Origin of the sequence: Ruminiclostridium papyrosolvens DSM 2782, assembly GCF_029318685.1 — a bacterium.
Taxonomy (GTDB): Bacteria; Bacillota; Clostridia; order Acetivibrionales; family DSM-1351; genus Ruminiclostridium; species Ruminiclostridium papyrosolvens.
On record NZ_CP119677.1, the window covers coordinates 4,591,856 to 4,649,526 of the forward strand.

27 protein-coding genes and 1 tRNA gene (2 of these 28 running past the window's edge) are annotated in these 57,671 nt (G+C 35.2%); 2 read left to right on the plus strand and 26 right to left on the minus strand.

Features of this window, described 5'->3' with window-relative positions; translation table 11 throughout:
• The 21 genes from P0092_RS20170 to P0092_RS20270 form a co-directional block, all read right to left on the minus strand.
• Positions 1–3,241, minus strand: the 5' portion of a protein-coding gene (locus P0092_RS20170) for a type I polyketide synthase (RefSeq protein ID WP_276187010.1). 17,528 nt of this gene lie to the left of the window's left edge; only the first 3,241 of its 20,769 coding nucleotides appear in the window; it begins with the start codon at positions 3,239–3,241; its stop codon lies beyond the left edge, outside the window.
• A 59-nt stretch (positions 3,242–3,300) separates the two neighbouring features.
• A complete protein-coding gene (locus tag P0092_RS20175) occupies positions 3,301–13,248 on the minus strand; it encodes a type I polyketide synthase (protein WP_004618611.1) in 9,948 nt (3,315 codons plus the stop codon).
• Positions 13,245–25,391, minus strand: a complete 12,147-nt coding sequence (locus P0092_RS20180) for a type I polyketide synthase (RefSeq protein WP_004618609.1) — start codon at positions 25,389–25,391, stop codon at positions 13,245–13,247. The genes P0092_RS20175 and P0092_RS20180 overlap by 4 nt, the downstream gene beginning before the upstream one ends.
• Positions 25,392–25,413: 22 nt before the next feature.
• Positions 25,414–34,182 (minus strand): SDR family NAD(P)-dependent oxidoreductase, encoded by an 8,769-nt coding sequence (locus P0092_RS20185; RefSeq protein ID WP_004618608.1) that lies wholly within the window; start codon positions 34,180–34,182, stop codon positions 25,414–25,416.
• A 21-nt stretch (positions 34,183–34,203) separates the two neighbouring features.
• Positions 34,204–34,452 carry an acyl carrier protein gene (locus P0092_RS20190; protein WP_158498412.1) on the minus strand — a complete coding sequence of 83 codons (249 nt, stop codon included), beginning with the start codon at positions 34,450–34,452 and terminating at the stop codon, positions 34,204–34,206.
• 37 nt (positions 34,453–34,489) lie between these two features.
• Entirely contained in the window at positions 34,490–36,169 is a 1,680-nt protein-coding gene (locus P0092_RS20195; protein WP_004618606.1) for an HAD-IIIC family phosphatase, read from the minus strand.
• Complete coding sequence (locus P0092_RS20200; protein WP_004618605.1) at positions 36,166–37,323, minus strand: SDR family oxidoreductase; 1,158 nt, start codon at positions 37,321–37,323, stop codon at positions 36,166–36,168. The genes P0092_RS20195 and P0092_RS20200 overlap by 4 nt, the downstream gene beginning before the upstream one ends.
• Positions 37,324–37,362: 39 nt before the next feature.
• On the minus strand, positions 37,363–38,127 hold the full coding sequence (locus tag P0092_RS20205; protein WP_004618604.1) for a thioesterase II family protein: 765 nt from the start codon (positions 38,125–38,127) through the stop codon (positions 37,363–37,365).
• 35 nt (positions 38,128–38,162) lie between these two features.
• The gene (locus P0092_RS20210) at positions 38,163–39,767 is read right to left on the minus strand and encodes a PfaD family polyunsaturated fatty acid/polyketide biosynthesis protein (RefSeq protein ID WP_004618603.1); all 1,605 of its coding nucleotides are present in this window, start codon (positions 39,765–39,767) and stop codon (positions 38,163–38,165) included.
• A gap of 34 nt (positions 39,768–39,801) precedes the next feature.
• On the minus strand, positions 39,802–41,148 hold the full coding sequence (locus P0092_RS20215) for a B12-binding domain-containing radical SAM protein (protein ID WP_004618602.1): 1,347 nt from the start codon (positions 41,146–41,148) through the stop codon (positions 39,802–39,804).
• A gap of 21 nt (positions 41,149–41,169) precedes the next feature.
• Positions 41,170–42,525, minus strand: coding sequence for a B12-binding domain-containing radical SAM protein (locus P0092_RS20220; RefSeq protein WP_004618601.1), 1,356 nt, complete (start codon positions 42,523–42,525; stop codon positions 41,170–41,172).
• Positions 42,526–42,540: 15 nt separating this feature from the next.
• On the minus strand, positions 42,541–43,332 hold the full coding sequence (locus tag P0092_RS20225; protein WP_276187011.1) for a thioesterase II family protein: 792 nt from the start codon (positions 43,330–43,332) through the stop codon (positions 42,541–42,543).
• Between the two features lie 60 nt (positions 43,333–43,392).
• Entirely contained in the window at positions 43,393–45,051 is a 1,659-nt protein-coding gene (locus tag P0092_RS20230; RefSeq protein WP_004618599.1) for a 3-hydroxyacyl-CoA dehydrogenase family protein, read from the minus strand.
• A 54-nt stretch (positions 45,052–45,105) separates the two neighbouring features.
• Complete coding sequence (locus tag P0092_RS20235; protein ID WP_004618598.1) at positions 45,106–45,531, minus strand: acyl carrier protein; 426 nt, start codon at positions 45,529–45,531, stop codon at positions 45,106–45,108.
• 42 nt (positions 45,532–45,573) lie between these two features.
• Positions 45,574–46,740 carry a pyridoxal phosphate-dependent aminotransferase gene (locus tag P0092_RS20240; RefSeq protein ID WP_004618597.1) on the minus strand — a complete coding sequence of 389 codons (1,167 nt, stop codon included), beginning with the start codon at positions 46,738–46,740 and terminating at the stop codon, positions 45,574–45,576.
• Between the two features lie 8 nt (positions 46,741–46,748).
• Entirely contained in the window at positions 46,749–48,071 is a 1,323-nt protein-coding gene (locus P0092_RS20245) for an aspartate aminotransferase family protein (RefSeq protein WP_004618596.1), read from the minus strand.
• 49 nt (positions 48,072–48,120) lie between these two features.
• Entirely contained in the window at positions 48,121–49,443 is a 1,323-nt protein-coding gene (locus tag P0092_RS20250) for an aspartate aminotransferase family protein (RefSeq protein ID WP_004618595.1), read from the minus strand.
• Between the two features lie 119 nt (positions 49,444–49,562).
• Complete coding sequence (locus P0092_RS20255; RefSeq protein WP_004618594.1) at positions 49,563–51,206, minus strand: 3-hydroxyacyl-CoA dehydrogenase NAD-binding domain-containing protein; 1,644 nt, start codon at positions 51,204–51,206, stop codon at positions 49,563–49,565.
• A gap of 204 nt (positions 51,207–51,410) precedes the next feature.
• Entirely contained in the window at positions 51,411–52,184 is a 774-nt protein-coding gene (locus tag P0092_RS20260) for an acyl-CoA dehydratase activase (protein WP_004618593.1), read from the minus strand.
• Between the two features lie 331 nt (positions 52,185–52,515).
• Entirely contained in the window at positions 52,516–52,842 is a 327-nt protein-coding gene (locus tag P0092_RS20265) for a hypothetical protein (RefSeq protein WP_040758576.1), read from the minus strand.
• 362 nt (positions 52,843–53,204) lie between these two features.
• Positions 53,205–53,280 (minus strand) — tRNA-Met (locus P0092_RS20270).
• 240 nt (positions 53,281–53,520) lie between these two features.
• On the opposite strand from P0092_RS20270, the gene P0092_RS20275 reads away from it, so the two are divergent.
• Both P0092_RS20275 and P0092_RS20280 read left to right on the plus strand, forming a co-directional pair.
• Entirely contained in the window at positions 53,521–54,147 is a 627-nt protein-coding gene (locus tag P0092_RS20275) for a peptidylprolyl isomerase (RefSeq protein WP_004618592.1), read from the plus strand.
• Between the two features lie 174 nt (positions 54,148–54,321).
• Positions 54,322–55,920: a hypothetical protein gene (locus P0092_RS20280; RefSeq protein WP_004618591.1), complete on the plus strand. Its 1,599-nt coding sequence runs from the start codon at positions 54,322–54,324 to the stop codon at positions 55,918–55,920.
• Between the two features lie 8 nt (positions 55,921–55,928).
• Here the strand turns inward: P0092_RS20280 and P0092_RS20285 are convergent, their stop codons facing one another.
• The 5 genes from P0092_RS20285 to P0092_RS20305 form a co-directional block, all read right to left on the minus strand.
• The gene (locus tag P0092_RS20285; protein WP_004618590.1) at positions 55,929–56,189 is read right to left on the minus strand and encodes a hypothetical protein; all 261 of its coding nucleotides are present in this window, start codon (positions 56,187–56,189) and stop codon (positions 55,929–55,931) included.
• Between the two features lie 151 nt (positions 56,190–56,340).
• Positions 56,341–56,511 carry a hypothetical protein gene (locus tag P0092_RS20290; protein WP_004618589.1) on the minus strand — a complete coding sequence of 57 codons (171 nt, stop codon included), beginning with the start codon at positions 56,509–56,511 and terminating at the stop codon, positions 56,341–56,343.
• A complete protein-coding gene (locus P0092_RS20295; protein WP_004618588.1) occupies positions 56,508–57,206 on the minus strand; it encodes a hypothetical protein in 699 nt (232 codons plus the stop codon). Before P0092_RS20295 ends, P0092_RS20290 begins: the two co-directional genes overlap by 4 nt.
• Positions 57,207–57,217: 11 nt before the next feature.
• A complete protein-coding gene (locus P0092_RS20300; RefSeq protein WP_004618587.1) occupies positions 57,218–57,472 on the minus strand; it encodes a hypothetical protein in 255 nt (84 codons plus the stop codon).
• 79 nt (positions 57,473–57,551) lie between these two features.
• Positions 57,552–57,671, minus strand: partial view of a hypothetical protein gene (locus P0092_RS20305; protein ID WP_004618586.1) — the 3' end only. The gene runs 183 nt beyond the window's last position; the window shows 120 of its 303 coding nt (coding positions 184–303); its start codon lies off the right edge, out of view; it ends in the stop codon at positions 57,552–57,554.

Consider the following 57,671-nt stretch of genomic DNA (forward strand, 5'->3'; position numbering starts at 1 on the left):
TTACTTCTTCAAAGGATTTAATCATCTCATTAATATCAATTTTACTTTCTGCTGCTAAAGGTTTTTCAAGTCGTCCTGTGATAATTCCTTGAGCGTGCATAGTCCATTCATCCGAGAAAGAGTTAGCCTGCCTGCTTTGCACAAGAAATTCAACCTCATTAACACTTTTTTCTTCAATTACTATTTCAACTTGCTTTACTTCCTCTTCATTTATTTCAAGGGGCTTTAAAAAGCTTAGTTCCTTAATTTTAGCTATTGGTAAAGAAAGAAAGTCTTCCGCAGCTCTTCTTGCAGCTTCAACCCAAACCATACCTGCTATTAAAGGTTTATTAAGTACTATATGGTCTTTAAAGAAAACATCATCATAATTGAAGCTTTTGTAATATACAGCTTTTTTATCTGTTATCCTTTTAGAAGCAAAAATCAAAGGATTTTTAGCAGCTATACCTTCATTGTCGTTGTGCTGCTTTATCCAAAAACTCTTTCTGTCAAACCTATATCCCGGTAACGATACTTTTCTAATTCTGGGGTTTATATCATTTAATGAATATTGAGGAATATTATGTCCCTCACAATACAAGGCTGCTCTGGCTTTTAAAACAGACTCAACATCATCCGTACCCTTTAACAGAGAAGGTATTGCACTGACAGTTTCTCCTGATATACTATTTACTAAATTTGTAAGAGTGGCATTTGGCCCTATTTCCAGATAATTTTTGTGCCCCATTTTATTTAATTTTTCAATGCTGCTATAAAAACGAACAGGCTCAACTATGTGTTTTAAAAGATAATCCTTGTCAATTTCATATATCAGCTCTCCGCTAAGGTTTGACATCAGAGGTATTTCAGCCCTTCTGAAAGTTATCTCCTCTAACACGTTTGCAAACTCATTTAACATAGGCTCCATTAACTTAGAATGGAAAGCATGTGATACCCTTAAATATTGACTTCTTATATTAATGCTTTTGAATTTATTTATAACCTTTTCCAATATGTCTTTTCTGCCTGATATAACTGTATTTTTACTGCTATTAAAGGCGGCTATTGAAAGAAATCTTCTTTCATTGGCAGGAAGTTCATCCAAAACAGAATTTATGTCTTCGCTCCCAGCAAAAATTGCTGCCATAGCTCCCGTATTGTCCAGCTTCTGCATTAACTTACCTCTGTAAGCTATAAGTTTCAGCCCATCTTCCAAGCTTACAATTCCGCTAATACAGGCAGCTATGTATTCTCCTACACTATGACCAATCAGAACAGCAGGAGTTAATCCCATTTCCTGCCACATTCTGCATAGAGAGTAACCAAGGGCAAAAGTAACCGGCTGCATGACCTCCGTCTGTTGTAATTCGTTTATGTTTGAACTATCTGAATAAAGATATTCAGTTAAGGTTTTGTCCATATAAGCTTTTAAAATTTTCTCACATTCCAAAAAAGCATTTCTGAAATGACTGCTCTTTTCCATAAGAGCTTTTCCGGCTCCGGGGTACACAGCCCCTTGACCTGTGAAAAGGAATACAGGTTGCTTAGCAAATTTTCTTTCCAAATGCCCTCTAAAAATCATGGAAGTCTGCTTATCGTCATACTTAATTGACATCAATTTGTTTTTTAAATCCTCAACCGAGGAAGTAACTACTGCTATTCTATAGTTAAAAAAGTCTCTATCCATATACGCAGAATTGCAAATGGCTTCAATATCCTTTTCTTCTGTTTTTCCTAAATAGTCTATATAAGCATCTATCATTCTATTAAGACTAGTTTCTGATTTTGCAGATAAAACAAATAAACTGCAACTAGCTCCACGTGTATTAATGTTGCTTTGAGGTTCCGGTGCTTCTGTTAATACCACATGACAATTTGTACCCCCGAAGCCGAAAGAGCTGATAGCTGCCGCTCTTATTTTCCCCTGTGGCTTCCAATCCATTAATTTTGAACCTACATAAAAGGGAGAATCAACCAGATTGAACCTTGGATTTGGTTCATCACAATTTAAGGTAGCAGGTATCTTTTTATTTTTTAATGCTAATATAACTTTAATCAGACTGGCTACACCTGCTGCAGTATCTAAATGACCTATATTAGTTTTTACTGCTCCTAAGGCACAGAAAGCTTTCTTATCTGTAAAATTACTGAAGGTCTGGCTTAAAGCTTTTATCTCAATAGGGTCGCCAATAGTTGTGCCTGTTCCATGAGTTTCTACATAGCTTATATCAGCCGGAGAAATCCCTGAGACTTCGTATGCCTTTATTAAAACATCTTTTTGGCCTTCCAGATTCGGACTGGTGATTCCCATGGTATGTCCGTCATTATTAGAAGCTGACCCCTTAATGACCGCTAATACAGAATCCCCATCGCTGAGAGCTTGTTTTAAGGTTTTTAATATTACAGCTCCGCCGCCTTCTCCCGGTACAAAGCCATTAGCTTTTTTATCGAATACGTAGCTTTTTCCATCTGGAGATAATGCTCCTGCTGAACTAAGAGAAATATATGGCTGAGGAGATATTTTAAAATCAATTCCTCCTGCAATAGCCATGTCGCATTCCCCCATCAACAGACTTTGGCATGCCATGTGAACACAAACCAGGGATGAAGAACATGCTGTGTCTACATTGATGCTTGGCCCTTTGAGACTGAAATAATCAGATACTCTGGCCGGTATGAAGTTAGCCATGTTACTTATAACATTATATCTGTTTGACTTTTGGGTACTTCCTTTATATACTCCCGCTCTATTACCCACAAAAACTCCTGTATTTGACCCCCAAAGTTTCTTTTTGGGATATCCGGCCATTTCAAAAGCTTCATAGGCTATTTCTAAAAATATCCTTTGCTGTGGGTCTAAACTTGTTGCTTCCTCTTCTGATATATTGAAAAAATCAGCATCAAACTTGTCAATGTCCTGAATGAAGGCTCCCCATTTTGAATAGCTGGTATCAGCCTTTTGCTTCATAGGGTCATAGAAATTTTTTAGTGACCATCTGGATTCAGGTATTTCTTCTATGCAAGAGACCCCACACTTCAAAACTTCCCAAAATTCATCAGTATTATCTGCATATGGGAACCTGCCTGCCATTCCTATAATAGCTATATCCCTGTCTTGTATGTGATTATTTAATTGCGTTGATAGCAAATTGTCTTGAAGCTCTGCCTTTTTTATGTCCTTCAACATATTTGCAGCTACCTTATAATGAATCTGCCTTTTTGCAACTAAATCAGAAATATAATCAATTATAAAGCTTTTCATATAAAAACCCCCCACTAATCTCAAATAAATACCAAATCGACCTATACGTCAGGATAAAATTAATCTTCGGAGACACTTAATAGCCGTGCTATTTTTTCCTTTGCATCTTTTGTATTAATTGTCCCTTCATATAATTTACAGAGTAAATGCTCTATTTTATCTTCATCAGAATCTGTTGCAATATCTTCAGATATTTCACTTTCTCCACTATTATTAAAAGCTTCCTCAGTTTGATATTGAATGTTTTTGCTTAACCTGTCAGCCAAATAAACAACCAGTTTATCTATTGTAGGATTTTCTTCAAACAAAGATGGCTCTAGTACAGTATCATATTGTTTTTCCAAAGCCGCCAAAGCCTCTTTTATAGCCAATGAATCCATACCGTATTCATCTAACCCTCTGCTTGTATCAATATCTGTAGCCTCGAGGTACAATAATTCAGATAACATCTTTAGAAGAAATTCTTTAGTCTCTTTTTCAAAGGTATTGGTTGTTTTATGTACCGACATATTTTTACTGCTCTGTGTACCGGATAAAAATAATCCATTTTTATCTGACATAGGATTTCTCATCTTCGATTCAAATAAATCTTTTATAAATTTGTCCGATTCTGAAAGCTTCATTACAATGTAATTAGACGCTTTTCTATCTTGTAATAACCTTTCAAGTGCTGTTATACCGTCACTTATTTCCAAGGGTAATAAACCATCGTTTTCCATTTTTCGTTTTGCAAGTAATGGTATATCCATACCCGCTCCGTCCCACAACGTCCAATTGATAGAAGTAACAAAAGTTTCCGTATTACCCGACCAATCATTTATAAATGCATCCATTAAAGCATTGGCTGAAGAATAGTCACTTTGTCCCGGAGTTCCATAAAGAGCTGCAATTGACGAAAAGGCTACCACAAAGTCAACAGACTTACCCTCAATGGCTTTTTTAATATTACTGATTCCCGAAACCTTTGCAGCTATGGCATACTGGAAATCCTTGAAAGACTTCGCTGTTATAATCCCATCTCTTTTAGCTCCTGCGCAATGTAAAATACCTGTTATATGCCCAAACCTTTTGCTTATATTATCTAATATTTCTATTGTTTTTAATTCGTCTGAAATATCACCATTATAGTATTCAACCTTGGCTCCTGCCTCTTGGATTTTTATGATATTTTCTATTTTCTCAATAACAGCCTTTTGATCTCCCCGCTCCAAATACTCTCTAAATTCTGACTTTTCAGGAAGTTTGGTTCTTCCGATTAAGATTACTGCAGCCTTTACCTTTTTTGCTATATGCAGGCCTATTTCTGCACCTATACCTGTTGCACCGCCTGTAATTACATATACCCCTCCATCTTTCCATACTGAATTTAGAATTTCAGGTTTTTGAAGAGTATTTTTTTTCAGCATTCTTATATAGGCTTTTCCATGTCTGTAGGCCAATTCACTAAAACCGTTCTTCGTAAGTGAATATTTGAAAATAACGTCTTCCACTACTTCTTTAGAAGCCTCCAAACCATTAAAATCAATACTTCTGGCCGCTATATTTTTTATTTCGGCTGATATTAGTCTAGACAGCATGTGAACCGGATAGCCACCTACACTGATTTTACCTTTATCAATATCCTCTACTTCTAAACTGTGATTAGTGATAGAAATTAAGTTTACTTCTGTATTTCCTTTTAGATTAGCATTCAATCCTAAAGCTATTCCTAAAAGGCCATATACACTGGCATAGGTGGTTTCTTGGAATTCCGTATTTGTGTATGCCCAAAGATTTATTACCGTGTCTACTCTTCCAAAATCTTTTATTATATCTTTAAATAAAACCTTATAGTCTTCCTCAAGGTAAGAATTTATAGTATAGTTGCAGCTGTCTTTTTTATAGTATTTATCGTCAGCAAACACTAAAATTACCTTTTGATTTCTAGTTTTCAGGCTTTCCCTAATATTCGCATAAAGCTCTTGTTTATCACAAAAGACAACCCATACAAAGCTATTTTCAAAAGTTAGAGGGGTATTTTCCTTAACCTCCTGCCAGAACCACTTATAAAAATAATCCTGTGCCTTTTGAACATCATGTTTAGCTTCGGTTACGGCGACAATTTCTTCCCTGCTCACATCTTTAAGCTTCTTTCGATTCCAGTAGCTTTTCGGCTGAAATGAATATGTAGGCAGTGATGTCTTTCTCTCTGAATCAGAATAAATTGCATTAAAATTTATCTTACCGCCTTTAACATAAATTTTTGATATCAATGTATTAACACTGTCAGTATCAAAGGATTCATCTTCTAAAATATTGAAAATTCCGGCTTGTTCATCAGGTATGCCTAAAATATCTAAATAATCTCTTCTGCCTAAATTAATTATGTAATTACTATCAATTACTTGTGAAGCATTTAAAGTACCTTCTTCATTATTTTCTAATACCTTACGTATACATTCTTCAGGGCTTCTTCTTTTTTCTGAGGCTGCCATTATAATTTCAGAGTTGTCCGGTGCAATTACTTGAACAGTTTTAATTCCCAAAGTCTCTAAGAACTTAATCATACTTACAGTAAATGCAAAAGTAAAAATTTTTGCTTCATTGTCCAGACAGACTACTTCCGGCTGAAGACACTTTTTAATTGACATACCGATTTTATTTACTGCTTTTTCATATTCATCCAAAACTTCCATGAATACTCTATTTTTTTGGAAATACTTATTTGTAAATTTAACAATATTATTGAAAATACTTCTGTCATGTGTAGGTATTACAACAACAGCCTTTACAATCTCGTCCTCTGATGCAGTCAAATGTGAGATAGCATCATTGCCATTGGTGCTTCCATAAAATATCTTATGAGATTGCCAGTACTCAAAATTATTTGAGCTGATTTGTTGCAGTGAATAGGTTAACTCAGCCACACTGGCGGCTACTATAGCAACTCTATAATTAAAATTGTATCTTCCCGTATTTAACGTATATGAAATATCCTTAATTTGTAAATGCGGTTTGTCCTCTAAGTATTCTGTAAGCTTTATTATTGATTTCTTTAAAGCACTATAACTTTTAGCTGACAAAACCACCGGATAACTTACATTGTTCTCATCAGAACTATCATATTTTTTATATTCTGGTGCCTGCTCTAAAATCACATGGCCGTTGGTTCCTCCCATTCCAAATGAACTTATCCCGGCTCTCATTGGATTACCATAGGTTTGCCACTTTATAGGCTTGTCTAAAACATAAAAAGGTGAGTTTGCAAAATCAATAAATGCATTTTTTTCTTCAAAATGAAGATTTCCGGGAATAGTTTTATTCTTCATAGCCATTATTACTTTAATTATGCCTGCCATACCTGCGGCTGATTCCAGATGTCCGATATTACTTTTTACTGCACCTAAAGCACAATAGCTTCTTTTGTCGGTATATTCAGTAAAAGCCTCTGTAAGACCTTTTATTTCAATAGGGTCTCCTAAGGATGTTCCTGTTCCATGAGTTTCTATGTAAGTTATTGTTTCAGGATTTACTTTCGCTTTTCCAATACATCTCTTTATTAATTCAGACTGAGATTTACTGTTAGGTGCTGTCAGGCTTCCAGATTTACCATCATGATTAACTTCAGTGGCTTTGATTACACAATGAATATTATCTCTGTCTGTTATGGCGTCTGATAGCCTCTTTAAAAGGAGCACTCCAACACCTTCTCCGGATATAAATCCATTTGCCTTTTTGTCAAAGGTCTTACAACTTCCATCCTTTGACACAGCCTCCATCTGACTGAGAAGTATATAGTAATCCTTTGGAATCAAGAAATTAACTCCCCCGGCTATTGCATAATCAGATTCCCCAATAATTATACTTTTACAGGCTTCATGCAGCGCAACCAAAGAAGATGAGCATTGGGTATCTATACTCATACTGGGCCCTTTTAAATCAAAAAAATACGATAGTCTGTTGGCAGCTATAGCGTTGGCTGTGGCTAAACCACTGTAGTTATTATCCTCATCAAACGCTTCATCAAAGTAATTGTGATTTGAAACCCCCACAAATACTCCTGTACGAGTACCAAAAAGTTTTCCGTCAGCATAGCCTGCATCCTCCAAGGTTTCCCAAGTCGCTTTTAATAAGAATCGTTGCTGAGGGTCCAATACAGTTGCTTCCTTTGGGGACAAATTAAAGAACAGCGGATCAAATAAATCAATTTCATCTATAAAACCGCCCCACTTACAATAGGTTTTTCCCTTTTGCTTGTCAGGATGGTAATACTCCCTCCAATCCCATCTCTCAGACGGAACCTCCTTTACACAATTAATTCCGTTCATCAGGTTCTGCCAATATTCATTAACATTACTTGCTCCGGGAAAACTGCCCGACATGCCTATAACAGCAATATCCGTTGACAAAATGAGATTCTGTTCTTTTTCGGAAACAACCTCCGTCTCAGTGTTCTCAATCTCTGCATAATCTGTCTTTTCATCCCCAAGAATCAAGTTTTCATTTAAAATCTTGTCTAACACACTATTGTTATTCTTTAATAAATACTTTGAAAGCTCCTGTATTGTAGGATACTCAAAAAGCACCGTAGGATAAAGCTTTATTCCGGTTTCATTTTCAAAGTTTTCTGTAAAGTTAACAATAGTTATAGAATCCAGTCCTGCGTCCAAGAAACTAGTCTTATAATTCATAGGTTTACTGCTGTTTTCTCTAAGCTCATTTATCTTTTTTAATAAATATTCCTTTAAAAGCTTCTCAATATCCATTGTAAAATGACCGGATAAACTATTTGAAATGCTTCTGCTTAGCTTTGTTGTAATTAATCTGCTAATAAGCTTATTTTCTAAGTCCTTACTTAATTTTCCGATACCAAACTGGAAATGCTTTTCAGTTAAGCAGGAATAAAACCCTTCAATCGCCTCACTGGTACTTAGTGGAATGATTCCTCTTTCCTCCAAAGACTTCTTGCTCACAGAATCGGCTACCAGTCCAACCTCTTCCCATACTCCCCAGTTAATAACTATGGTTTTTTTGCCCTTAACAAAATTTCTATATGCAGCAAAGGAATCTTCAAAAGCATTTGCGCAACTGTAGGCTGCTTGTCCTGCATTCCCGAAGTATGTAACCATGGCTGAGAAGATAACGAAGAAGTCCAAGTTATCCTTATTTGTTGCATAGTCTAACAAACAGGAACCTAGAATTTTTGCTTTGGTTACTTTCTCATACACTTCTTTTGTTACCCTGTTTATTAAGGCATCCTCTAAAATACCTGCAGCATTTATAACTCCGTTAATATGGTCAAACTTTGTTCTTATTGACTCCAAAGCAGAGGTTAACTGTTTCTCATTACATACATCTACAGCTAAAGTTATTACTTGGCTTCCCTTTGCCTCTATGTCTTGAATACTCTTTATTTTTTTAAGTAATGCTTTGTTTTCTTCTGTCTCGTGACTTTGCCACTTACTTCTCTCTGGAAAAGGGCTTCTCCCTATCAATATCAGTCTCGCCTTAACCTTTGCTGCTATTGCCTTTGCAATTTCTAAACCTATTCCTCCCAGACCTCCTGCTATAACATATACGCCTTGGTCTTGTAATGGCAGATTCATATCTTGATTTATGCAGAAATTTTCCTTTTTAAAGGTTTGAGCAAAAAGCCTTCCATTTCTTATTGAAACGATTTCCTTCTTATATTGGTTCATTAAGTAGTCCGCTATAAGCTTCAATGTCCTTTCATTTTCCAGAGAATTTTCTTCAATATCTATAAGTACTCCTTTAATATTGCCATATTCATGAGGAATGGTGCGTATTAATCCTGCCACGGCTGCCTGAGGGTAGTTATAGCCTTTATCGTGACTATTTACTATAAAAGCATTACTGGTAACTACTGCAATATGAGTTTCATCTAAATTATAAACTCTCATGGAGTTGATTAAAGCTATAAGCCCTAATACTTTGCCTCCGGCCATATCTTCAACTGCAGCAAAATGGTTATCAGCAACTTCCTGTCTGTTTAAATCAAATGCATATATAATTCCTTCGGCTGCTATACCGTCTTTATGAAGGCTGCTGAACAAGTTCTGATAATCTTCCTTGTTATATGGATTAATATTGTATTGGTCTTCATTTATCTTTTTATATGAGAATTCTTTACTTACCTTTATTACTTTGCAGCCCCTGTTTTCATAAAATTTTACTAAGGGTGAATCCTTTCCTTTAATATCTTCAAATACTAAAAGGGTCTTTAAAGTTAAGGGCTTTATTTGCTCTTTTTCTATCTCAGTCCAATAAGGTGTATAATACTCTTTAATCTGTTTTTCTCTTGTCACTATTGCTTCATTTGACTGCATATTTACAGCCTTGAGACACATTTTCTTTATTGATATTTTTACATTACCGTAAATATCAGTAATAGAAACATTAAATTCTATAATGCCTTTTTCTGTATTGTATTTGACTAAACTTACATAACCGAAACAGTCTTCCGGAAGCCTTCCATAGAAGTCTATCTGCTCTACTCTATATGGTATAAAGGTACGAGTATCTTCTGCCACTTCCTGTACTAAAGCTATTCCCTGAAGTGCACCATCTAAAATTCCCGGATGATACATATAATTTTCTGATAACATATCAGCCTTGAACCTTAATTCTGTCAGTGCCTCATTCTGTCCTCCCCAGGCATTAGTAACGGAATAGAACTTTTCTCCATAAAATAATCCCTTTTCCTTAAATTTTTCATTTAACTCTCTGCCTGAGAAGTAACGGTAATTTAACCGCTTCTTTATGCCTGATATATCTGTTAGCGAATTGTCTGCAGTATTAACCTCTTCAATAGTACCTAGCGCAACCTGTTCCCACAGCTGTTCAGACTTTTTATTGTACGCTGAAACTGTGAATTTGCCTTTTTCTTTATCAAGTATCAGCCTGTATCGGCTGTTCTCTTTTTTATCAATAATCAGTGCAGACGGATAAGTTATTCTCTTCAAGGCTACAGGAACTTTTCCATATCCGAATAGAGACGCTATCTGCGCCATTTCCCAAAAACAGACTCCGGGCATAATTACATTGTCACCAACCACATGATTCCTTATTACTTCCAAGTCTTCAGTTGTAACAGTCTTTTCAAGGTGAATTTCATTCTCTGAAACGATTTTTATATTATCAAACAAAGCATATGCTAATCCATTTGTATTCTTGTGTTCTTCACTTGAATGCTTGATGTCAGAAGACCTCTCCTGATTTATCCAATACTCTCTGTAGCTAAAGGGATAGGTTGGAAGCTCTATTTTATTTCTTTTGCTATATAAAACATTAAAATTAATTTCCAAACCTTCTTTAATAACGGTGGAAATGGCTCCCGTCAAGCTATCCCAATCACTGTCATATTTGTTTAATGTTGGTATTATTACTTTTTGTGAGCACTGTTCAATCCTTTTTAACATAGTTGCAGCGGTTGTTCCGGGACCCGCCTCTATAAAAATGTCATAATTATTGTCAGTCAAAAATACTATACTTTGGTAAAACCTCACAGGCTCAATAATATGTTCTTGCCAGTAATCAGCATCAAAATTGTATTTAAAATCACCGGTAAGATTGCTTACCAATGGTATCTGTGCCCTTTTCATTTTTATAGAGTTGAATTCATTTCTGAATTCCTCCAGAATAGGAGCCATTAATTTAGAATGGAAGGGATGAGAAACAGCCAATTCCCTTGTATTTATATTTAATGTTGATAATTTACTCTTTACTATTTCTAAATCCTTATTTGTACCTGATATTACAATATTGGACGGGCCATTAATTGCGGCAATGGAAATACCTGCTTCAAGTTTCGGTAAAGTATCACCGGAAACTTTTCTGACTGTAGCTTCATCAGCAAAAACTACCATCATTCCTCCGTTGCAATCAATGGAATTCATCAGTGCCGCTCTTTTTACAACTATTCGAGCAGCCTCCTCCAATGTAAATACACCTGCAATACAAGCAGCTGCATACTCCCCTATACTATGTCCGAGAACTGCATCGGGCTTTATACCTAAATCTAACCACATTCTGCCCATTGAATAATCTATTGCAAAGACAACAGGTTGAGTAATAGCCGTTTGATTTATCAAATCTTTGGATACATCTGAAGAATAAATAATCTCTTTTATAGACTGCCCTAAATATTTACTGAAAGCAGTATCACATTTATTAAAAGCTTCTCTAAAACTTTCTGCTCTGATATAAAGTTCTTTCGCCATACCATAGTATTGACTGCCTTGTCCGGGAAATACCAATGCTGTTTTAGGTGTCTCACTGCTCTTTGAAGCTGCATTTTCTGATAAAGAAAACTGCTTTTCTTTATCATCAATTAATGCTGAGAGTTTGCCCCTTAATTCTTCTACATTTTTAAAACTAACACATATACGCTTTTCAAAAAGCTCTCTTCCTGTGTTTAATGTATATGAGTAATCCTCCGGTTGAACAAAGTTACTATTAAGGTACTCTAAATTATTGCATATAACCCTTTTAAGGGCTTCATTATCCTTTGCAGAATACACAGCTAAATGGTTTTCTATAGTTTCTGCCTCTTTTTTTGTATACTCTGACGGATGTTCCTCAAGAACTATATGACAGTTAGTTCCACCAAACCCAAAGGAACTTATTCCTGCCCTTCTTTTTATCTTGTCAACTTCCCAATTGGTTGTTTTGTCTGAAATATAGAAGGGAGATGAAATTAGATTAAATCTCGGATTTGGCTCATTACAGTTTAAGGTTGCCGGTATTCTTCCTTTATTTAATGCTAGAGCTATCTTTATAAAGCTAGCTATCCCCGCAGCAGAATGTAAATGCCCGATATTTGATTTCACCGTTCCTAAAGCACAAAAATTAAATTTATCCGTGTTTTCCCTGAATACTTCTGTAAGTGCTCTGAATTCAGTGGGGTCCCCCAAAAATGTTCCCGTTCCATGAGCTTCTATTAAGGTAACTGAATCAGGTTTTACACCAGCTTTCCTATAAGCTTTTTTAATAACTCTCTTCTGTCCTTCAATATCCGGCGTAGTAACTCCTACAGTGTATCCATCATTATTTACTGCGGTTCCTTTTATTACAGCAATTATATTGTCCTTATCCTTTATAGCTTTATCCAGAGACTTTAGGATTACAGCCCCACCGCCTTCTCCCGGTACGTATCCATCTGCATTTTTGTCAAAGGTTTTGCATTTACCCTCAGGGGACAATGCATTTATCTGACTTAAATAAACGTAAGTATTAGGATCTACTATTACTTCAATTCCTCCTGCTATAGACATATCGCAGTCCCCGTTAATTATACTTTGACAGGCAAGATGTATGCTTACCAAAGAGGAAGAACATGCTGTATCAACCGCCATTGAAGGCCCCTTGAGGTCTAAATAATTTGAAACTGCTGCTGCTACCATATTTGGCGCCTTTCCAAGCAGTACTGAACGTATAAATTCAATGCTGTCCTTTCGGGACATGTCGGACATATTCTTATTGCTTACAAAGGTTTCAGTATTATATACATTTCCTCTGACCCCAACAAATACTCCTATGTCATCTCCCCTTCTGCTGTCACGACTGCCATAGCCTGCGTTCTCCAAAGCTTCCCAGCAAAGATGTAAAAATAATCTTTGCTGAGGGTCTGTTACCATTGAACTTATCTCGGATTGATTGAAGAAATCTGAATCAAACTTGTTTGCCCTTCCGGCAAAGCTTCCCCACTTACTATAACTTTTCAGAGCCTTCCTATCAGCACTGTATCTTTTTTCCTTATCCCATCGATATTCAGGCACCTCTTCCAGACAATCTATACCCTGCTCAATATTGAGCCAAAATTCCTGAAGATTTTCTGACTTTCCAAAATTACATGACATACCTATAACAGCTATATCCTTAATACTGTTTTCTGAAGCCGGTCTGTCATTCATTTCTGCCTGGTGTTCTCTTATTATTGATTCAGCAATCTTACTATCCAGCTCTTTATTAGCTACATTTTTAAATATAAATTCAAGAAATTTTTTCATGATTCCCCTCCAAAAATTTTAAGAGCTTCATCTACAGCTATTTCCCCTTTATATATGTTGTCCAGTAAACGGACTAAATCTGTCTCATTATTTTCAGTCTGCTGAGACAGCTTAACTTCGTCACTTAAAGTTTCACGCTCATGCTTGTTTTCACCGGAAATTTCAGTCCCGACTTCAATAACCCTGTACTCTTCCATAAGGAAGTCGGCTAATGCATTAATAGTCGGATACTCCAGTATAATAGAAGGATGCAGGAATATTTTGTATTTACGTTCTATTACAGCAACTATATCTGCAACTATAACGGAATCAATGCCATACTCTGAAAAATTCGTGTATTCGCTTATTTGTGAGACTTCTATTTGTAAAAATTCAACAAGCAGTCCCTTTAAATATTCCTTCAAGCTTTCTCTTGAAGCAGCTTTGTCAACATCAGAGGTTTTCATATCAGCAGCTTTTTCAAATGTCAATGTTTCCTCCTCTTTGAACAAACCATTTAAAGAAAAATCACTTTTATCGGTATTAAGCACAATTAAGTTTCCACAATTTTTAGACTTAATTACTGCATCAAATATCTTTAGTCCCATGTCACTACTTATTGAAAAATCTTCCCCGCCATAAGCCTTTTTTGCTCCAAGTCCTACGCCTTCCCATAAAGGCCAGCTCACTGAAACTACCTTTTTCCCCGAATTTTGCGCTAGGGCTTTTGCGTATTCGTTCATATAGAAATTTGCAGCTGCATAATCGCATAGAGTAGCGCCTAACTTTCCATTAAGTCCGGAAATTGATGAGCATAATATCATGAAGTCAGGCAGAATATTCATAAAAGCTCTTCCGATATTCATTGTCCCCTGAAATTTAGGACTTATTGTTTTTGCAAAAGACTCATAGGTTTTAGTTCTTAAAGTTCTATTCACACTGTCAACAAGTCCGGCGCAATGTACTATACCTGTTATCCTTCCGTATTTACTTGTAATTTCTTTAACAACTGAATCCAGTGACTCCGGATTTGAAACGTCCGATTTCCTGTACTCAATTGCAGTATTGTTTTTAATATCTCTATTTATGTTATTCAGCTTTTCTAACTCGGATATAGCCTTACTATCAGTTAACTCCTTTATATCCCTTCTGCCCGTGAGGTATACTGCCTCTGCATTATTTCTGATAAAATACTCTGCAAATATGGCCCCTAACCCGCTCAAACCACCGGTTATAAGGTAAACTCCTCCATCTGTACTGCAACCGGTTTCGTTTATATTCCCTTCAAACTCACGGGTTATTCTTATAAAGCGCTCATTATTTCTATAGGATATTTCTTTAAATTTACTTCTGAAAGTTGATAATTCATAAATCAACTTATTTGCAAAGTCTTCATTGCTTATGTTTCTATTAAAATCTATTGCTAAGGAGGATATATTTTTCACTTCGTATGGGATATTTCTATCTAAACCAACTAATAAAGCACTTTCGGGAACTACGGACTTATCTGCTGGTACAGCCAATCCATTAAAGGTTGCCGATATAAGCTTTAAGCTATGAATTATTTTGGCAGCAAGGATTGCTTTAGCAAGATACATATGTACAAAAACTCCTGAGTCGGTATTTAATTCGCTCCCCAATAATTCATTTCGCTCATGAAGAGGTATGTGAATAACTCCTCTAAACTTCTCACCTGATTTTAAGTAAATATCCTGCATCAACTTTTCATAATCTTCTGAATTAGAGTAATTTATGGTATAGCCATAAGCCTCGGCATTATAGAATAGTCCTTTTTTTACTCTGACTACAGTACTTCCTTTATGCCTTAAATATTCTTCTAAAATATTAAGCTTAATATCATCTTCACCTATTAGTGCATAGGTACCTTTAAAAATGTTCTTATCCTCTGGTTCCTTATTTTCTGATGTTTTAACCCACTGCTGTTCAAATAAGTACCTTTGGCATTGGGGAGGGGCAAAAGTCTTTTGCTTGACTTCCTTAACGCATCTTAATTCTCCGGAGGTAATAGTATAAAAACACATAGAGCAGGAAGTACAAGCTCCCTCCTTATTTGCTTTTAAATCTTTAATAAAATCCGAACTATTTATAAACGGTCTTCCTATGCCAACAAAGTCAGCAAATGAGTTAGTAAGCAAATCTTCTATCTGCTCCAGCCTGCGTATTCCTCCGGTGATTATTATAGGGATACCAGCTGTCTCTTTAATTGTAGCCAGAATCTTTTTATACTCAGGCAAATAGCAGGATTTTAATACCTCTTCTCTGCTTAAAATCCCCCCACTAAGTTCAACAATATCAAATCGGTTATCCTCTAAAGTCTTTATAATATTAACCAGCTCTTCTATATCTATTCCATTCTTACCACTTGGCATATCAATTTTGATACCTATTATAAAATCATCTCCAAGTGTCTTTCTGATTCCGTCAGCAATACTTATGATTAAAGCAGTTCGGTTCTTGGTGCATCCGCCCCAATTATCACTGCGTGTATTTAATAACGGAGATAAGAAGTTGGACAATAAGTAACCGTGGGCAGCATGAAGCTGTATACCGTCAGCTCCGCCATTTTTAGCAGCAACAGCGGCTTCAATAAATCTGCCTGCTAATTCATTTATCTCTTCTTCAGATAGCTTATCTATTGACTTTACTCCCCCATGGTTAAGTTGCACCAGTAACAGAGAACCGTCTGACTTCAAAAGCTCCGAAAGCCTTTTAAGCTGGTATGTTTGATTGTTTACACTGTTCAATACAACTTCATTTCCATTCTTTCTTCCTTTTAAGTCAACAATACAGTTTCCTATGATTTTTATTCCTGAGCCGATAGAACTCCAGCTTTTATATTTATTAATATAGTTTTCAGTAATTAACCCGTCCTTATCAGCCATACCAATTTCAATAGCAGACTTAACAATTCTATTGGATGCTGTTAATCCTTTTAACGTATATGGTCTTTCAAAACTTTTTACTTCTGCCTTTGGTTCAGTATTAATTGCCCAATAGGATTTGTTATCAAAAACATATGTAGGCAAATCCATAGTTTTCCCATTGAACAGACAAGAGAATTTTTCAAAATCCACATCAACACCCAGAGTATATATCCTTCCAATTAATGATATAATGGAATACCACTCTGTAGCACCAGTCTGAAAAAATGGTAATATATTGATTGATGTACCGTCAAAGCTTACATTTTCTAGTATACTGTCAGTGTAAAAATCATCCGGCCCAAGTTCAATTGTTACTACTTTAGTATCCTGTTCTTCCCCCGACTGATATAAATCCTTGATAGCATCAAATTCCACAATCTGAGTTTCAGTAAACTTCATATACTGTATTTCTACAGCTTCGTTTATGTCTATTCCATGTTTATACGCTATTTCACTAATTGCTTCTTTTAAACTAATCCGACCCGAAAGTACTCTTGCAGGTAAACCAGTTTTTTCTGCGGAAACTACCACGGCAGCATTAACATTAAAGTCCATCAGTATTTTAGCCATTGATACTTGTAGTGCTAACGCTATAACTTCCTGTAGTGCTTTATTTATAGTGCTTGTAGAATTGATTTCGTCCAATCCCAATAAGGCTTTTATATATTCAACAGTTTCCTTGAACATAACATTTTTACTTATAGTCTCAATGTTATTAACCTCAAAAGTTCTGTCAGATATTAGGTATACAACTTTTGCCTTCTTATATCTTGAAGTTTCAGCTGTTACTAAGGAGTAATTTATAGCAGCTGAACTTTGTTGCCTCACTGTAAAATCATTTTTTAATACTTCCTTCATAAGCTTATATAGTTTTTCTGTACTGTTAGCTACTATAGAGAGCCTATTTGAAAAATGATTTCTGTTCACACTCATAGTGTGGCAAATATCCTCCAAGCTTAAATGAATATTATTCCCAATGTAATTACATATTTTCTCCATTGTAAGCTTCAAAGAATGTTGTGACTTGGCAGATATAGTAAATAAGTTAAATGGAACTTCCGGATGTCCCGGAATTCTTTCCATACTTAATTTTGGTGCCTCTTCTATAATCGTGTGACAATTGGTTCCTCCCATACCAAAGGAACTTATTCCCGCCCTCATTAGCTCATTGCTTTTCCATGCAATAGGCCTATCTGCTATATAGAAAGGAGTTTCATTGAAATTAATGTAGCTGTTAGGTTGATTAAAGTTAATGGTTGGCGGAATAATCCTGTTCTTTATTGCAAGAACAGCTTTTATAATACCTGCAATACCTGCTGTTGACTCTAAGTGCCCTATATTTGTTTTCAAAGAACCAATTGCACAAAATGATTTTTTGTCGGTAAATTTTTCAAAGCTCTTAGTAAGTGCAGATACTTCAACAGGGTCTCCTAAACTTGTTCCTGTACCATGGGCTTCAATAAATGACAAGGTTTCCGGATTTATATCAGCTTTCATCATACCTTCTGTTATGGCCATATATTGAGAATTAGCATTAGGAGCACTTGTATTGCTGGATTTACCGTCATGAGTCACCGCTACACTCTTTATAACCGCATGTATATTATCATTATCTTTTAAAGCTTTAGATAAAGGCTTTAACAGTAATGCAGTGCTGCCTTCCCCTGATATAAAACCGTTTGCTGTCTTATCAAAGGTTTTACATTTACCGTCTGGAGAAATTGCCTTAACCTGACTGAGAAGCACGTAATATTCCTTAGGTATAATCACATTAACTCCCCCGGCAATTGCCATTTCACACTCACCCGACAATATGCTTTGGCACGCGTAGTTTAGTGCCACCATAGAAGATGAGCACTGAGTATCAATAGTAAGACTCGGCCCTGTAAAATTCATAAAATAAGATAATCTGTTAGCAACCATAGCATTTGAGGTACTCAAGGTGCAGAATGAATCATTTCTGTCATAGGAAATGTTGTGGTAGTTATGGTTTGATACACCGGCAAAGACACCTACCCTCAAGTCTGATAATCTTTTTGCCGTATATCCGCCATTTTCAATAGCACTCCAGGCAGTCTCTAAAAACAGTCTCTGCTGTGGGTCCATTCTTTTGGCTTCTCTCACGGAAATATTGAAAAACTGCGGGTCAAACTTATCAAAATTGTCTACTAAGCCAGCCCATTTGCAATAGGTTTTGTCTTTACCGGGAATACTGCTGTACACCTCTGAATCATTCCAGCGTTCAATACTAATATCCTTTATACTTGAAACGCCCTTTATCAGATTATCCCACAACTTATATACATCATCTGCCCCCGGGAAGATACCCGCCATACCCACTATTGCGATATCCTTCTCAGAGTAATACGGCATCACGGCTTCCGGAGTTTCCTGTCTATATTCCTCTGTTATTACTGCTGCTTCTGATAGCTCTATTACTTCCTCTGCCTCTATTTCAGCGTCGTCCATTGGTGCTGTTTTCTTATTTGAGTTTATAAATTTAGCAATACTGTTAAAATGTTTTTCACATAGATAGGCAGCCAAAGCATCAATAGTCTGGTATTCAAAAAACACTGTCGGGTAAAGACTTATTTCTATTTCTTTCTCTATTATCCCTGACAAAGCAACTAGAGATAAAGAATCCAGACCTAATTCCAAAAACCCTACGTCTGAGTCAACCGATGACTTTTCAATGCCGGATACTTCTAAGATTTTCAGGATTATAGTTTCTTTTGTAAATTCCAATACACTGTCATAGCTTATGCCTTCCTTTTGTGGAAGTGATTTAGTTTTCTGTGCTATTGGTATTGTTTTAACTCTTTCCGTCGGCTTTACCATTTGGTTAGCTTGGCTTGTACTACTAATAGAGTCAACTTTCTCTTTTATACCCTCTGCTATTATGATGGAATATGGATATCTCACACTTTTTCTATCCTTTAAAGGCAGGGTGCTTATTCTGCTGAAACCTAATTTATTTAAGCATGTCCTCCATTCGTATGGAGTTAATAATGTAGAATTTTTTCTTAAATCAGCATCTTCAAATTTCCACCAACCCTCTGTCAATCCAAACACCAAATCAGCAAAGCCTGTTATCATAGTAGTCTCCAGCATAACTACAACAGCGTTGCTCTTCATAACCTTCATTACATTATTAAAGGTATTAGACAAGCTTGCAGTAGCATGCAATACATTTGCGGCAATTATGATATCAAAGGACTCCTTTTGAAGCCTTTGCATATAAGGCTCCTTTTCAATATCCAGCTGTGTATAATTAACAAAGGTATACTCCTTAAAGGATTCTGAGGCATGCTTTAGTAACACGGGTGAAATATCTGTAAATGTATACTCTACATCCAAGCCGTTTATTTCTTTAAGAATTTTTGCTGTACTTCCCCCTGTTCCACCGCCTATCTCAAGAATTTTTACTTTTTTCCCCGGCGCGTGAGAGGATACTATGCTTTTAACTACTTTCCCTATATAATGATTTTGAGGTGATGGTAAGTGATAAAGCTTTTCCATTATATTAATGTTTCCGCCCGGAAAAAGAACGCTCATTGCATTCAACTGTCCTGATATCACTTCCCCATATTTTGAATAGCAATTATCTAAAATAATTGCATAAATATCCTCATTTTTATAGTTTTCCTTAAATTGCTGACTTAATATATTAATGCTGTTATAGCAGATATTTCCCTTACGCTTAAACTTCTTACTGCCTTTAGCTTGTATAAAGTCCATTTTTAACAATATATCAAGCATGGCATCAACAAGCCTGTCAAACTTAGGAAGGATTTTACAGGTTGTACGAATATTATCTGCTGTATGATAAACATCTTGTTCTACAAAAATTCCATTGGCTTTAAAATAGTCCATAACAAAAACCGCACAAAGTATGTCTAAATCTCTTCCAAAATTGAATTCATAGCTTTGATTAACTTCCTTTATTAATCTGTCTAATTCAATATCATGCTTTAATATATTGCCTACGCAGGATGCTTCGTCGGACAAACTGTACCCTGAGTCAACTCTTTTTCCTTCTCTATATAAAAGTTCAGCTTGCTTTTCAGCCGACATATGTCCTATACCCACCTGAGGCATGTCTGTAGAAATAACCTTATCAAAGGCATCTAAAGCTTCTTTAACTTCCATTGGAGCGAAGCCCTTCTCTTTTAAAGACTGAATATACATAGGTTTAGCCACAATTCCTATAGTTCCCCATATACCCCAATTGATTGTTAAAGTCCTTTTTCTTTTTACAAAATTTCTATAATAAGTAAAACTATCTTCAAAAAAGTTAGCGGAGGTATGATTACTCTGACCCATTATTCCTACATAGGAAACAAACCCTGAGAAAAGTATCATAAAATCTACCGGATCATTCTCAGTCAACTTATCAGCAAATACAGTACCCAGCATTTTTGGGTTTAAGACACTATAAAACTTCTCACTGTCCATATTTAATATAAGTGCATCCTGTAGTACTCCTGCTGCATGTATTATCCCATTTATTGAACCAAACTTATGTCTTACTTCGTCAAAGACAGCTTTCAAAGAATCATAATCTGTTATATCAGCTTTATAAAAAGCTAAGCGGGACCCCTTTGCCAATACTTCTTTAAATGCTGAAATATTGTCTTTAATTCTGCTGTTCATAAGGTCTTGAGAGTTTTGTAGCTTCCCCCATTGATTTACGTCGGGGAATTCACTTCTGGATATGACTATAAAATTTGCCTGCTCTTTGTCAGCCAAGTGTTTTATAATTTCAACTCCCAGTCCGCCCTGTCCACCCAGAACTATATAGGTTCCGCCCTTTCTGACAGTTATCTCATTAATAGCGTCTTGTTTAAGCTCTTTCACTTTTTCTATAACCATTACAAATCTTTTGGCATTCCTATACGCTATAAATGCGTCCTTATCAATAGCAGAAAGTTCTGTCAGAATACTTCTTGAAATAGGCTGTACTTTGAAATCCTGACAGTCAAAATCAATATTAACTGCCTGTACTTGTTCAAACTCTAAAGGAATAGTTTTTATTACCCCTAAAACCTCTGATTTTTCGGGAAACAATACATCTTTCCCCTTTAGTGCCGGCTGACAGTTATTTGTTACTGTTATAAGCTTAAATTTACTATTGATTTTATTTTCCTTTATAGCACGTAGTAAATAAATGATATCTAATGCGTGAGAGTGCTTGTTCAGATTGATATCACCTATAGCTTGTTCTACTCGGTTATAGTCATCTAAGGACCACAAGTATAATACATTATGTAACTGAAGGCTTTTTTGTTGTAATTTGTTCAGAACTAATACCAAGTCGCTATATTCGCCTTGAGTTACATTAAAGCTATGACCGTCATTATTTAAATTTCTATTGCTTCTATATACTTTATAAACATCATATCCGGAACTTTTTATTTCTGCTGCTATGTTATTATGCTGTTGGTTATCTTCGTCCATAAAGATTAAAACATTTTTATGTATTCCTGTAGTTTCTATACGAAGCAGCGGTTTTTCTATCCATGTGGGTTTAAACAATAGGTTATGGCAGGAAACATTCTTTTCTATCTTTTTAAAATGAATTCCATTAAATTTCATAATGACTTGTCCATTATTATCAGTCAAAATAACATCTGCTTTAAGAATTTCCGACCTATTGGAATCGCTAAAAATTTTTACTTTACTTTTATAATTTGTATCAAGCATTTTACCAAAAACAGATATTTTACTTATACAGAACGGCACATATTTGTCTTTAATATTGTTTTTAAAAAGTATAGCTGAAACCACCTGCAATGCAGAATCCACTACACCCGGGTGAAACACTTTGCTGCAATCAGTACTATCCTCAATGGTTAGCTTTATTTCTCCTGATGCAGTGGTGCTTCCGGACACAATTTTGTTTATTCCTCTGTATAACGGGCCATAATGCAGCCCCACCGAGTCCATATATTCATAAATTTTATCAGCCTCTGAAGTTACTTGATTCTCATCAGCATAATTTTCATAATCATCCTTACTCTTTATAGGCTCATCCTCAAAGGAATATTGTCCCCCGGAGCATTCAATAAAGTTTGTTAGGGTTTCGTCCCATCTGTCTATTCTGAAATAATTACTGTTATCCTTAAAAATTCTAACTCTAATGAGCAGATTTTTATCTTTTGCTGCAATAATAGGTTCTGAAAATCTTATATCTTCAATTGCTTTGATTTCCCTATTCCATAGCTTTTGTACACCCATAGCTGCCAGCTTAATTTGGTATACACCTGAAACCACGCAATTTCCGCCAACAACGTGGTCTCCTAAAACTGCATCTCTGTCAGCATTCAGAATTTTATAAAATGAAACATATTGTTCTGTTTTAGATAAAATTCCATCGAAAAACTCAATATTTGTTTCATCTGACACACAACTTATCGGAAGGTCTTTGTTACTGTTTATTACCTCTTCTCTTGTAAAGCTGTATAATGGCAATGCTATTCTTTTAGCTCCAACACTTTGGAAAAACTGTGTTAAATCAAACTCCGCTCCTGATATATTGAGTTTCCCCATTGAGTCAAAAAGCTGGAGCCAGTCACTTTTTCCTCTGGTCAGAGTTGCAGCCACAGTTATGTCATTATAACCTTCTGCAACTTTACTTGTAAGCTGAGAAAGAGTTGTTCCCGGTCCTAACTCAATAAAATACTTATAGCCTTCTGATAACAGTTTTTTAATGCTTTTATTGAATTGTACAGTACCCATTATATGGGAGAGCCAATACTCTTCAGTTAAAGCCTCTCCATCAATGAAGTCTCCCGTAACATTACTCACTATTTTAAACTGAGCTTTATTAGGCTTAATATACCGTAAAGCTTCCCTGTACTTATCAAGCATAGATTCCATTTGCGGAGAGTGAAAAGCATGAGATACCTGAAGTAAAACAGACTTTACTGATTTTTCTTTAAATCTTCTGCAAACTTTATCTACAACAAGCTTATCTCCTGATATAACGGTATTGGTTTCGCCATTAACTGCTGCAATTGATACAACAGCCCTCTCTTGATAGCTAAGTTCTGATAATAACTGATTAACTTCATTTTCATATGTAAACACTGCTGCCATTGCCCCGTTTTCAGGGAGCTCACTCATAAGCTTTCCCCTTGTGACAACTAGCTTTAGCGCAGCTTCCAAGTCCATAACCCCTGCTGCACAAGCTGCCACATATTCTCCTAAACTATGACCGATAACTACTGACGGTGTTAACCCCAAATGTCTCCATAGAATATATAGGGAATAGTCCAATGCAAAGGTTACAGGCTGAGTTATATATGTGCTGCTTAAAAGCTTTGTGTTTTCCGGATTAAATAACAGTTCATTTATTGACTTGCCTAAATATGGCATTAATATGTCGCTGCATTTATCCAAGGTCTTCTTAAACAAACTGTTTGTATCATATATTTCCTTAGCTGCACCCGTGTAGAGACTGCCTTGCCCTGTGAACATAAGTACAAGCTTGTTACCTGCTTTTTTAGATTTATCTCCAACGAATATTGATTTTTTTTCATCAGTTATTCCTTTTTCTGCATCCTCCAGCTTAGCTATAAGTTCCTGAATATTACTTGCATTTATAAATAACTTATTTGAAAAAGCCTGCCTTCCTGCGTTAGCAACAAAAGCTACATCCTTATATCTCAACTGTTTATTCTTTTTCAAAAAGTTTATATACTTTTTTATTAATCCATCTAAGGCTTCTCTGTTCAAAGCAGACAAAACAAAAGGCAGATACCTCTGTTGCTCCTGTTCCCCAACCTGAAAATCATTATGTTCTTCAATAATTATGTGGCAGTTAGTACCTCCAAAACCAAAGGAACTGATGGCAGCTCTTCTTTTATCACCGTAATTGTCCCATGTAACTGCTTTAGTTATAGGGAAAAACGGTGAATCAACGAAATTAAATCTTGGATTAGGAATATCGCAGTTTAATGTTGGTACTAAGGTTTTATTCTTAATGCAGAGTAATATTTTTATAAAGCCTGCTATTCCGGCAGCACTATGCAAATGACCAATATTAGTCTTTACTGAGCCGATGGCACAAAAGCCCCTCCTACCTGTACTCTCCCTATAAGTTTCGGTTAATGCCTTAACTTCTATAGGGTCTCCGATGGCAGTTCCTGTTCCATGAGCCTCAATATAAGTTATATTTTCAGGAGATACCTTGGCATTTTTTAAGGCTTTCTTTATTAAATTTTTCTGTCCGTTAAGGTCAGGCGTTGTTATTCCCATGGTATGCCCATCGTTATTTACAGATGAGCCTGCAATAACGCCATATATTGTATCGCCGTCTGCAACAGCCTTGCTGTATTCTTTTAAAATTACTATCCCTGCTCCTTCACCGGGAACGTAACCGTTAGCTCTTTTATCAAAAGTGTAGCACTTTCCGTCTGGAGAAATTGCTTTGGCTTTTGAAAGTCCTACATAGGAATCACTATTTACTAATAAATCAATTCCTCCTGCCAGTGCCATTGTACAGTCTCCTGCCAGGATACTCCGGCAGGCAGTATGAATACTTACCAGAGAAGATGAGCATGCAGTATCCATGACCATAGAAGGTCCTCTGAGGTTTAGAAAGTCAGAAAGCCTTGCTGCTATCATATTAGGAGCTTTTCCAATTATGTAATTTCTGTTTGAGCCTTCCATTAAATCTGTGTTATTTTTATCCAACATCCCTAATGTACAGTTATTTGCTCTGGCTCCTATGAATATACCCGTATCGGAATTTTCTCTTCTGATATTACCATATCCTGCATGTTCCAATGCTTCCCATACAACTTCCATTATAATAAGCTGCTGAGGGTCTATTGTTAGTAACTCCTCTTTGTCCATCCCTAAAAAAACTGTATCATAATGTGATAATGAGCCTAAAAAGCCTCCCCATTTTGAGTAGCTTGTCTCGCTGTTGTTGTCTGAATTCTTATCATAAAATCCATCCAGTTCCCATCTTTCCTTTGGTATCTCAGTAATACAATCTCTTCCATGTAAAATATTATTCCAAAACTCATCAGCATTGTCAGCCTGAGGGAATCTGCATGAATACCCAATCACTGCTATTTTATTTTTTTCATTACCTTCAGATTCTACATTGTATTCTGATTTTTTCTCATCAATCATGTATTCAGCATCTATGTAATGCACTTCTCTTTTTTGTACTTTTTCTAACAATTTTACCAATTCATGCTTGTTCATTATAATACCTCACATTTTCAAGCTAATAATTGCCCGCTGTCTCTTTATCCATCATATATTCTAAAACTTCATCTACGGTTAATTTTCCTTCATAAAGCATTTTAAGAACCTCAGTCCTTACCAACGTACTTAAATCAGATTTATCCACTTGCAATTTTTCTTCTACACTGAAGTTTTCCCCGAGATATTTTCCTAACTGGTTAATATTAGGATATTCAATAATTATAGATGGCTCAAAATGTTTTCCGTAATATTTTTCTATCCCCCCCAGCATATCCGCCAAGGATATAGAATCTATACCATATTCACTAAAATCCACATCGTAATCAATGTCTTCCTCTGACAGCTTTAATAAATCCATGAGTAATTCTTTTATCAATTTTTTTGGAGCAGCATCTGCATCAGAAGTCGGTGATTTAACCCTAACTTTAACTTGTTTTTTCTCTTCAGCAGGCTTTATTGCTTTTTTGTCATTTAATTGGCTTATGAGCTTTTCCGTTTCTGTACCCGCGATTGCGATATTTCCTTTAAAACCGCTTTCGAATATTTCTTCAAAGGCTCTGACTGCGTTTTCAGCTTTTATACTATACCCTTCCTTTGTTGTTAACCCCCTGTTTGACATTCCTGTTTCAGACCAAACAGGCCAATTAACAGATATAACCTTACAGTCTGATTTCTCGCTCATATATTCGGAATATGCATCTAAAAACCCATTAGCCGCAGCATAATCGCTGAAACCCACTCCCGTAAAGCCCGCTAAAGCCGCCAGTGATGAGAATAAAATTACTTTTTTAACCTTATGCCCTACAGCCAGATTACCTATATTTAACGTTCCATTGATTTTAGGAAGTAAAACTTTCTTAATGGACTCTTCACTCTTTGACCTAATTGAAATATGCTCACTGTCTATTATCCCTGCACAATGAATTACCCCATTTATCTCTCCGTATTTTAAGGAAGTATATTCAAATACCCTCTTCATTTCACAAAAGTCACTGACGTCAGCTTTAATATAGCTTACATCCGGACTAAGTACCCTTAGTTCATTAAGATTTGCCAGTTTTTCTGAAATATTGTCAGCCTTCCTTGCTTCCAGCTCAGTTCTTCCGGTAATAACTAACCTTGCTTTTTTATTATTTATTAACTGCTTGCATATCTCAAAACCTGCTCCGCTAAGGCCTCCTGTTACTATGACCGTCGGACTGCTTTCACCGATAACGTTTTCACCTTCATCGCTCAGGTTAATTTTCCTGTATTCTTCAACAAATCGGCGGTCATCTTTTAGATAAACACACTCTGTTTGGTCTGCTTCAATAACTTCCTTTATTAAATCTACGATATTATAATTTCTGCCTAAAATAATGCTCTTTGATTTATAGGCTGGAAATTCATATGGTATTATCCTGCAAAAAGCTGATGCCGCCGCTCCGGCAGCTATATCCGCACTTCTGCTTTCCTCCTGATGCCTTGAAACATTTATTAATTCTATATTTTTATTAATGTTATTGTCGTACAGATATCGTGTAATATTAAACAGTGTAAGAACACTTTTGTATGTGTAGTCCTCACTGTTTCCATGATTATCGAATATACTCGAACAAATTATTTTAATGCTTGCAAAGCTGTCAGCATTGCTCTTACTTAGAACACTGCCTATATTGTGAAGCCCAACTAATACAAACGTTATTCTCAAGGCTTCAAATTCCGTTCTAAGCCTTTCTATAACATCATTATTTTCATCAACTAATATGTATATGGCGTTCTCTTCATTTTCTACAGGTATTAATGGTTTTTCCTTCAAGTATTTTTTTATGAAAGTATACCTTTTCTCTTGTACAGCTTTAGTCGTTGCCCAGTAACTTTTTCTTACCAGTGGATATTCCGGTAAAGGAATTTTATAAGCACACTGGTTTTTAAAGTATTCATTCCAGTCTATATTGCTGCCTCCTTCATATAATGAAGCTAAACGGCTTAAATCAAAAACACTCTTTATATTACGCCTGTTGTAATCCTTTGACACCGGCTTAATGCTGTTTATATATAAACTGTTATTAATGGTAGCATCTATTTTTTCTATCAAAGAATTAATGTCTTCTACAATATAAGAAATTCTGTATGGGTAGTGATCTCTTCCTGCAAACAAGGTATAGCTTAAGTCTTTTAAGCTTATACTTGTATTAACTGATAAGTACTTCTTTAAAGCCTGAAGGCTTGTAGTTAACGCATCTGTATTCTTTGCTGAAAAAGGTATTACATGAGCAATGCACCCATTTTCCGTATCCTTTATTTTGTCAGGTGCTTCTTCCAAAACTACATGAGCATTGGTTCCGCCAAAGCCAAAGGAGCTTACCACAGCTCGCCTTGAAATATCCCCTTCCTTTTTCCAGGGTATAAGCTTATCACTGATATAAAAAGGACTTTCAACCAGATTTATCAGGCTATTCAGTTTATTAAAATTGCATATGGGCGGTATTTGTTTTTTGTTCAAGGCCAATACTGTCTTTATTATGCCTGAAATACCTGCCGCCGGTTCAAGATGTCCAATGTTAGTTTTTACACTTCCTATTGCACAAAAGGAATTATCTTTGGTAAAGTTTCTAAAAGCTTTAGTTAAGGCCTTAACTTCAATAGGATCTCCTAAGGCTGTACCTGTACCATGAGCCTCCACCATAGATATTGTTCTGGGGTCAATATTACCCTTTTCCCAAGCACTGAGAATAACTTCCGTTTGAGACTGAGCATTTGGCGCAGTAAGTCCATTTGAATGCCCGTCCTGATTTATTGAAGTACCTTTGATAACCGCTAAAATATTATCCTTGTCTTCTAAAGCAGCTTTCAGTGGTTTTAACAGAACTGCTCCTGCTCCTTCGCCTCTCAAATACCCATTTGCCCCTTCATCAAAGGTTTTACACCTTCCATCCTTGCTTAGCATTCCTGCTTTTTCAAAAACTATTGAGAAGGTTGGAGTCAAAATAAGATTAATACCGGCTGCTACAGCCATGCTGCATTTACCTGCCAAAATGTTTTCACATGCCAAATCCAATGCAACAAGGGAAGACGAACAAGCTGTATCTACTGTAAGACTAGGCCCTTTAAGGTTGTATATATATGAAATTCTATTAGATAGAATAGATAACTCATTGCCTGTCCCCATTAATGCTTCGTATTCTTTTATATATTTCATATATTCAGTTATACATGCACCTACAAATACACCTGTGTCAGAGCCTGACAAGGTATTTTTAGAAAGGGCAGCATGTTCAAAGGCCTTCCATACTACCTCAAGTAAAACCCTCTGTTGCGGGTCCATAAGTTCAGCCTCTTTTGGTGATATTTCAAAAAATAATGAATCAAATTTATCAATTTCGTCTAAATAACTTCCATATAGACTGTTTGCACGGTCCTTAAAATCATTACTTCTATATACTTCGAGGCTGTCATCTATCCTATCCTCTGGGTAATTTTCTGATACGCTTATCCCATTTGCAAGGTTATTCCAAAATTCTTCGATATTTCTTGCTTTGGGAAATCTACAGGCCATACCTATAATTGCTATATCTTGCTCATTAACTTCTGAAGTATTATCACCTGTAATAAGAGCCGAAGCAACCTCTTGTGCAGAGCACTCCAAAGCCTCTTGGTGGGTTTTGCAGGTTAAATAGTCAAGCTTTAAAACTTCATCTTTAAACTCTTCTATGATATATTTTGAAAGTTGTTCCAGATTAGGATAGTCAAATACTGTAGTAGGGTCTATATCTATGTTTAAAACTGAAACTATATCTTCTACGAATTTAGCTGATAAAATTGAGTCCATTCCAAGCTCCATAAAGCTTGTATAGTCATCAATAAAATCTTCCTGTATTTCCAAAGTTTCTGATAACTTAGCTTTTAAAAAGCTGTACACTTTAAAGCTTATACTTTCTTGAACTGTATTGTCTTCCGGAACATACGTTAATTCTGATGTATTTTTTATCTTTAATTCAGCTGTAATAACCTGTTGGGCGCTACTTTTTTCTGCAATATAGCCTGCCAGCTTAGTAACATTCTGATAATCGAATATTTCTGTTGCGTCTAATTCAGTTTCTAACTCCGTATTAATAATTTCTATGAATTTAACTGCCAACAAGGAATCCATACCCAAATCAGTAAAGCTTGTTATTGTATCTAAGTATTCCAAAGGTAATTCCAGCAGCTCTGACAGCTTAGTTATTAAATACCCTTCCAAGTCCTCGGCTTTCTGCACTGACATTTCGGTATCGACAATTGGCTCTTCATCCTTTACTTTATCTGCTAAAACAGCTCTTCTTATATTTAAAGTAGCCAGATGCAATGCTGCCGCAGCCGCTTCCTTAGGCTTTAGAACTCTGTACCCCCGCTTTAAGGCAATATTTTCGTACCCTGCCCCCATTCCCGCATTCCAATAGGACCAGTTTATTGATAAACAGTGGATTCCATAAGTAAGACTCTCTGCCATACCATCCATAAATGCATTAGCAGCTGCATAATCACACTGTCCTAAAATACCTTCCATTGATGATATTGACGAGAAAAGCATTATAAAATCTATTTTTTCCTCTTTAAATAATTCTTGAAGTATTACAGTTCCTTTTACCTTTGCTGCCAGTACTGCATTAAAGTCTTCTATTGACTTGTTTTTAAGCAGGGAATCTCTTATTTCTCCTGCCGTATTGAAAATTCCATCAATTGTATTATATTTCTGTTTTATGGAGTTGACTGCATTCCTCATAGAGTCATAGTCTCTTACATCACCAACTACATAATCAATTTTATTACCTTGGCTTCTAAGCCCCTGTATCCTTTCTTGCTGTTCTTTGCTGAGTTCACTAAAGTTCCTTCTGCCTAAGAGAACTATATTAGCTTTCAAGCTGATGGCAATATTTTCTGCCAATGAAAGCCCTATTCCTCCTGCACCACCTGTAATCAAATATGTTCCTTCACTTTTCAGCTTACGGCTCTGATTAAACTCGCATTTGTCAGCCTTTTTCAGACTAAATTCAAACCTCTGACAATTTCTGTAGGCAACCTCAGGTGCTAAAGCCTTACAGCTTAGTTCCTTGTAAATATTTAATGCTGAAGCTTCTATATTATTTTTATTTATATCAACTACCATACTGTTCATGCTTAAAAATTCTTTACGGACTACCTTCATTAAGCCCCAGATTAAACTGCACTCCGGTCTTACTGCATCTTGTTCGTCTATTTTCCAAGCCTCTTCAGTAACAACAATAAATTTTTCTATTTTTCCTGTTGCAATGCTAGCTATATTCTTTAATAATATAAAAATGGCAAATATGTCTTCCTTCAATATTGAATCAATATTTTCACAGGTAATTTTCAGTCTCTGTTCCAGCATCCATAAGTACAATATTCCGTTATGCTTTGAAAAATCTCTTGTTGTATATGTAAATAATTGCCTTATATCCTCCTGTTCACCGGGCCTGACTGTATACTCAACTTCTGAGATTTTTTGAAAAGAACCACCTTTTAATACTCTTATAAATTCAATTTGATTCTCTGCAAATAACTCTTTAAGTTTTGTAGAAAACTCATCCCCTGCGTCAAAGAGCAAGTACCTTCCCTCAAGTTTTTCTTCTTTTACAAAATCTTTATCTTTAATAACCCAGCTTGGTACTTCGAGATTTTCAAGTAATCCCAAAGGATATGAGTCTGAATCTTTATTTACAGTTTTTACTGTACTTCTCTTTAAGCAAAAACCATTTACCTGCACAAGTTCGGCTCCGCTTTCTGATAATATGGAAATATTGCTTTTAAAGCTGCCTTCATCATTTAACTGTCCGTTAGCAATTACCTGATATTGTGATTTATTTATTTCATTTTGAAAAATAGTTAAGTTCTTAATATAAAAAGGTAAAAACGGTTCACCTTGGTTATCAACTCTATCATAAATAAGACTTACAGCAGTCTGAAAAGCAGCGTCTAAAGCTGAGGGATGCAGCCCAAAAGCTTCCCTGACTTTTTTATCAAGATTATTTAAGTTAAATTGTGACCATGCAGCTGTATCATTCCTTTTAACACTATTGAGCAATTTGAAGTTTGTACCGTAGTTAATACCCGTATAACTGAAATAGTTATAAAAACTTTCAATATTTAAAGCACCAGCCGTGTTTAGCTTCAATGCTTCCAAAGCATTATCAATACTGTCCCTGTCTGTAACGGTTTTTAATTTGCCTTTGGCATGTTCCTGCCATTGGTGGCTCTCACAGTCTGCAACACAACTGTATATTGAAAAGTTTGTTGTATTTCCGCTTTTATCAAGCCTTATATGCAGCTGTGTTTTTGCCTTTACGATTAGAGGTTTATAAACAACAAAGTCATTGATTTCTTTTACACAATTATTATAAAACTTCTGTCCTGCCCTATAAACGGCATCCAAGTAAGCAGCTGCCGGTAGAACAGCATTTTCCTGAACTTTATGATCTGTATAGAAAGTGATATCTTTTTCATTGAAATTTATAGAGTAAATCCCGCAATCAAAGGATTTATAAAGTTCCTTCAGCTCCGATAAAACTCCTGTGGGCTCTTCAATTTGTTCCTGCTGCTTTTCCTCCGAATCCAGCCTGTATGTATTACGTTCAAAAGGATATGTGGGCAACTCAGTTTTATATATATTTTCATTCATATACAAGTTTGTCCAATTAAAATCTATGCCATTAACATATAAAAATGCTAATGAACTGTAAAAACAAGAACTTGATTTATACAGTTCATCCGAAGGAACTGTAATAATAAAATCGTTTTTACACTTTGCTTCTTCCCTTTGGTCGGCCTTGCATAAATCAAAAAGGCGTTCTTTAGAAGCCTTTAATGTTTTATCAAAGCTTATTTCCTTTTTATCTATAATATTTTCGACTGTATCTTCAAAAGAACTAATACCCAATAATACAGAAGCTACATATAAATCCTTTTGGTCACAATATATTATGGTGGAAGGTATAACTCCCAGTTTCATGAGAATTCTGAAATATAAATATTTGCATAATAATTGTTCTAAAGACGAACTATCTTCAAATGAAATGTTTTGTAAGCTTTTATCCTTAATAATAGACAGACAGCTTACAACTTCCTCTTTAATTATGTGAATATTTTTAACAGAATCATCTATATATTCTTCTCTTATCTGCCCGCTTAAATCAAAAACAATCTTTTTCTTATCCACACGGCTATTATTAATAAAATAGTCAGCAGAAGAGTTTGTAATTAAACCTTCTGTAAAGCTTTCAGAGGCTTCTATCAATTTATCGTGAAGCTGTACACTTGAGTCAACAACAAAGGCTGCTCTATAACGAAAAGCTGTTTTGCTTATATTGGAAGTAAAGCAGACTTCGTTAAACACAGCTTCTTTTTCAGATAAATATGTTATAAACCTTTCAGAAAGCATTTTTAAAGCCTTCTGTGTTTTTGCTGAAAAACAAAAAATATTAGGTTTTCCCTCACTGGTAACTTTCTCTACATTTGGCGCTTCCTGAAGAATAATATGAGCATTTGTCCCACCCATGCCAAAGGCACTTACCCCGGCTCTTTTTACTCCCTTTACATTCCACTGAGTCAGCGTATCATTTATTATAAAAGGTGAATCAACTATATCAATAAAATGGTTTACCTTATTTATATGTAACGTAGGAGGTATTTTACCGTTCTTTAAGGCCATAACAGTTTTTATTAATCCTGCAGCACCTGCCGCAGGCTCTAAATGGCCAATGTTAGACTTTACAGAACCTATTGCACAGAAGCCTTTTTTATCAGTGTACTTAGTATAGCTCTTTTTCAATGCCATAATTTCCGTAGGATCACCGATGGTTGTTCCGGTACCATGAGTCTCAATGTAAGATATTGATTCAGGATTTATATTAGTTTTTTCAAATATCTTAGAAATCATATCTACCTGAGCTTCAGCATTAGTAGTTGTAAATCTTGAGGACCTGCCATCGTTATTAATCACAGCTCCTTTTATTACAGCATGTATATTGTCTTTATCTTCTATTGCTTTTTCAACAGGCTTGAGCAGTAACATGCCTATTCCTTCGCCTGATACAATTCCGTTGGCATTTTCGTCAAAGGTTTTACAACGGCCTTCCTTAGACAGCACATTCATTTTGCTCAGCAGCATATAATGCTGTGCTGAAAAATGTATGTATACCCCCCCTGCCAGTGCCATAGAACATTCATCATTTAAAATGCTCTTACATGCCTCATGTATTGCTACAAGTGATGAAGAACATAGAGTATCTATAGCAATACTCGGCCCCTTCAAATTTAAATGAAAAGATATTCTATTAGGTATGAATCCAAGAAGACTGCTGGTAAACATGTGTCCTTCCAAATTGGTTTTGGATGTTAATACTTTATCAAAATAACCTCTGCCCATTACCCCTAAGTATACTCCGGTGTCTGAATTTTCAAGGCCTGTTGGGCTGTAACCTGCATTTTCAATGGTTTCATAGGCTACTTCAAGAGCTTTTCTTTGCTGAGGGTCGATAAATGGTGCCTCTTTAGGCGCTATATTAAAGAACATGGGGTCAAACTCATAAGAATTTTCAATAATACCACCCCAACAGGAATAAGTCTTATTGCTTTCTTCTTTGTTATCTGAATAGTATTTCTCAACGTCCCAACGTTCTTGCGGAATTTTACTTATACAATCTAATCCTTGTTCAAGGTTTGTCCAGTATTCTTCTAAATTCCTGGCTTTAGGAAATATCCCAGACATACCGATTATAGCTATATCCCCTTTATTAAAATTCCCTCTCATACCTATTACTCCTTAAAGATACTAATTCTTCATAAGCTTTTGTTCCAAATAATACAGTATATCTTCTAACGATCTTATAGCTGTAACCTGTTCAATATTAAAGGATATTTTAAATTGAGCTTCGACCTCCATAATTATAGTTAAATGCATTGAAGAGTCCCACTCTCCTATGCTATCCTGATTTATTTCTTCATCGGGAGTAGTTTCGTCAATTCCTAACAAATCTGTTAATAGCTTTTTTAGTTTGCTATTAATAACATCCCTATCCATACCCATGTAACACCTCGTTAATAATAATTTAGTTCAATCAATTCTTCTTAATCAGTTTTATGTACTCAGGATTACATATTTCATCAAGCTTATAATGATAGTACATGTTTTCTCTCTTTATAAACCCGTTTTTTATAAGGAAATCAGCACAGGCCTTATTTTTTTCAGTAGGAATAAACTGAGCCCTGATGCTGCTTTTAAACTTATTAACTGCCAAATCCTTAATTACATAAAGCATAGATTTTTCTATACCTCTTCCCATAGCCCTACAACTAAGTAAAAAATCTCTTAATATAATATCTGATTGATTTATATCAAATGAGCAGAATCCAATCAGCCCATAACTTCCAAATCTATCTCTGGCATAGAATGCAAGCCCTGATGAGTTTTCCTTATTACAATAGGACATAATTTCCGACTGCCCCATTCTTCTTGTGATTAAATTAAACTGGTTTGTTTTATTGAATAACTGTGAAACTCTTTCTAAATTATTCTCATTTATAAATTCATAGCTAACCTCAAGCTCTATCTGGTACAGCCATCCTTCAATATCTCCAACGGCTTCTACCAACTTTTTTCTTTCCTGTTCCTGTTTATAAAGATCCGTTCTATGGCTATCCTCTAAACTGAAGGCTGCCTTATCAAAACACTTGAGACTATTTAAGGCACGAACGTAATAAATAGGGTCTTCCGGCCATTCCGGAACAAGAACTTGGGGAAGCTCACTGGCTACTCTTGATCTTTCAAAAGGACTATCATCAATAAAAACTATTGAATCCAAACCCAGATTTAATTCCAAAGCCAATTCACTTATATTTTTTGCTTTGTCCTGCCAATTAATTTTGAAGGCTGTAAAATCTTCCTTTTGTAAAATCATCTCTGAATGATTTTCAATGACATTCATAGCTGTGACTTCGTCATTTTTGCTGCACACTGCTAAAAGAATGCCCCTATTTTTCAGCTGCAGTAAATGCTTTTGAAAATCTGTAAAGGCCTCTCCTATGTAATCTATTCCCCCCAGCCGTATGCCCTGCATTCCATCTTCTCCTAAAATTCCTCCCCAAAGAATATTATCCAAATCAAGAACTAAAAGCTTTTTGGCTCTGCCTTTTACTGCATCATACACTGCTCTTATATCTTCCGAAGCTTGAGTAAATATGCTCTGAGTAAATGGGATTTTACCTAAGTACCACAACTTCTCATCTTCAGCCTTTTCTGAAAGCTTAATCCACTGTTCTGTATTCAATAAAAAAACATTTGTTAAATCATCTAAGCTTTCTGAAAGCTTTAAATTCATTTGCATTAATATATTATAAATACCCGCTGAGTGTTTAAAGTCTAAAATGCCGTTTCCTCTATAGCTGCTGTCTATTGTCCAGATAGGCACTATAACCAGCTTGGCAGTTCTGGAAACCCTCCTTATATACTCTGAAAATTCCGCTACCTGCTGAAAGATTAACTCTATATCGAATTTATTTTGTGTACACAAATTGACAAACTCATATATCTGACGACGAGGGTTTGTCCATAAAACTACTATATGTTCTTCTTCTCCACTCTCTGCACTGCATATTTCATCAATGCTTTGCCTTACCTGGTCTATTGGATGAATAAAAATCTCCAGATTCTGTTCTGCAAATTGTTTTTTTAGTGCTGCGTGAAGGGGATTTATAGTAAAATCAGATACCAGCGAAAATTTTATTTTCCCTTTACTCATATTCCTCCTCCCGTAATTGGTATATTAGTACCGTTTATAAATGAACCGCCTTCCCCACTAAGAAATAATATGGTTTTTGCCACTTCTGATACTTCAGCTAAACGGTTCATTGGATTTTTCTGCAATTCAGCATATTTAACACTATTCGATATATCTGTAGTCATATCCGTAATCATCATTGAAGGAGATACCATATTAGCAGTAATCCCATATCTGCCCATATCGGCTGCTAAAGATTTTGTCAAACCCCAAAGAGCTTCTTTTCCAACTATATAGGGATACATGGACAAAGGTGGAGTTCCTAAAATATATGACGTACCAATATTTATTATCCTTCCATACTTTGCAGCCTTCATTCCAGCTGCGCAGACATCCAGAATTTCGATTAAACTCTTTATATAAACATTAATATATTCGTCCAGTACTCCATTAATGCTGCTTCCTAAACTTATCTTATTGGGAACGGGACTGGCAGCATGGATTACTATATTGATAGGCATGAATTCCTTATTTACATTTATAATTAACTCTCTTAACTGCGATAGATTATTTAAATCACATAATACATTTCGTATTTTTCCGAGATAGTCTTTTTGGAGGTTATTTATTTCCACAGACTCTTTTCTGGACAAAACTACTACATTATAACCTTCTTTTAGCAGTTCTTTTGTTACTTCAAGTCCCACTCCTCCAGAACCTCCGGTGACTAAAGCACATCTTTTAGATATTTCTAACATAGGCAGACTCCTGTTTATTTTATTCAGGCACATAACCTTTGCCGTTCCTGATAATACTTTTTTAGTACCTTTCATTACTAATATCTGAAGTTTAGCAACTCCTACAGCTTCACTTCTTTGTATTATTTCAATTTCTATATCAACGGTCTCATTCCAAAATACCGGAGACATAAAACTAATGTTCAAATCTGACCACAAAGCACCGTAACCGGGTAATTCAGTGCCTATAATTCTGCTAATCTCTGATAATAGAATCGCACCGTGGCATACAGGGTTTTGAAACCCATAACTATATGCACCGTCTTCCGAGACATGTATCGGATTATCATCTCCGGAGAAATTTCTGAAATCCATAACCATATCTTTTGTCATAGTAAAACTGGTTTTATACTTTTCCCCAACCTCAGGTAAATTCATAGCTATCACCACTATCTGATTAATATAGTTATTTTTGATTTACAGCCTGCTTGCAATTACTTCTCCCACTTCTTTAGAATTGTTCACAATATAATTGTGATTTCCAGTAACCTTTACAAGCTCACATATCTTGCAATAATTCTTCCAATCCTCCATATATCCGGGCTCAACCATATCATCGTCGTGACTGAAAATTATATGACTGGGACATTTTAAGAACAATTCTTCAGTCTCTTTAAAGCTTTTGAGCAAACTATAATCCGCTTTTATGACCTTCATATAGGAATAAAAAAATATACTATTACTCTTACCCAATTGCTCATATTTACCGCCGAGTTCTATCAAACCGTCTCTTATGCCCTCTTTAGTTTCAAAAATACCGGTACTCTCTACTTCCTTTGAAATATTATTTGGAGAAGTCGATGCACTAATAAATATACCTTTAGGAGCTATTCCTGCCTTTTCAAGTTTAACTGCTAAAAGATATCCGATAATTCCGCCTAAACTGTGCCCCAAAATATAGAAATCCCTGTCCACGTATTTCAGTATTCCTTGATAGTATATTTCCACTAATTTATCCATATCGCAAATTAACTCCCCATTTACAACTCCATGTCCGGGGGGATCAATGGACACAATATTGACTAGGTGGGAAATGGCTTGTGACAGCATTCTAAAAGCAGTTGAGGTGCCTCCGATAAAAGGAAAGCAAAACATTAACGGCTTAGTTTCATCTTCTGAAAAAAACCTTAATGCAAATTTATTTTTACCTTCAATAATTGCAACTTTCTCTTTTCTTCTCATTATTTCTCACCATTTCTGAGCAGTTATTGATAATTTTATAACTCTGACCATATACGGCTTGGTGTAATTTGAAAATTATCAAGATTTATCTTACTGCACTGAGTTTTTAAATAATTCAATCTTTTAAGATACATAGCGCCGTAAATCAGGTTTTTTGCTACATTAGTAACCTTTCTATTTGCAGGTTCCTCCAGATAAGTACCCTTTACCCATCTGTTAAAAGCTCCCATAGCCGGCCCGCAAAAGATTTGAAAGTCAGCTTTCTTGTCCATTTCGCCTCTTTGTGCCCACTTTGATGAAAGACCCAGATAACTTCTAAAAATCAATGCCATTTTCAACTTAGGATTTTTATCTGCCCTCTTAAGTATTTCAGGGTCCGTGTTTAAGAAAAATTGTCTGGTATTATTCCATACATTTTCTAAAGTATCATTAAATACCTTAGTCTCCAGATAAGTTTTTGTCTTATGGTCTATTTCTTCTATACTGGCGCAATTTTTAAATGTTTCATACAGTTTGTTGGCCTTTAAGTGGAACATTACTCCTTTGGTCATTACCTGAACTCTGCTTCCCATTTCAAACATATCTGCCGAAGGTGCATTGGCAACATCACTCATTGAAATCTGTGATAATATTCCCTTAACTTCATCGCAAGTTCCTGCTTCAACACAACTCTGATTTATAGAACCGGTCATAACGAAATCAGCCCCTAATGTAAAAGCTGCCAATATGGTATATGGTGAGCATATTCCTCCTGCTGCGCCTATTCTTATTCTTCCATGCTTGTACTTATACTTGTCCATCATTTGAACTCTAAGTATAGCCATGTTTTGAAACAATACCAAAGCAGGACGGTTATCTGTATGCCCTCCTGAGTCGGCTTCTGCAATTATATCTTCAGCCACCGGTATCTCTTGAGCCAGTTCTGCTTCTTGGCTGGTAATTCGCCCCTTCTCCAGTAGCAGTTTTATAATCTTTTCCGGTGGAGGTGACATAAATTGTGCTGCAACCTCTTCCCTTGATACTTTTGCAAAAATCTTATTTTCAGTTATTACTCTTCCATTCTCCCTGTAAGCACCTCTAAGCCTGTATTCAACTATTGCAGGTGTAAGTGTTACCGCTCCTGCTACCTCAACTCTTTTAACATCATGCTTCAGCAGTAAATTTATCATTTCTTCATCCTTTAAAGGATTAGCTGAAATCATATTTACCCCAAACACTCCGTTGCTTCCTATTCTGCCTTTTATTTCAATTATGGCTTTTTCCACTTCTGAGACAACCATGCCCCCGGTTCCAAAAAAGCCCATAAACCCATCTGCTGCTGCGGCGACAACCATATCTACAGATGCTATTCCTTGAGCCATTCCACCTAAAACATAGGGATATTTTACATTGTGCTCCTCCATAAATTCTTGGGAACCAATGCTTATGTTTTTGTAATCATAGTCGTAGGCCACCAGTTTGTAATATCCTTCAGCCTCACTTAAGGATATTCTTCCTTCACTGGTAACAAAAAGCCTTCCGTGCTTTTCATAAATAAAAATACTTTTTGTAAAATCTCTTATCAGCTCTTGGCCGGATTCTAATTCTATTTCTGAATGTTCCGGATAAATCCATAAAGAAAATTGATTATTTAAACTCATAGATTCTCAACTCCATTTTCAATCTAATGTAATATTAATGGTCAAGATATGCTTTTTTGATATTAAAATACAAATCCTTGAGGTCTGTCTTGGAGTATTCTCCATGAACCTTTTCTTTATGGCTGTTCTTAGTACTTCTTAAATATAAATTAGCATATTCGTTATAGAATCTGTGTAATTCCAATTTTGTAGGAAGCAGAGTGTGGCTCATATCAAACAAGTCATAATTTTTCGATATCATTTGATCTTCAACTTCATCATACAATTCAGTGCCTGGAAGAGGAGTAAGAACAGTGTACATTATACTGTCAAAATTTAATGTGTTAGAAAACTCCAACATATCATCAAAATCCTGTTCCACAAAATCCTGACTTATAATTATAGTCGCCGTTACTTTTATGCCCATTTCATGGGCAATCTCTACAGCCCTTACATTGTTAACTGATGTATTTTTCTTATTCCAATTATCTAAATCACTGCTTCGATGTGATTCAATTCCCATATGTACCTTTGATAGTCCGATTTCAGCCCACTTCCTCATTAAATCTGTGTGCTTGATAAATGTATCTGATCTTACAAAAGTATAGTATTTCTTTTTAATTCCTGATTTTTTTATTTCCTCTGCTAAAAGATCCATGTAATTCATATCTATAAATGATTCATCATCAGCGAAAAAGACATATGGTTCTTCTATTTGTTTAAGCTCTTCAACTATTCTTTCTATTTCACGCTTCATGTATTTTCCGCCGGATTCCTTCCATAAGGAGCAAAACTTGCATCTATGCGGACAACCTTTTGAGGTACGTATAGTAGCAAGTGGCTTGTACTCCTCCGTAAAATACATATGTCTGTATTTTTTAGTTAAATTTCTGTTTGGAAACTTAAAACTTTCTAAAGCCGGATAAGCTCTATTTTTATTTCTAATAAATTCACCATTCTTATTGAAAGCCATTCCGTCAATTTGTTCAATATCCCCGCCATACTGAAGTGTATTTAGATATTGTTTCATTGTTTCAATACCTTCACCAATCATAATGGCATCAATAGATGGTTTATAAAAATCCTTGGCACTTACCGAGGCATGATGTCCACCTATTAAAATAATAATATTAGGATAATTTTTTTTCACTTCTTCTGAAAGTCTTATTACTGTGTTAACATTTACAGTCAATGATGTAAATCCAATAACGTCGGGATTAAAATCCTCTATTTTGCTTTTCAGAGTGTAATCCTTATCAACTCTCATATCGAATATCTCTATATCATGCTCGTCCATTAGTCCTGCAGCTACATATTCCAACGCAAGAGGCTCAAGTATAAATAACTTATCATAATGAGAAGCAGTTTTAATTGTTGGTGGCTGAACTAAAAGTAACCTCATTTTACTCCTCCTATTTTCTGCCTATTCATCAACTGTTTTATAATCCCTGCCTATTTTCCTAAGATTAGTAAACATCTCTATCATTATGGGTTTTGTATAATCCGATGCATCTTTATTCTTAAAGTTATGCTTATTGCTTTGTATATACAAGTTTGCATATTCAGTATAGAATCTTCTGATACTAAGCTTAGTAGGTAAAACCGTATGAATCATATCAAAATAATCATAGTTTTTCAGTATTAATTGTTCTTCTACTTCTTTATATAAATCTGTTCCCGGAAGTGGAGTCAGCACTGAGAAGAAGCTGCTCTTTATGTTGGAGTTGGCTACAAATTTACGCAACCCGTCAAAATCATCTGAATCATAATCCTGATTAATAATAAAGGTTGCAGTTACTTCAATCCCCATTTCTTCAGCAAGCCTTATTGCCTTCACATTATTTTCAACTGAATTTCGCTTATTCCAGTTTACCAAATCGGACTCTCTATGTGATTCAATGCCCATATGTACCTTTGCCAGACCAACACTAGCCCATTTTCTTATTAAGTCGGTGTTATGAATAACAGTATCCGACCTTACATAAGCATAGTATTTCTTTTTTATTCCGGCTTTCATGATTTCATCTGCTAAAGCATCCATATATCTGAAATCAATAAAAGATTCATCGTCAGCAAAGAAAACATACGGTTCCTTTATCTGTTTTAATTCTTCCACTGTACATTTCGGATCTCTCACATAATATTTGCCGCCTGCAAGCTTCCAGAGTGTACAGAATTTACATTTAAACACACACCCCCTGGAAGTTCTCATAGTTGCAAGAGGTTTGAAATCTTCCATAAAGTAATTATCTCTGTATTTTTCAGTAAGGCTCCTGTCAGGGAATCTAAATTCGTCCAACTGAGGATATTCTCTGTCCTTGTTCCTTACAAATTCTCCATTATTATTAAAAGCCATCCCATCTACTAAAGCTATATCCGTATTATCTTGTAATGCCTTTACGTATTCCTTAAATGTACAAACACCTTCGCCTATAAAAATACCATCTATAGTAGGGACATAAAAATCGTGTGGACATACAGTAGCATGGTGTCCTCCAATAACTACTTTTGCAGTCGGGTTTAATTCTTTTACAAGTTTTGATAATTCAATTATAGTATTTACATTTATTGTATAGCCGGTAAAACCTACTACCTGTGGCTTAAATTGTTCAAGTTTAGATTTCAGGTCACTTTCTATTCTCATGTCTATTATTTCAACATTATGCTCGTCTTTTAATGCTGCTCCAACATATTCCAGAGCTATAGGTTCATGCATAAAAATTTTATCCATATATAACAATGAACTTATAGTTACTGGCTGTACTAAAAGAATATTCATTCCTACCATCTCCTTTTATAATAAATCAATTATTTTTTTAGTAACCTCTTCGTACTCAGTCTGAACAAATATATGGTCGCCTTTCACCTTCACAAATGAAACATCTTGACCGTATATTCCCCATTCAAAAATATCTGTATATTTCACAAAGCTGTCTTCTTCACTGTAAAATATAAAACTTGGAGATTCTATCGGCTTGTCCATATCTACTTTTGTCTTCAAAAAAACAGCAATATCATCCTTTATCGTTCTGAAATAATACTCCAAATAAGTCTGATTATCCAGAAACGCACTGTTTATACTGCCAAAGCCGCTCATAATCTCTACAAGTTCTTTCATGCTTTTTTTATCTAAATATTTATACTCTTCAATACGATGAGGTAATGGAGATGCTGAAATTATTACCTTTTTGGGCTTGATATTTTTTTCTTCAAGAATCTGTGTTATTCTATAGGCTAAAATTCCCCCAAGGCTATGTCCAAAAAAGTAAAAATTATCACCTAAATATTCTAGTAATACATTTGATAAAAGATTAATTAATTCTTCAAAATCCTTAATACATTCTCCTCTGGCCCAGCCGTGACCCGGAAAATCTATGGCCAGAACTTCAATTCCTTCCGGCAACCCCCTTGCAATATCTTTAAAAGACAGTGACTGTCCACCCACAAAAGGGAAAAAAAATATCTTAGTTTTATTATCACTTGAACCTTTAAGTCTTCTTAAACCAAGGCCTTTTTCTAAAATAGCATAATCAGTATTTGACTTAGTAACCATACTATCACTCTTTCCAACTGCGCTTATTGGCATAAATCAACTCGTTTGCCTGTATCTTAGTAAAGAAAAGCTTGTAGTTACATAAATGGAACCTTATTTTTGTAAATTGTAATCATAAAAGCCTGTTCCATTCATTACTCCCAATTTATTCCTCTTTACCATTTGGTTTAACAAGTTAGGAACTTCAAAAGGCTGCCCGTATACATCGTATAAATAATCTGTTATGAATTTCAGTTTATCCAGACCCATGTAATCGGCATCCCTTAATATCTCCTCCTTCTGCATTAGCCGAATAATATTATCTCTGGAAGTTATTTCTTCCTCAAGACATCTTATAGTCTCGAATATCTTTGTTACCAGAAGAAACATTAATGGTCTTGTATAACCGTCATTAACCTCGAGACAATCACCGGTTAATTCAATGATAAATTTCTTTATTTCTTCATATATTGCTTTACCATAAGTATTGCTTCTAACTAATTCGGTATTACATATAAACGATTTTTGACAGTTAAACACAACTATTTTTTCTGAAGAATGCTTTGAAGCTTCAGCTATATCTTTAAACTTATATATAGGAGTGTTAATAGCTATCGGTACATCCTTGCCAAATCTATCACTTAATTCATTAATACTATTTACCACCTGTTCAAATGGTAAAATTTTAGATTCAATTATAAGGTCAAACTGTTTTTCAGGGTAATCATTTGTTAAAATAATGTTTTGTACAAGCTTGTCATACATATTCTTGTTAACACTTTCAAGCACTTTGAAGCATTCAGTGTCAGTGCTGTCCATGTAAACTTGTTTTCCTTTGTTAATAAGTGCAAGCAAAAAATTAATCTGATTAATGTACACATTATTTACAAAAATCTTGTTATAATCAGATTTCACATTTCTGATAGGCTTTTTGATTAAAACTGTAGGATCTACTTTTTTACTGGGATATTCATAAAAGCCCTTTCCTGTTTTTGCACCAAGTTCATTTCTTTCAACTCTCCCGTTTAAGTAGTCAGAAACAAAAACTCTGTCTCCAAACTTTTCATAAAGGTAATCAATAAGTGCTTTTGATATTTCCACTCCCAATAAATCAATAAACGCAACAGTCCATTGTCCTCTTATTGGATACAAAAGATACTTTGCTAAAGTAGCTACATCCACAAGGTTATGCTGTTCCATTGCTCTGAATAGATTTGAAAGCTCCATACCGTTTACTCTATTGAATACAAAGCCCGGACACTCTTTTACTACTATAGGGCTAAATCCAACATCGTAAAGTAATTTAAAAGTGTAATCCAAAGTACACTTTGAAGTATACTTCGAGGGAATTAATTCTAAATCATGGATTCCCCAGCTGACACCAAGAAAATGAATATTTATAAATCTATCCTTCTTTTCTATAGCATCAGCTAAAAAAGTAGGCAAATAACTAGATGAATTTGATGCAATAATTGCATCTTCACTAACAACCTTTTCTATGTCACTAAGCATTTTAAATTTAATTGCTTTATTTTCAGGTACATTTTCAATAATCAAGTTACAATCACTTAAGTCTTCAAGGTTACCTGTAACTTTTATGTACTTTTCATATTTATGCCTTTTAGTGGATGATACTATCTCTTCATAAATCTTATTTCTCTGTTCCGGACTGATTTCATACACCATGACATCAACATTTCTTTTTGCGAACCAAAATGCTTCAGATTTTCCTTGAAATCCACCACCTAATATACCAACTTTTAAATCCTCCATGATTTTATTCTCCAATTTCTAATTTATTAAGATTCTACTTATGAAGCTGATAAATTATAAATCCTCTTCAACATCGATATCTTTTTGTTTCTTAAGAGACAATGCTACTGCAAAAACTAAAGAGTTTATAGTGAATAGTCTTGGAATATCATTGAAAGTTAATCCTTCAACAAATTCAGATGGGTTAATTTCCGGCATTAACTTATGGAGTTCCTTTAAAACATGGGTTGGAATAACACCAGTTTCTAATTCTTCTTCTGAGCTGTTTTCCATAATAAACTGTTCTACACCATCTCCATCTTCCGAAAGTGAAACGTCAAATCTGCGTTCTAATCTCGCCATAATGTCAAGGAAGTCAATTGATTCTGCTCCTAGATCTTCTATTAATTTTGATTCCAGAAGAACTTCTGCTCCATCTTCGATTCCTAAAGTATCAATCAATACGCTTTTTACCATTTCAAATATTTCTGATTTTTTCATAGTAACCCTCCAAAATATATTTTTAATTTGTTTCACAAATTGCTAATCAATTAATTTTCTTAGTCTTTTTCCACTTTCATACAAAGTGTCCCATGACTTACAATAACAAAATCTGACTTGCCTGTTTCCCTTTGTTTTATCAGTATAAAAGGATGTGCCCGGAACTGTGGCGATACCGGTTTTCTCAATTAGAAACTTACTAAACTCAAAATCGTCAGATATTGAATATTTATTCATAAGCTCATCGCAATTTACCAGAAAGTAATATGCGCCATTTGTTTCATACAGTTTAAAACCACACTCTACCAACGCGTCATGTATATAGTTTCTTGCTTCAAAGTAATGATTGCGTAACTGCTCATAATAATCGTTTTTCAGTTCCATACAAAATGCAACTGCTTCCTGAAGCGGAGACGGAGCTCCCACTGTAGTAAAATCATGTACAGTTCTTATAAGTTTTGTAATTTCAGGACAGGCTATAGCCCAGCCTACTCTCCAACCTGTAACAGAATAGGTTTTAGAGGCAGAATTAATAGTAACAGTTCTATTGGCCATATTAGGTAATGAGGCAATGGATATATGCCGTGTATCATCATAGGTTATATGCTCATAAATTTCGTCACATATGGCTATAGCATTGAATTCATTACACAACTCTGCTATATATTCAAGTTCTTTTCTTGTAAACACTTTACCGGTAGGGTTATTAGGCGTATTAATGATTATAGCCTTTGTATTACTGTTAAAAGCATTTGCCAGCTCCTCATAATCAAATTCCCATTTAGGAGGATGTAAGGTTATGTATTTTGCCTTTGCTCCGGAAAGTATAACATCCGGGCCATAATTCTCATAATACGGTTCAAATATGATTACTTCATCACCAGGATTTATTACTGCTTTTAATGTACAAAGCATAGCTTCTGTTGCCCCGCAGGTAATCGTTATTTCTTCTTCAGGATCCACTTCTATTTTATTAAATGACTTAACCTTTTTAGCTATTGCACTTCTAAGGTTGGGGCTTCCAAAGGTAACGGAATACTGATTTACATCATCCATAATCGCTCTTACAGCAGCATTTTTTATCTCTTCCTTAGTAGGGAAATCCGGAAACCCTTGTGACAAGTTTATCCCACCTACCGAATCGCATATTCTTGTCATTTCACGAATAACCGATTCAGTAAAACTCTTTGCGGTCCTTGATAGTTCCATACATCCTCCTATATTAGCTCTTTTATTGTTTCACTAAATACTTCCACGGTTTTATCGCAGTCTTCATAAGTATGTTCAGAGGAAAGGAAGTATGAGCCGGTATCTGAAAACATAATTCCGTTTTTAATCATGTGCCTTCTCAAAACCATAAAGGACTGCATTGTAGATTTCCATTTACTTTCTCTGGTATTGGTTATTTCATCATTATGGAAATACGAAACGAAGAATGAACCTTTTCCTAAGGTTTTAAATGTATAATTTAGTTCCCTTGCTGCTTCTTCCATTTTATTTCTAAGATATAAAGTCTTATCTTCCATTTCTTTATATACATTTTTATTGTTTTTTAAATATTCAAGTGTAGCAATACCTGCTGCACAGGTTACCGGATTACCGCTGAAGGTTCCTGTTAAATAGACCTTGTTCTTTCCGTCAGTTATTTTGTCGAAGCTAAGCACTTTCATATATTCTTCAGGTCCGGCCACTGCTCCTACAGGAAACCCTCCGCCTATTATCTTCCCATAAGTCACCAAGTCGGGTACTACCCCAAAATATTCAATTGCTCCGCCATACCCTAATCTAAAACCTGTTATAACTTCATCAAATATTAGCAAAATGCCATATTTCTTAGTTACTTCTCTAAGCTGTATGATAAAATCTTTCATAACTAATGGACACATTAAGGGAAGTGGCTCTAAAATGATACAAGATAACTCATCTTTATATCTCTCTATTTTGTCAAAGGTCTCCTCTACATTCATAGATAATGTTATTACACTATCGACGATTTCCTTTGGAATACCACCGAAATCTGAAACACTCTTAGGATCCTCAATGCTGCCTGCAGTGGAATTTCTTCCTGATATCTGAGCATAGTCATGAGTTCCATGATAATTTCCTTCAAATTTACCAATCAATTTTCTGTTAGTTATAGCTCTTGCACATTTTATTGCCTGCATTGTTGCTTCTGTTCCCGAATTTGTAAAAGTTACTTTATCTATACCCGGCACAGCCTCAACCAGCAACTCGGCAAACTTAACTTCATAGGGGTTGCCGAAACCATGAACAGCGCCCGCTCTTGCTGCCTTGCTTGCTGCTTTTACAATATCAGGATGAGCATGTCCCAATATTAGTGGCCCTAATCCCATGGCATAATCTATGTATTCATTACCATCTACGTCATATACTTTTGATCCTTTTCCATGGTCAAAGAATACAAATTCATTAAAATTACCATTTGTATAATGGGATAAAAGACTCTTCTTTCCGCGCTCTAATAGCTCACTTGATAATTTAAGTTTTTGTTTGAGAAACTCTCTATCATTAGACTTCAATTTTTATACCTCCTAAATACCCCTTATCATATAAGTGTATTTTGTATTCCTAGTATATTTCATCTATAGATTTATTAAATGCCTCTACAATTTTTTTGCAATCCTCTTTATCATGAGCTGCCGACAGGAATATTATCCCAATATCTCCCAGTGCTACTCCATTTTTAGCCATGTATTTCCTGAAATTATCATATTGTCCGATATTATAAGTCCATTTTGTATCTCTGGGTTTGTTTATTTCTCCATTAAAGAAATAAGGAACAAATATTGAACAACAAGATTTTGTTTGAAGTGGAAATTTTATTTTTGCTGCATGGGCTTCAATATTTTCGCATATGTATTTAACGTTATTACTCATTTGCTCATACAGGTATTTATTGTCTCTTAAATACTCTATTGTGGCTATACCGGCTGCACAGGTTACGGGATTACCACTGAAAGTCCCTGTTATAAATACACTTTTCTTTCCCAGATTGAACCCGTCAAAATATGCGGGCTTGAAAAATTTTCGTTTTCCTATAATTGCACCTACAGGAAATCCTCCGCCTATTATCTTACCGTAGGTAGATAAATCCGGAATTATATTATAGTACTCTCTGGCCCCTCCAAAGGACAATCTGAAGCCTGTTACTACTTCATCAAATATCAGTAATACTCCACATTCTTCGGTAACTTCTCTCAACCCCACCAAAAACTCTTTGTAATCCAGAGGTGCAGCTATCGGGAGTGGTTCTACAATTACTGCTGCCAGCTCATCCTTATTCTGTCTTATAATGTCATAGCTTTCAGTTTGATTCATAGAAAGGGTTATTGTATCGTCTACTACAAAATTAGGAATCCCTGCATAATCCGGTACACTTTGAGGACTTTCCACAGGCCCGTATTTAGCTGTTCGTCCAGAAATCTGTGCAAACTCATGAGTTCCGTGATAGTGCCCTTCAAACTTGGCAATCTTTACTTTACCGGTACAAGCACGGGCTAATTTAATAGCATGCATTGTTGCTTCTGTGCCTGAATTTGTAAAGGTAACAACTTCTGCTTCCGGTATGCATTCAACTAAAAGTTCTGCAAACTTAACCTCATATCCATTTCCAAGTCCATGAACACTTCCCTTTGAAATTGCTTCTACAGCAGCTTCAGTAACAACATCAGGAGCATGTCCCAATATAAGAGGGCCTAAGCCTGAAGCACAGTCTATATATTCGTTACCATCAATGTCATATATCTTTGAACCTTTTCCATAATCATAGAATATGAAATCACTAAAAATTCCTGCAGTGTAGTGAGCTATTAAGGATTGCTTACCTCTTTGAGCCAATTCATAGGAAGACTTATTTTTTTCTTTTAAATATAACGCATCTTTCCTTCTCATTTATAGTTCCTCCATTATGTTAACCATTGATATCAAATTAATAATTTCGAGTTATAAGCTTACCCCAACTTTCAATTGGATTTATATTACTTGCAGATAAACAACTTTTTGCTTTAACTTCAACTATAAAACTTTTTATGGTGCTTCTCCATGTCCAGTAGTATTTCAGGCATAGAGAAAGTACGTCCGTATATAGGCTCAAGATAATTGCATATCTTAGAAATATTCTTTATTTCAAATAAGTCCATATACTTAAATATTTCACCGTCAACGCCAACGATTTCAATATCTTCCTTTGTAGCAATACCAGCCTCCAGCAATCGTGATGCTTCAAGAAGTTTGGCAAACACAAAATATACTAAAGGTCTTACATAAGTATCCTTTGTCTCTATATAGTCTGAAGCAAGTTTTTTAATCATACGTCTTATTGAAACATATATTTCCTTGTCAATTATGTCGTTAATAATAAGTTCTGTATTGGCTAGGTATGCTTTTTGAGTATACATTCCAAAAACCATAGAAGGTTTTACTAAGGTTTTTGATATATCCTCAAGTTTATGAATAGGTGTATTAAGTAATATAGGTATTTCTGTACCAAACTTCTGCTGAAGTATTTTACAGCTTTCTATCTTTTCATCCAGCATTTCTATTGTAAAATCCATAACCAAGTCTACTTCTTTTACATTTTCTTCATTAATAAATACTGTCTTACTTAATACCCTGTCGTATAAATCTTTGGTTGTATTTTTAATGTTATCAAAATACTCTTTACTTTCGTTTTCATCAAAATATAAGGTTGTGTCTCCTCTAAGAAGGGGGTAAAGAATGTTGTTATATATCGGATGAATTCCTTTGATATGTATTTTTTTAAATTCTTTGATTTGAAATCCTTCATCAGATATGCTGTAGTCTTCAACTGAATCCTGCTGAATAACATTTAAAATATTATCAAATGTTAATTCGTCATAGGCATATTTGTTTATATAATTCGGTAGTCTGAATTTGTCATTTCCTAACTTTTCACTTAATTGTATAAATACTTCCCTTGCTTCAATTAACTCAAACTTTGCTTCTTTTCCTAATGTCAGATTAAAAAAGAGTTTTGGACCCACCTTTGTTACAACTATATATTTAGACAAGTCCTTTAGTGTTATTATTTTTTCATCATAGAATTTTAGAAGGCACATAATACCAAACAATCCTATACGGTTATGTACAAACCCCGTACATTCTTTTACTACCCCTACACGTAAACCAGCTTCTGTAAAAAGAGTCTTGATTTTTTCTACAACCTCTTCAAAGCATTCAGAATGTGTTACAATCTCACCATTATTATTTCCATGCTCAATATCATATAAATAAATTCCAAGAAGTCTTGAAGGATTCTCTAAAACTGTGGCAAGTTCAGACGGGAAATACACTCTCCCACTTGTTAAAATGGGAGTATCTCTCAAGGAATTGTTTTCAATCTTCTTCAGCACCATCTGTTTACTTTCTTTAGTTCCATGAATTGCTTCTATAAGAAAATCAACATTTGATAGTTCTTCGTAGCTTTCAATCCATTCTATAGACTTGTCCTCAGTTGAAACTTCAACAAATTTTCCCTTTATATTTCTGATTCTTGTAATTCTTCTTTCAAGATTCCCGTCGTATTCGCCATTTTCATTAACATTTAAAACTTTAACATTGTAGTCTTTGTTTGAAAAATGAAAAGCTATGGCATTTCCTACATTGTCATTACCTACAATACCGACACAACTCATATGCATACCTCACAATTATTAATTGATAACATAAAGTGTTTACATTATTTTAATTTTCTTAATGCACCAAGGGTTTCAAGCTTTTTAAAATAAAAAAACAATGCCCCCTATCGATACTTAATCGGTTTTCCCAGATAAATAATCCAAGAAAGAAAGGTGTCATTGTGATACAAACAAAATTTATTTAAGCAGAGCTTGTAAAATTTATAAACCCGCTGCAAATAAAGCCGCACCTAATGCTCCGATAAAATCCAAATCATGTGGGACGATAATATTTTCTGAATTAAACAATCGTCCTATTGATTTTACCATTCCTTTACTTCTTGCAACTCCTCCGCAAAACATGATATCCTGTTCTACCTTTAAACGTCCTGCCATTCCTAGAATCTTTTCTGCTATTGAATTATGAATTGAATTAATAATATTCTCCTCTGAAACCTGCTGAGATACCAAGGATATTATTTCTGATTCAGCAAAAACTGCACATACGGTACTTATGGGAATTATTTTATCTGCTCTATCAGAATACTCGCTGAGCTTATCTACATCTATATTAAATACTTTTGCCACCATCTCAAGAAATCTTCCGGTACCCGCAGCACACTTATCATTCATTATAAATTCATCAACATCTCCTCTATCATTAACTGTGATAACCTTTGAGTCTTGTCCTCCAATATCAATTATAGTTTTAACAGTAGGATGTGTGAATTTTGCACCTTTGGCATAACAACTTATTTCTGTAATATTTCTATTGGCAAAGGTTACAAATTTTCTTCCATAACCAGTAGAAACTATCGAAACTATTTCTTTATCACCAATGTCACTTTTTTTAAAATTTGTATATCCAACTTCACTTGCTACTTTTATGTTTCCTGAAGTTAAAGTCTTATCTTTAAAAACAATTTCGCCATTTTCATCTATTACCACAAACTCAGTTGTAGTTGACCCTATGTCTATTCCTCCAAATAGCTGCATTTAATCCCCTTTCTTAAAATAAACATTCTAGAACATAAAAACATTAAATATTAAAATTTGATAGCGTTACTTTAGTTCCAGTATTATTATTTTTTATATATAATAACTTTAGATATTTACAAAAATCTTATCTGCTTAAAATCTGAATAACTAAGTCTTTTATAAAGTAAAAAATGAACCGTTATACAAAATTATGTATATCATTCAAAGCATTATTTAATAGAAACAATCTACAATATAAATTTCATTCTATCCTGTAGATATACCAGTATAAATCGTACTTTATAAACATTTTAAACAAGTTTAAGATTTTTATATTTATATCTTAAAGTTATATGTTATCTTCTGTAGGCATTTTAAAATTAGGTAATACTGCTCTAGCCTGAGTCTTATCAAAAACTTCATTGAATCTCTCAATTTGCTCCTCTAAAGGAACTTTTTTTGTTTTAAATACCGTTTTAAGCATTTCTAACGCTTCCATCATTTGCTCTACAGTAGCGGTCTTGTTATTTCTCTCTAAATCATTCTGGATTTCTTGAATCTTGTTATAAGGCTCAATTACTCCATCTCTATATTCATCATTATTCCAGTTTGAATTTCTGGTACAAACTACAATTCTTAGACATTCAGATATTACTGTTGGAACATATTCTCCCACTTTTTTCCCCTCTTTCTATTAATTTACTTAGTTAGATTATATACCTAACCCAATTTTTTTGTCAATTTTTTCTTTATATACTACATTATTGTTATGTTTCAACTTAATAACACAACTAAATTCCACTTAATTCCCAGTTTTTCCGCAAAAATTAAGATAATATAGCCCTAAATCAGAATTTATGCTTCTACAAAAATCTACAATTGTGAAATGAGGAGGAACTTACAAATCAAGAGGGTTATCCGGCAATGGAACTGCAAGGACTGAGCAAGGATTAATATGGATTCTAAAGAACAAATAAGTTTTATCTGTTTATTTTTATATGCAAAAAAAGACTTCTGAATTCTCAGAAGTCTTTTTCATGGTTGCGGGAGCAGGACTTGAACCTACGACCTTCGGGTTATGAGCCCGACGAGCTACCAACTGCTCCATCCCGCGATAACTGTATTTATAAGTATGCTCAGCAGTTAGAAGTTTTATTCATTACCGCCGACAACTATTATAATTTAACACATTACTTTTGAAATTGCAAGTGTTATTTTAAAAGAATTTTTATTTTGCTATAAGGAGACAATATTCTAGATAAATTTACAAAAAGTATATACATTTTTCACAATAATGTTATTTAATTATATATGGTTATGCTTTTTAAAGTTAATAAATATAGGAGGATTTAAAATGATTAAAAACCTTTGTAAAAAAACAGCTTTTTTCATTATTACCGGACTTCTATTTACCGTCTTACTTTCCGGTTGTGGGAAGCCTGGTTCCCAGGGAAGTTCAGACCAGCCTTCCGGTCATCCAAATATTCAGTTTGAAATGGAAAACGGAGATAAGATGACTTTTGAGTTGTATCCGGAATACGCTCCAGAAACGGTAAATAACTTTGTTTCCTTAGCCAAATCCGGCTTTTACAATGGCCTGACCTTCCACAGAATAATAAAGGGCTTTATGATACAGGGCGGCGACCCGAAGGGTGACGGTTCAGGAGGTTCTGATAAGGATATAAAAGGTGAATTCAGCTCAAATGGCTTTACCCAAAACACATTAAACCACACCAAGGGTATTATATCTATGGCAAGAAGCGGTGATCCTAATTCCGCATCCAGTCAGTTCTTTATAATGGACGGACCGGCCGCTAATCTTGACGGCGAATATGCTGCATTCGGCAAACTCATAAGCGGCGAAGAGACCTTGGACAAAATAGCAAGTACCCCTGTAAAAGCAAATCCTAATGCTCGGGGGGAAGTTTCACTCCCCACGGAAAAAGTAGTTATTAAAGCAGTAACAATCCTCGAAAAATAATTATTAAAAAGCATATTAGTCGTAAATATATAATATTTTTACAATTTAATATGCTTTTTTAATTATTTAAACGTTTAAACTTGTATTGATGATAATATTTCTATAAAATAACACTAAATACTCCAGTTTCTAAAACTAGCAATAACAGTATTAATTTACAGGTGGGGTTTTAACATGAATATTTCAAAACGGCTTGATGTCGCACCCTTTCACAGCGACTTTGCCAATTGTTTAGAAGAATGTATGATTTCTGTGTCAAATTTCTATCATCGAGACTATATATTAATGTATTCCCAAGCATGGGGATTTTGGTTTGATACTAATAATTATAGAATAAACGGTACAGGTAATTCAATAAAGGATAACAGAGGCAAGGTATACGACCTATATCAACACTATCACGGTATCAAAATAGCTTTTGAACATAATAACAATCCTAAAGAAGTAATAAATATTATATCAAATCATATTAGTATGGATAATCCCATGGGAGTATTTATGGACACTTTCTATTATTCATGGGATCCAAACAAGAACCAACACGGAAAGCACTGGTTCCTAATAACAGGTGTTGATACGGAAAAAGAAGTTTTTTACTGCACCGACCCCTACTTTTTACAAAAAGATGCCATACTGGGCTTTAATGATTTTATAAACGGATATCTCGGAGTATTATTTACTTTTGAAATAACTAAAAGCGACATATCAAATTACGACTGGAAAGAGCTTATCTTAACCTTTTCAAAAAAGCTCAGCGGTGATAGCAGTAGTAATAATATTTTCAACAACATGGAATATTTTGCCTCAAGTGTTGAAAACGGATTTTGTATAGAAAAAGAAACACAAGCATATAAAAGAGTTATTGACATGCCCTACTACGTTAACCTTCAATCAGTAAATCGGGGAAGAGTTCAATATGCAAAATTCCTTGAGCATACAGCAGCAAAATACCATGTCCCCGAATTACTCCCCATTTCCGAAAAACTAAAACAGGCAGGCTACAAATGGGATGTATTGAGAGGCATTTTAACAAAGGCCATACTGACTAAAAATGAGGCAATAATTAAATCAAAAATTCCGCCGCATATCAGAGAAATCTCTGATATTGAAAAAGAAACTCTAAATCTTCTGATAAAAACAACAGCAAGTACTTCACATATTAGCAGCGATGTCTTGAAAAATATCGAAAGCACATCCGATATATCTGAAGAGATAAATTTCAACAGTTACTCTTATTTAGATTTATCAAAATATTTCAACAATAATGGCTTTGGAGCTTTACTGGACGAAACCTGCAAATCAAACCTCAATGGTGCAGGTATGTTTTTTGTATCTGAGGATATTCCTTCTAATGATATATGGGAAGTTGAAAACATGAGGTTTAAGTTTCCAAAGCTTATTGAAGGCCGATGCGACAACCTTTCATGTTCTGGGCAGGAACTGGAGTTTTATCCCATTGATTGCAGCAATATTATGCTGCTTGGAACGGCAGACTTCGGAAGTTTTAAAGAATCAATAACTCTAAGGTATATTGACGGTAGTACTGAAGAAATTAATATAGGCTTTACAGAATTGGTTTTTTCCCCTTTGTATGGTGAAACTGTCGCATGGGAAGGCAGAGCTTGCGAACGGCTTGACGGCAAAATGCAGGTTCATAACTCCAGAGTAAAAATATTTGCAAAAACCTATAGGCTGAACAAACCGGGCAGAGTAAAAGGTATATCCCTTCCCTACCTTCCCAATATGCATATATTCGCTATTACAATGGTATAACGCTAATACTAACTTTTTCCATCCTTGTACCCTTCTATGTATAAAGCCTTGAATACTAATTCGGATATTTCGTTGTTCAATTTATCGTATACTTCCAGAAGTTTTAGCTTATCTTCGTCACATAAATCACCGGCTATCCGCTTTCTGATTTCAATTAATTGATTCTGAAGTTCCATATAACTTATATTTAGACATTCTCTGTTGCATACGGAAGTGATTCTGCCTTCTATGATACTATCAATTAATTTACCCCTGCTTTGGTTTCCCATCAGCCTTTTACCTCCAATTTAATTAGTACTCGCACTTATTCCTTGTCATAAACAGAACATATGTTCTTATTTATATAGTATAATACTCTTCTTAGTTTCATTCAACCCCTTTTCCATTGTTTATTTATAAATACAATTATGGTAAACTCTGTTACGCTTTGTTTAGCTTTACTGCAAAGAAGAAGGAAACCGCCATTGTAGTCAAAGGTACTATTTCCTTGGCCTCCAGCTTTCCTGTAACAATGCATCCTATCAATGCTCCTACCAGAACAAAAGTAACTATTGTTTTTACATCAATCAGCTTTGCTATTTTCTCTTTCATAGCCGTTCTCCTTTCATTCTCTCAACTATATTCATTACGAAATCAGGGAAATATTGCTCTGTTTTAAGCCTTTCCAACCATATGTCAGGATTTTTCTGAGTAGCCCCAACAGTTTCCTCTGCCGACTCAAAGTTATTGCCAAGGAGCTTTTGACATATTTTCAGCATTTCTTGTGCCTTTCTTTTGGTTTTGGGGCCTGCAATCCCGTCTATAACAAGTCCCGTCACAGCTTGAAACTCTTTTACTGTCATTTCTTTTTTCACTCCTTTGAAAACGCTGTCCCTTATTGCTTCTTTTTGAGACAAACTTAGCCCATTGTGTTCCAATAGCTGAACATGCCATGGTTCATAGCTCATGGGCTTTACAAGTCCGTATTTTTTCAGTTCTTCATTTCCAAGCAACTTAAACCAACTGTCGCAGATGTCCATTGCTATACAAAAGCAATGATTGCTTTTTCCGTATGCAGCCGCAAGGCACTCTCCGTTTTTACTGTATACGGAGCCGTCTTCTCTCTGTCGGCTGCCATAATTATCTGCCAAGACCTCTTTTGATATTATCTTCTGCTTCTCAACACTCCTGTAGCCGGAGGTACAGAGACAATCCCGTCCCTTTGCAATACACAATATATTCACAGCGTTTATTAGTTTTGGATATACACAGGTTTCGTCCTGGTACTTAAACTTTACACAAGGCATCTTATCTCATCTCACTTTCCCGAAAATTTTAAAGCCCCTACTATGGCCCCGATTACTGTTATTGCCGTAGTAAGTGCCTTGATAAGCTCCAGTACAATTGGAGACCATGTTTTGGTTTCTCCTTCGTTCCTCTTTTTGATATCTGTTTTTATTTCCGTCAAATCCTCTTTTATTTCCTTAACGTACACTTTTGTCTCGGCGTGGTTTTGCTCCAGCGTTCTGATTCTCTCCTCATTTATACAACGATAGCCACACTCTCCGGTCATTGGCACGCCTCCTTTTAACTTTAAAGTAAAGAGGACTACCCATTTCTGAGTAGTCCTCTTGGTGCATAATATTATCCTTTTATTCATTTAATGGTGGAGTTTCTGGATGATTTATTTTATACAAATATTGCAACCATAAATGTCCTATCTCTAATGGCTCAAGTGTTTCATTAACTGGATTAAATTCCGCAGCAGTATT

Excerpts from the sequence above, each read along its gene's own strand:
- P0092_RS20175 (WP_004618611.1), bottom strand. The coding sequence starts at position 13,248 with ATGAAAAAATTTCTTGAATTTATATTTAAAAATGTAGCTAATAAAGAG.
- P0092_RS20180 (WP_004618609.1), bottom strand. The coding sequence starts at position 25,391 with ATGAACAAGCATGAATTGGTAAAATTGTTAGAAAAAGTACAAAAAAGA.
- P0092_RS20185 (WP_004618608.1), bottom strand. The coding sequence starts at position 34,182 with ATGAGAGGGAATTTTAATAAAGGGGATATAGCTATAATCGGTATGTCT.
- P0092_RS20190 (WP_158498412.1), bottom strand. The coding sequence starts at position 34,452 with ATGGATAGGGATGTTATTAATAGCAAACTAAAAAAGCTATTAACAGAT.
- P0092_RS20195 (WP_004618606.1), bottom strand. The coding sequence starts at position 36,169 with ATGAGTAAAGGGAAAATAAAATTTTCGCTGGTATCTGATTTTACTATA.
- P0092_RS20200 (WP_004618605.1), bottom strand. The coding sequence starts at position 37,323 with ATGAATTTACCTGAGGTTGGGGAAAAGTATAAAACCAGTTTTACTATG.
- P0092_RS20205 (WP_004618604.1), bottom strand. The coding sequence starts at position 38,127 with ATGAGAAGAAAAGAGAAAGTTGCAATTATTGAAGGTAAAAATAAATTT.
- P0092_RS20210 (WP_004618603.1), bottom strand. The coding sequence starts at position 39,767 with ATGAGTTTAAATAATCAATTTTCTTTATGGATTTATCCGGAACATTCA.
- P0092_RS20215 (WP_004618602.1), bottom strand. The coding sequence starts at position 41,148 with ATGAGGTTACTTTTAGTTCAGCCACCAACAATTAAAACTGCTTCTCAT.
- P0092_RS20220 (WP_004618601.1), bottom strand. The coding sequence starts at position 42,525 with ATGAATATTCTTTTAGTACAGCCAGTAACTATAAGTTCATTGTTATAT.
- P0092_RS20225 (WP_276187011.1), bottom strand. The coding sequence starts at position 43,332 with ATGCCAATAAGCGCAGTTGGAAAGAGTGATAGTATGGTTACTAAGTCA.
- P0092_RS20230 (WP_004618599.1), bottom strand. The coding sequence starts at position 45,051 with ATGGAGGATTTAAAAGTTGGTATATTAGGTGGTGGATTTCAAGGAAAA.
- P0092_RS20235 (WP_004618598.1), bottom strand. The coding sequence starts at position 45,531 with ATGAAAAAATCAGAAATATTTGAAATGGTAAAAAGCGTATTGATTGAT.
- P0092_RS20240 (WP_004618597.1), bottom strand. The coding sequence starts at position 46,740 with ATGGAACTATCAAGGACCGCAAAGAGTTTTACTGAATCGGTTATTCGT.
- P0092_RS20250 (WP_004618595.1), bottom strand. The coding sequence starts at position 49,443 with ATGAGAAGGAAAGATGCGTTATATTTAAAAGAAAAAAATAAGTCTTCC.
- P0092_RS20255 (WP_004618594.1), bottom strand. The coding sequence starts at position 51,206 with ATGAGTTGTGTCGGTATTGTAGGTAATGACAATGTAGGAAATGCCATA.
- P0092_RS20260 (WP_004618593.1), bottom strand. The coding sequence starts at position 52,184 with ATGCAGCTATTTGGAGGAATAGACATAGGGTCAACTACAACTGAGTTT.
- P0092_RS20275 (WP_004618592.1), top strand. The coding sequence starts at position 53,521 with ATGATTAAAAACCTTTGTAAAAAAACAGCTTTTTTCATTATTACCGGA.
- P0092_RS20280 (WP_004618591.1), top strand. The coding sequence starts at position 54,322 with ATGAATATTTCAAAACGGCTTGATGTCGCACCCTTTCACAGCGACTTT.
- P0092_RS20285 (WP_004618590.1), bottom strand. The coding sequence starts at position 56,189 with ATGGGAAACCAAAGCAGGGGTAAATTAATTGATAGTATCATAGAAGGC.
- P0092_RS20290 (WP_004618589.1), bottom strand. The coding sequence starts at position 56,511 with ATGAAAGAGAAAATAGCAAAGCTGATTGATGTAAAAACAATAGTTACT.
- P0092_RS20295 (WP_004618588.1), bottom strand. The coding sequence starts at position 57,206 with ATGCCTTGTGTAAAGTTTAAGTACCAGGACGAAACCTGTGTATATCCA.
- P0092_RS20300 (WP_004618587.1), bottom strand. The coding sequence starts at position 57,472 with ATGACCGGAGAGTGTGGCTATCGTTGTATAAATGAGGAGAGAATCAGA.